Below are 42,218 nucleotides of genomic sequence, written 5' to 3' on the forward strand. Positions count from 1 at the left end.
CTGCCGCGCCGGCCACGGCCCGCCCGCCCCCCGCCGCCGGGACGGCCGGACCCTCGGCGGTCCCGGCGGCGGGGGGCGGGCGGGCCGTGGCCGGCGCGGCAGCCGACGTAACCGGGGGCGCGCCTAGATCTTCCACGACGTGGGAATCCTGGACCAGCCGGGCCCCCCGGCCGATCGGAAGGAATCAGGCATGCGCTACGCAGTCCTCGGCACCGGGATCGTCGGCCGCACGCTGGCCGCCCGGCTCGCCTCCCTGGGCCACGAGGTGGTCATCGGTACCCGGGACCCCGGGGCGACCGCCGGGCGCGCCGCGCCGCGTGGCAGGCGGGGCAGCCCGGGGTGCGGCTCGCCGGCTTCGCGGAGGCCGCGCGCGACGGCGACACCCTGGTCAACGCCACCGGCGGGCAGGTCAGCATCGCCGCGCTGACGGCTGCGGACGCCGCGCACCTGGACGGCAAGATCCTCATCGACGTCGCGAATCCGCTGGACTTCTCGCGGGGCTTCCCGCCGCGCCTGGACCCGGTGGACACCGACAGCCTGGGCGAGCTGATCCAGCGCACCTTCCCGGGGCTGCGGGTGGTCAAGACGCTCAACACGATGAACTGCCTGGTCATGGTCGATCCGGGCCGGGTCGCCGGCGAGCACCGCGTCTTCCTCTCGGGCGAGGACGCGGACGCGAAGAAGGCCGTACGGGAGCTGCTCCACTCCTTCGGCTGGCCGGAGCGGAGCATCCGCGACCTCGGGGGCATCGAGACCGCCCGGGGCGCCGAGATGCTGCTCCCCGTATGGCTCCGGCTGATGGGATCCCTCGGGCACACGGACTTCAACTTCCACATCCAGGGGGCGTCTTCCGGCTGAGGGGTCCGGGCGGTCAGGCCGGGCCGGTCAGCCGGCCGCCAGGCCCGGACCCCGTCGGGCCCGGACCCCGTCAGGCCGGGCCGCAGGGCGGAGCGCAGTCCGGACCGCAGTCCGGATCGTCAGGCCCCGCACGGACGGGGGCGCTTGGGTTGCCGCGCCCCCGGGCCGCGCCGAGGGTGGGCCTGACGGAAGGAGCCACGCATGAGAGTCATGCTCAGGGCGCACTTTGACACGGCCGCCAGCAACGAGGGCATCAAGACCGGCTCGCTGCCCCAGGCGGTGAAGAAGCTGATGGACAAGGTGAAGCCGGAGGCGGCCTACTTCGGTCTGCACGAGGGCGTCCGCTCCTGCTGGATCGTTTTCGACCTGCAGGACAGCTCGCACATGCCGGCGCTGATGGAGGACATGTTGCTGCAGTTCAACGCCGAGCTCGAGGTCGGCCCCGTCATGAACGCCGAGGACCTGGCGAAGGGCTTGGCGGCGATGGAGTCCTCCCCGTCCTGACGGCCGGCGACCTCGCGCCCTGGTGGGGGGCGGGCTCCTGGTGCGGTCCGAGGGCCGGGCGGCCTCCGGCGTCCTGGCGGGGTCCGGGATCCTGGCGAGGTTCGGGGTCCTGGTGGGGCGGGAGGCCCGTACCGGTCCTTCCCGCCGACGACAGGGCCAGTACGGCGGAGGCGGCGGCCGCGGCGCAGGCGACTGCGAAGGCCGCCCGATGGCCGTGGGCGCTCGCCAGCAGCCCCGAAACGGCCGCGGCCAGCGCCTGCCCGAGGATCAGTCCGCTGCCGACCACGGTCATGGCCTCGCCCATCCGCTCCGCCGGGCCGGCCCGTTCCACCAGGCCGAACAGCGCGATCAGGTGGGGCGCCACGGCCAGTCCGATGCCCGCGACGGCGAAGGCGGCTCCCCACAGTCCGGACACCGCCAGCAGGGGCAGGGTGAGCACGGCCTGGACGGCGATCGTCCACCGCAGCCGTACGGTCAGGTCCGCCGATCCGGGCCGGGAGACCGTGACGAAGCCGGCGAGGGAGCTGGTCACGGCCATGGCGGCCCACACCAGGCCGGCCGCGCCCGCCTCGCCGAGTGATGCGGCGAGTGCGTTGACGCCGGTGTTCGCCCCGCTCCAAGCGGCCCCCTGCAGCACCGCCAGCGCGAACAGCAGGCCCAGCCCGGGCGACCACAGCCCTACGCCGGCCCGCGCGCCGGGGGTGGCGGCGGCCGGGGCCGGAGCCGCGACCGCCGGGCCCGGAGCGGTCGGATGCACTGCGAACAGCGTGCCGAACACCAACATCAGCGCGGCGGCGATGACGAGCGCCGAGGCGGGGTGCACGGTGACGGCCAGGATCCCGGCCAGTGCGGGGCCGACCATGAATCCGACCTCGTCCAGGGTGGTGTCGAAGGACAGGGCGGACCCGAGCAGCTTCTTGTCCCCGCCGGCCAGCCGTGCCCAACGGGCCCTGGCCAGTGGGCCGATCTGGGGCACGGTCAGCCCGGCGGCGACGGCCAGCGCCATCCGGGCGGCCGGCGGCAGCCCGCCGAGGACGGCTGCGACGAGGGCGAGGAGGACGGCGGAGTTCGCGGCGCAGGCGACGAGCAGGACGGGGCGGTGGCCGCGCCGGTCGGCGAGCCGGCCGATGAGGGGGCCGCCGAGGGCCTGGCCGAACCAGAGGGCCGCGGCGACGGCGCCGGCGTCGCCGATGCCGTCGCGGGCGTTGATGAGCAGGAGCGTCCCGACGGGGCAGAGCGCGGCGGGGAGCCGGGCGAGGAACGCGTAGAGGGGGAGGGCGGTACCGCCGAGGGCGAACACCCGGCGGAAGCCGCCGGCCGCGGCCGCGGGTGGTGCGGGCGCGGGCGCGGGTGTGGGGACGGGCGTGGGGTGGGGCTGGGACACGGACAACCTCCGACCGCACGCCGACCCTCCCGTTTCTCCGGCGCGCGCTGTTGCCCGTTGGGCGGGACCGTAGTGCCGGAACGCCGCCTTCGGAAGCCCCCGGGACGCGGCGGTGGGTCAGTCGGTCGCAGGGCGTGTCCGGTTCCCGGCCGTCAGCCGGCTTCCCCCGAGGTGAGCCGTTTGGCCTGGGCGCGGCCGACCTCGGCGGCGCGGTGGAGGTAGTCGGCGATCACGGTGAGCTCGGCGTCGGAGTAGCTCTCCAGTACGGCGCCGAAGGCGCGGCCGGGGGTGTCCCATGCCGCGCCGATCCGCTCGCGAGCCTCGGGGGAGAGGGAGACGAGGGAGCGGCGGCGGTCGTTCGGGTCGGCGTGCCGCTGGACGATGCCGGCCTTGACCATCCGGTCGACGAGGCGGGTGGCGGAACCGGAGGTCAGTCCGGTGAGGCGGGCGATGTCGCCGGTGCTGACGGGTTCGGGCTCCATGTCGAGGAGGGCGACGCACTGCATGTCGGTGGGGTGGAGTCCGACGTGGTCGGCCATCGCCTGGTTGAAGAGGGAGTAGTCGGCGTAGTGCCGCTGGCTCTCGGTGACGATGCGCGCGAGCAGCTCGGCTCGGCTCCATTCCGCACCACCCGTACGAGTGGGATCGGTTGACATCGGCTCCTCCATGCTTCAGATTTATCTGTGTGACGCAGAGAATGTGTCGCACAGAATCTGTGCCACGTATGGATTCTATCCCCAACTCCAGATGAGGAACCAGTCATGTCGATTCTCGTCACCGGCGGCCGCGGTGCGGTCGCCCGCGGCCTCTGCGCCCTCCTCGACGCCCGCGGCGTTCCGTACCGCCTCGGGTCGCGTGAGCGGGGCACTCCCGGCGCGGTCCACTGCGACCTCACCGATCCGACGACCTTCCCCGGCGCCCTCGCCGGTGTCCGCTCCGTCTTCCTCTACGCCGAGGCGGCCGGCATCGACGCCTTCGTCAAGGAGGCCATTGCCGCCGGGGTCGAGCACGTGGTGCTCCTGTCCTCCTCCTCGGTGCTCGCCCCGGACGCCGCCGGCAGCCCGCTGTCCGCGTCCCACCTCGCCGTCGAGCAGGCCCTGTCGGCCTCCCCGCTGCGCACCACCCTGCTGCGGCCGGGCTCCTTCGCGAGCAACGCCCAGGGCTGGGCCTGGTCCGTGAAGTCGGGCCGCCCGGTTCACCTGCCCTACCCCGGCGCCTACTGCGACCCCGTCCACGAGGCCGACCTGGCCGAGGCGGCCTTCGCCGTCCTCACCGACTCCGCCCTCGCCGGCCGCGCCTACACCCTGACCGGCCCGCAGTCGCTGACCTTCGCGACCCAGCTCGCGATACTCGGCAACGTGCTCGGCCGCTCCATACCCTTCGAGGCAGTCTCCGCCGAGCAGTGGAAGTCCGAGGTCGACGGCTACATACCCGGCCCCTACGCCGATGCCCTGCTCGACTTCTGGGCCGCCTCGGACGGTCTCCCGGTCGAGATCACCGACGCCGTCGAGCGCCTCACCGGGCATCCGGCCCGCACGTTCGAGACCTGGGTGAAGGACCACGCCGACGCCTTCGCGGCCTGAGTGCGGCGGCGCACGGCCTCAGGTGAGGGAGTCGATCCAGCGCTCCAGGCGTCGGGCCTCGGTGGTCATGAGCTCCGGGTCGCGGAAGGTGTTGGTGAGCAGCGAGATGCCCTGGTAGGCGGCGATCAGGGCGACCGCGAGCTCGCGCGCGTCGGCGCGGCCCATCTCCCGGAACTGGTGCTCGGCCCAGGTGAGCAGGGTCTGCATGACTGCGGCGATCGACTGGTCCAGTCCGTCGGCGCGCTTGTCGAGTTCCGAGGCGAGGGTGCCGGTGGGGCAGCCGTACCGGGCGGTGAGCTCGCGCTGTTCGACCCAGCCGTTCAGCAGGGCCTTCAGGCGGTCTTGGGGGGTGGGGAGTTCGTCGAGGGTGCCGAGCAGGCCCCCCAGGGTCTGCGCGTGTGCGTCGATCGCGGCCTCGACGAGCTGGTCCTTGGTCTTGAAGTAGTAGTAGACGTTCCCCACCGGGACCTCCGCCGCCTGGGCGATGTCCGCGAGCGTGGTCTGGGCGATGCCCTGTGTGTGAAGCACCTGGGCCGCGGCGGCCGCCAAGCGCTCCCGCTTGCCGGACGTACGCCGGGACTTCTTTGAGTCAGTCACCTGACTGACTGTAGACGAGTGATCGGAGGGGAGCTATGGTCGAGTTAAGTCAGTCAACTAACTTACTCGCAGGGGGCTCGTCGTGATCGTGGTAACAGGTGCGACCGGGAACGTGGGACGCGAACTGGTGCGGATTCTGGCCGAGGGCGGTGAGCAGGTGACCGCAGTCTCCCGGCGGTCGGCGCACATGCCCGACGGGGTCCGCCACCACCAGGGCGACCTCGCGGAGCCGGAGAGCCTGCGCCCCGCGCTGGAAGGGGCCGAGGCGCTGTTCCTGCTCGTCGCCGGCGAGGACCCGCAGGGCATCCTCGAACGGGCCGATGCCGCCGGGGTGCGCCGGGTCGTCCTGCTCTCGTCCCAGGGCGTCGGGACACGCCCGGAGGTCTACCGCCATCCCGCACGGTTCGAGGAGGCCGTCCGCGGGGCCGGCCTGGAGTGGACGGTCCTGCGTTCCGGCGGGCTGAACTCCAACGCCTACGCCTGGGCCGAGACGATCCGGACGCGGCGCACCGCCGCCGCGCCGTTCGGCGACATCGGGCTCCCGACCGTCGACCCGGCGGATGTCGCCGAGGTCGCGGCCGCGGTCCTGCGCGACCCCGGCCACACGGGCCGGACCTACGAGCTCAACGGGCCCGCCCTGGTCACCCCGAGGGACCGGGTCGAGGCGATATCCGCGGCCCTGGGCGAGCCCGTCCGGTTCGTCGAACAGACCCGGGAGGAGGCCCGCGCCCAGATGCTGACCTTCATGCCGGAGCCGGTCGTGGAGGGCACCCTGGGGATCCTCGGCGAACCGCTGCCCGCCGAGCTGATACCGAGCCCCGCCGTGGAGCAGATCCTGGGCCGCGCACCCCGCCCGTTCGCCGACTGGGCCGCCCGCTCCGTCCCGGCCTTCCGCTGACCGCCGCACGCCCCGCCGGGCCGGACTACTGCACGCTGAACCGGTGTGGATGGGACAGGTCTTGGGGGCAGGTGAAGATGTTGAGCTTGCCGTGGTTGCCGACGACCACTCCGGTCGGAGTGCGGGTGCGGTCGTCCGGCTGCTCCTCCAGCGGGATCCAGCTCGTACCGTCCGCCTGCCACTCGTGCGTTGCGATCGTCAGGAGCAGGTCCATCGCCGAGCCGCAGGTGCGGCAGTCCATCGACCCGGGGCCGGTGAGGTTCCACGCGGCGTGGCCGCCGGCCTTCCAGCCCGGGGCGATGGAGAGGTCGCACTGATAGCTCGGCACGGGGCCGCCGTCACCCTCGCCGTCCGCTTCGCTCCCGTCGGCCTCGTACGCGGCCTCCTCCTGGGCGTCCTCCCACTCCTCGACACGTGCGCCGAGGGCTCCGGTGAGCAGCTCGATGTACGGGTACTCGGTGACCTGCTCCGGGTGCAGGACGCAGGGGCTCGGCACGTAGCCGTCGAAGCCGACCGGACCGGGGGCCGGCGGCTCGTCCAGGATCTGGCGCACCTCTGCGGCGCGGCGCCAGTGCAGGTGCACGTACATGCCCGCCCCTGTGGGCCCGTGCGCGTCGAAGGGGCACCAGAACAGCTGGAGCAGGTCGCCGCCGTCGGGACCGGCGGGCAGGTCCGGCACGTCCCGGCCGTAGAGCTGGGCCACGGCCAGCAGCGGCCGGGGGCCGCCCGCCGCCGCGCCGCGCCCGTGCGGGGCCTCGCACACCGGCCACGGCTCGTCGGCCGGCCACAGCATCGGCCCGCCGATGTGGCTGTCGTGCACTCCGGTCGCCCCGGCGCGCGGGTGCAACCGGGTCGCCGTACGGCGGTGGGGTGCCAGTTCGGGGAAGAGGGACTCCACGTCCAGGGGGCGTGGCGGCGTGGTGAGGCGCATGGGGCCGAATCTACAAGCCCGCGGGCATCACACCCTTGCGGGCCAGGCGGGCGTACCAGTGGGCGCTGGAGCGCGGGGTGCGGGTCTGGGTCTCGTAGTCGACGTGCACGATGCCGAAGCGCTTGCTGTAGCCGTAGGACCACTCGAAGTTGTCCAGCAGCGACCACAGGAAGTAGCCCTCGACGGGGGCGCCGTCCGCCAAGGCGCGGTGGACGGTGGCGAGATGGGCCTCCAGGTAGGCGATACGGAGCGGGTCGTGCAGGTCGGGGGCGTAGGCCGCGCCGTTCTCGGTGACCAGCAGCGGCAGGCCGGGCGCCTCCCGGGTGAAGCGCATCAGCAGGTCGTACAGGCCCGTCGGGTCGATCGACCAGCCCATGTCGGTCCGCTCGCCCGGGGGCTGGTGGAAGGCCACCGTGTCCGCCGCGGGCCACGGGGAGTGGGCCGTGCCGCCGTGGCCGTCGGCGCGCGGGCCGTCCTCGCCGGGGGCCGCCGACACCACCGCAGGCGTGTAGTAGTTCACGCCGAGGAAGTCCAGCGGCTGGTGGATGAGCGCCTCGTCGCCCGTGCGGACGAAGGACCAGTCGGTCAGCGCGGCCGTGTCCGCGAGCAGGTCCTGCGGGTAGGCACCGTGCAGCAGGGGACCGGTGAAGATCCGGTTGGCGAGCGCGTCGATACGGCGCGCGGCGTCCGCATCGGCCGCCGAGCCGGTCAGCGGCCGCACCGCGCTGGGGTTGAGCGCGATGCCGGCCCGGGACCGGGCGGGCAGGGCGGCGGCGGCCAGGCCGTGGGCCAGGTTCAGGTGGTGGGCGGCGCGCAGCGAGTCGGCGGGGGAGGTGCGGCCCGGGGCGTGCACCCCGGAGGCGTAGCCGAGGAAGGCGCTGCACCAGGGCTCGTTGAGCGTGGTCCAGAGCTCCACCCGGTCGGCCAGCACCTCCGCGACCTGGGCCGCGTACGAGGCGAAGGCGTAGGCCGTTTCCCGTTCGGGCCAGCCGCCGGCGGCCTCCAGCTCCTGCGGCAGGTCCCAGTGGTAGAGGGTCACGCAGGGCGTGATCCCGTGGGCGAGCAGCTCGTCCACGAGTACGTCGTAGAAGCCGATCCCGCCGGCGAGCACGCGCGGCCAGGACACCGAGAACCGGTACGCGCCGAGCCCCAGTTCGGCCATCAGCCGGACGTCCTCGCGCCACAGCCGGTGATGGTCGACCGCCACCTCGCCCGTGTGCCCGCCGTACACCTTCCCCGGCGTGTCGCAGAACGTGTCCCAGATCGAGGGCCCGCGCGAGGCGGCCGCGCCTTCGATCTGGAAGGCAGCCGTGGCCGTGCCCCAGAGGAACCCCTCGGGGAATCGCATGTCCGTCATCCCTTGACCGCTCCCTGCATGATGCCGCCGACGATCTGGCGGCCGAAGACGATGAACACCAGCAGCAGCGGGAGCGTGCCCAGCAGAGCGCCCGCCATGATCACCGACTGGTCCGGTATGTAGCCCCGGCCCAGCCCCGTCAGGGCCACCTGCACCGTCGGACTGCCGTTCTGGGTCAGCGCGACGATCGGCCAGAAGAAGTCGTTCCAGGCCATGACGAAGGTGAGCATCCCCAGCACCGCCATCGCCGGCCGTGCTGCCGGGAACACCACGTGCCACATGACCCGCAGGGAGCTCGCCCCGTCGGTGCGCGCCGCCTCCACCAGTTCGATCGGCAGCGCGTGCACCAGGTACTGGCGCATGAAGAACACCCCGAAGGCGCCCACCAGGGTCGGCAGGATCACCGCCTGGAGCCGGTCGGTCCACGACAGCCGCGCGACCAGCATGTAGAGCGGCACCACGCTCAGCTGCGGCGGGATCAGCATCGTCCCGATCACGAGCGACATCAGCAGCCGGCGGCCGCGGAAGCGGAGTTTGGCGAAGGCGAAGCCCGCCAGGGTGGAGAAGAGCACGGTGCCCGCGGTGACCGTGCCCGCCACGATCACGGTGTTCAGCAGGGCGGTGCCCATGTTGGCGTCGGTCCAGGCGATCTGGAGGTTGCGCCCCAGGTTCCCGCCGAACCAGAACGGCGGCGGGGTCTGGGCCAGACGCGTGCTGTTCCGGGAGGCCGCGATCGCCGTCCACACGAGCGGGAAGAGCGAGCCGGCCGTGAAGAGGCCGAGCACCAGGTACGTGAGCCGGCCCGCGCGCAGTGATCTCATCGGGAGTCCTTCCGTCCGCGCAGCAGCCGCGCCGCCCCCGCGATCAGCAGCAGGATCAGGAACATCGCCCACGCGATCGCCGAGGCCCGCCCGAGGTGCAGGTTCACCCAGCCCTGCTCGTACAGGTACAGCCCGAGCGTCTGGAACTGGTGGTCCGAGCCGCCCGTCGCGCCCGCCCCGCCGTTGAACAGCAGCGGCTCCCCGAACAGCTGGGTCGCCCCGATCGTCGACACGACACAGGTGAAGAGGATCGTCGGCCGCAGCGAGGGCACCGTGACGTGGCGGAACTGCTGCCAGCGCGAGGCCCCGTCCAGCGCGGCGGACTCGTAGAGTTCGCCCGGCACGGCCTGCATGGCGGCCAGGTAGATGAGCGCGTTGTAGCCGGTCCACCGCCAGATCACGATGGTGGAGACCGCCAACTGCGAGGCGAAGGTGCCGTTCTGCCAGTCGACCGCCCCGAAACCGACCGCCGAGAGCGCCCAGTTGATCATCCCGTAGTCCCGGCCGAAGAGCAGTACGAAGACGAGGGTGGCGGCCGCCACCGAGGTTGCGTACGGGGTCAGCAGCGCGACCCGGAAGAAGGCGGACCCGCGCAGCTTGTAGTTGAGCAGATGGGCCAGGCCGAGCGCGATCGCCAGCTGCGGGACCGTGGACAGCAGCCCGATGGTGAAGGTGTTGCGCAGCGCGTTCCAGAAGAACTCGTCGTCCCACAGCCGGGTGAAGTTCCTCAGCCCCACCCACGTCATGCTGTCGGGATCGGTCAGCTCCACCTGGTGCAGCGCCGCCCAGCCCGTGTAGAGCAGCGGGAACAGCCCGAAGGCGGCGAAGAAGAGGAAGAAGGGCGCCACGAAGGCGTACGGGCTGAAGCGCAGGTCCCAGCGGTAGCGGCGCGAGCGCCACACCTGGCCCGGCCGGCCCCGGCCGCCCCCCTCCGCCGCCGGCCGCTGCGGGCCGACGGCGGAAGGGGACAGGACAGCGGTCTCGTCCGTCACTTGCGCCTCACTGGTCCAGGGCGTTGTCGATCGCCTTCACGGCGGCCTCCCAGCCCTCCTGCGGCGACCGGCCCTTCTGGTCGACCTGGAGCATGCCGATGTCCGCCAGGTTCTGCGCGATCACCAGGTCCTTCGGGCCGACCACCGTCACCGGCACCCCTTCGGCCGCCCTCGCGAAGATCTCGCCGATCGGGGCGCCGCCGAAGTACGCGTGCTGCGCGCCCGACACCGCCGGCAGCTTGTACGCGGCGCTTGCGCTCGGGAAGCTGCCCCGCTTCTCGAAGAGCTTCGCCTGCTGCGCCGGCGCCGTCAGCCAGGCCGCCAGCTTCGCCGCCTCCTCGGCGTGCTTGCCCGCCTTCGGCACGACGAGGAAGGAGCCGCCCCAGTTGCTGGGCTTCGGCGCCTGCGCCACGTCCCACTTGTCCTTGCCCGCCGGGCCCGCCTTGTCCTGGATGTAGCCGAGCATCCAGGCCGGGCAGGAGACCGTCGCGAAGGAGCCGTTGGCGAAGCCCTGGTCCCAGCCGGGGGTGAACTGCTGGAGCTTGGCGCTCAGCCCGTCGGTGGCGAAGGAGGCCGCCAGGTCGAAGGCCCCGCGCACCGCCGGGTTGGTCTTGTAGACGACCTTGCCCTGCTCGTCGTAGAATCGCTGGGCGCTGCTGCCGGTCACCGCCGCCATCACACCCGACGCCGAGTCCACGAAGGCCTTCCCGTCGCCGGCCTTCGCCTTGTACGCCCGGCCCGCCTCCAGGTACTTGTTCCAGTCGCCCGCCCACAGCGCCCCGACCGCCGCCCGGTCGGTGGGCAGCCCGGCCGCTTCGAAGAGGTCCTTGCGGTAGCAGATGCCCTGCGGGCCTATGTCGGTGCCGAGGCCGACCGTGGCCCCGCCCTTCGCCGCGCTCGCCGTGCCCTGCGCCCACTTCCACGGCAGGTAGGCGGCCTTGTCGACGCCGGGAGCCTTGCCGAGGTCGACGAGCTTGTCGGCCTGGGTGGCGGTGATCTCGGCGATGTTGTTGACCTCGACGGCCTGGATGTCCGCGAGCCCGCTGCCGGTGCCCAGGTGGGTGAGGAGCTGGGGGTAGTAGTTCTCGTTGCGCTCGATGGAGGTCTGCTCGATCCGGATCCCGGGATTCTGCGCCATGTACTCGTCGTAGAGCCCGGCCTCCTTGAGGCCGAAGGCCCCGAAGACCCCGACGGTGAGGGTGGTCTTCCCCTTGCCGTCATCGGAGGAGCCGGCGTCCGGCTTCTCGGCCGGGTCCTGCGCGCATCCCGCGAGCAGCAGCGCGGCCGCTCCCACCGCGGTGACCACCGTGACGAGGTTTCTTCGCACTCGGGCTTGGGCTCGCATGTGCATCCTCCCTGAAGGACGGAACGTGCCGGGTGTTCTGTGACACAGTGTGGGAGCGCTCCCACAGTCGTCAAGGGGTAGATTCACAACGGGAGGAAGCCATGAACGGGCACGGGCGCAGCGGGGGACGGCCCACGCTGGAGGAGGTCGCGGCGCGCGCCAGGGTAGGGCGCGGCACGGTCTCCCGGGTGATCAACGGATCTCCCAAGGTCAGCGAGCATACCCGGGCCGCCGTCGAGGCGGCCGTGGCGGAGCTGGGGTACGTACCGAACCGTGCCGCGCGTGCGCTGGCCGCCAACCGCACCGACGCCATCGCCCTCGTGATCCCCGAGCCCGAGGCCCGCTTCTTCGCCGAGCCCTACTTCTCCGAAGTGGTCCGCGGGGTCGGCGCCGCCCTCGCCGAGACCGACGTCCAGCTCGTCCTCACCCTGGCGGGCAGCGACCGCGAGCGGCGCCGTCTCGCCCAGTACCTGTCAGGGCACCGCGTGGACGGCGTACTGCTCGTCTCCGTCCACGCCGGGGACCCGCTGCCGGAGCTGCTGGCCGAGCTCGGCATCCCGACGGTGATCAGCGGCCGCCGCTCCGCCGCCGAGACGCTCCCCTGCGTGGACTCCGACAACCTGGCGGGCGCGGCCGAGGCCGTACGCCACCTCCTCGCGCGGGGCCGCCGCACGGTCGCCACGATCACCGGTCCGCTGGACGTGTACGGGGCCCAGTGCCGCCTCGACGGCTACCGGCAGGCCCTGGCCGCCGCCGGACACCAGGTCGACGAGATGCTGATCTCGGTCGGCGACTTCACCGAGGACGGCGGCCGCCGGGCCATGCGCGAGCTGCTGGAACGCCGCCCGGACCTCGACGCGGTCTTCGCCGCCTCGGACGTCATGGCGGCGGGCGCCCTGCGGGAGCTGCGTGCGGCCGGCCGCCGGATACCGCAGGACGTGGCGCTGGTCGGCTTCGACGACTCGGTGGTGGCCCGGCACATGGATCCGCCGCTGACCAGCGTCCGGCAGCCGATCGAGGAGATGGGCCGCACCATGGCGCAGGTGCTGCTGGCGAGGATCGCCGGGGAGACGGACGAGGCGTCCGTCGTGCTGCCGAACCGGCTGGTGATCCGCGAATCCTCGTAGGAACGCAGAAGGCCCCGGTCGCTCTCGCGACCGGGGCCTTCCCGCAGGGTGAGTGACGGGACTTGAACCCGCGGCCACCTGGACCACAACCAGGTGCTCTACCAACTGAGCTACACCCACCATGTCCGGTCGGAAAACCGACCGGCCGAAGAAAAGGGTACAGGGTCCGGGAGGGTGCTCGCTCCACCCTTTCCCGCACCCCTCTCCGCGGGAGCCGCTACGCGCCCGGCGAGGCGTGCTTGGCGGCGATGCTCCGGGCCGTGTCCGAGTCGGGCCCGGGCTGCGGCACGAAAACCGCCTCCCGGTAGTAGCGCAGCTCGGTGATGGAGTCCTTGATGTCCGCCAGCGCCCGGTGGTTGCCGTTCTTCGGCGGGCTGTTGAAGTACGCCCGCGGGTACCAGCGGCGCGCCAGCTCCTTGACCGAGGACACGTCCACGATCCGGTAGTGCAGGTAGCTCTCCAGCGCGGCCATGTCGCGCAGCAGGAAGCCGCGGTCGGTGCCGACCGAGTTCCCGCAGAGCGGCGCCTTGCGGGGCTCCTTCACGTGCTCCCGCACGTACGCCAGGACCTGCGCCTCGGCATCCGCGAGGGTGGTCCCGCCGGCCAGCTCGTCGAGCAGGCCGGAAGCGGTGTGCATCTCGCGCACCACGTCGGGCATGGTCTCTAGGGCCGCGTCCGGCGGGCGGATCACGATGTCCACGCCTTCGCCGAGCACGTTGAGCTCCGAGTCGGTGACCAGTGCGGCCACCTCGATAAGTGCGTCGTCCGTCAACGAGAGCCCGGTCATCTCGCAGTCGATCCACACCATGCGATCGTTCATGTGTCCCACCTTATGCGGTCCCTTGCGGAGCGGACCGCATAAGCGGAAGGTCCCCCATCGGCGGTGACCGATGGAGGACCTCCCTTGCCGTACCCGTGGTGGGGGTTACGCGTGTTCCCGCAGGACCCGGCCCGGGGCGTACAGCTCCGTCACCGTCGGGCCCGCCGCGGCCAGGGCCGCCGCCGCCCGGTGGGGCTGCGGAGTGCGCTGGTGCGGAACCGGCCCCGACGAGATCTCGGCCACCTGTGCCACGTCGGCCTGCGGCCGGCGTGCCCGGTAGGCGGAGCGGTAGGCGGCCGGGGAGGACCCCAGCTGCCGCCGGAAGTGACCCCGCAGGGCGACCGGCGAGCGGAACCCGCACCGCCCGGCGACCTCGTCGACCGAGTAGTCGGAGGTCTCCAGCAGCCGCTGCGCCTGGAGCACCCGCTGGGTGATCAGCCACTGCAGCGGCGCACTGCCGGTGAGCGAGCGGAACCGGCGGTCGAAGGTGCGCCTGCTCATGTAGGCGCGGGCCGCCAGGGTCTCCACGTCGAACTGCTCGTGGAGGTGTTCCAGCGCCCAGGCGACGACCTCGGCCAGCGGGTCGGCGCCGATCTCCTCCGGCAGCGACCGGTCGAGATACCGCTCCTGTCCGCCCGTGCGGCGCGGCGGCACGACGAGCCTGCGGGCCAGGGCCCCGGCCGCCTCGCTGCCGTGGTCCGTGCGCACGATGTGCAGGCACAGGTCGATTCCGGCCGCAGTGCCCGCGGACGTGAGCACGTCGCCGTCGTCGACGAACAGTTCGCGCGGATCGACGTGGACGGACGGGTACCGCTTGGCCAGCGTCGGCGCGTACATCCAGTGCGTCGTCGCGGGCCGGCCGTCCAGCAGACCGGCGGCGGCAAGCACGAAGGCTCCCGTGCACAGTCCGACGATCCGGGCCCCCTCCTCGTGCGCCAGACGCAGTGCGTCCAACGCCTCTGGAGGCGGTGGTGATGTGATGGAGCGCCAGGCGGGAACGACGACCGTGCCTGCCCGGGCGATCGCCTCCAACCCGTACGGCGCGGTCAGTTCGAGTCCGCCGGTGGTCCTGAGCGGACCGTCCTCACCGGCGCACACGAGCAGTCGATAGCGTGGAACTCCCGCGTCCTGCCGGTCAATGCCGAACACGGAAAGTGGAATGGAGCTCTCGAAGATCGGTCCGCCGCTGAAGAGCAGCACCGCGACGATCTCCCTGCGGCGACGCCCCGCGAGCTTCCGGCCGGCGTCTGTGACGACGGCGGTGGAATCCTGGCTCATGGCGCTAAGCCCCCCTTGGGTGTCGCGACTCCTTGGTCTGGTCGCACCTGCACGTTTCCCCTCGGCCTTGCACGTGGATCCCCCGCCGTAAATACATGATCGAATCTACTGCGTCCCGTGGTGTCGGCGTGACAAGTTCAGCACGCAGCGCTATGTCGACTTCTCAACTTGGCGAAAAGCATTCGATCAGTAAGCGTTCCGCTCCGCTACCCGAATGGGAAGGCCGTCCACCGGCCGTGGCCAGTACCCGTAGGGCCGTTACGCCCCCCGAGGTCCGTAGTCGCTGGTGGTGAGGGGGGTGGGGGGACATTCCGGCAAGGAGGGCACCCTGCCGGGAAGTTGGCTGAAAACGTGCGTGTGTGGGTGTGCGAATGAGTCAGTCATGCGGGGACCCGGCGCCGGAGCCGTGGCAGCCGCGGCGGTTCCCGGCCCCGCCGCGCGAGTGCCGGCGGCGGCGGGAGGGCGCAGGGCGCTCCGCCCGGACCCTGGCCGCCGCCCGCTCGTGCTTCTCCGAGTGCCGCAGCAGGACCCGGCACGCGGCCGTCACGGCGAGCAGCCCCAGGGTCGCGACGGCCGCCCCGCCGTACGAGGTTCCGTAGACGACGAGGACCACGGGGACGAGCAGGCAGCTGAACGCGGCCCAGCGCACCACGTCACCCGCAGGGTCGTCATGGGTGCGTCCGGCGGACTGCACGGACGGGTGAAGGGTCGGGTGGAGGCCCGGGCGCGGCGACGGGGTGAAGTGCGGGCCCGGGTCGGCGGGCTGGAGGGACCGGACGGACTGCGTCGGCTGAGCTGGCTGGACGGGGTGAACCGGATGACCGGGCACGGCGTGCTCCCTGCGGGCTCTTCCTGGACGGTCGGACTCGTGTCCAACGCCGCGCGGCTCGGCTCGGTCACTGCGCGCACGGGTGGCGGCGCCCCGACTCGTCACTGGCTGTAGGGGGCAGTGGTCATTGCCAAGGAGCGCTCGCTCCGGCATGCTCCCTGGGACGCTCTCCAAGGGCGGCAAGCCCTGTGCAGGACAGGAGTGTCGCCGTACCCTGGTGGGTATGGGCTTGGGAAGATGCTTCCCGGACATAGCTCCGTCACACTGCGTCGCCGATTTCGCCCCTGTTGCTTCCTCCAAGGACCTCTTCGCCGAGACACCCATGGCCGGTCACGAATTCTCCGAACCCGCGGACCGCAAGCGCAAACGCCTCGCCGACCCCGCGTCGGCCGCCGATCTGCGCGCGGTGGAACAGACACGCCTGCCCTGCGATCCGGCCTTCCGGCACGGAGTCGTTGTGGGATTCGACGGATCCACGTCCAGTGAGCGCGCCCTCGCGTACGCGATCGGCATGGCCCGACGCTCCGGATCGGGCCTGATCATCGTCCATGTCGCCAACCGGCTGCCCACCACCGTGTGGGCGGGGTGCGAGCCTCCGGTCTTCGTGGACGTGCCGGACCACCGCACCGAGGTGCTCGGGCTGGAGCTCGCCTGCGCGGACTACCTGGCGGAAGTGCCGTGGATCCTGGTCGAGCGGGGCGGTGACATCTGCCATGAGCTGGAGGAGGTCGGCCGGGAGTATTCGGCCGACGCCATCGTGGTCGGCTCCACGCACGGGATCGTGGGCCGGATCTTCGGATCGGTGGCCGGCCGTCTGGCCAAGCGTGCGCAGCGACCGGTTGTTGTCATTCCGTGACCCTCTGTTAAGTCGATTGTGCGGTTGTGCCCTCGTGTAAAGGGTAGATAAATGCTGCTGGGACGCAGCAAACAACTGCAGATCGAAGGGAGCCCGCCGTGGACAATGGTGTCTCTGCGGGAAGCACGGCCTCGACTTCGACCCTCGGGAACATCGCCCTGGGTCTCACCCTTCTCGCATTCGGTATCGGCCACACAGGTGTCATCGACGGCGTGTCCGCTGCCAGTTCCGTGTCGCTCGCGATGTACGTCGGCGGCGCGGCCCTGTTCCTCCTCGGCCTCCTCGAGTACCGCGGCGGCAACGGGTTCAACGGCACCGCGTTCGCGGGCCTCGGCATCTTCTGGTTCACGTGGGCCAAGGGCGCGGGGGCTTCGGTCTCCGATGAAGCCGCCGGAACGTTTCTCGTCCTGTTCGCGATGCTCGCGCTGACCCTCACGGTCGCCGCCGCGAGCGGTCTGTTCAGCCAGGGCGTCTACGGCCTGCTGACCCTGTCGCTCGTCCTGCTGGCGATAGGTTCGTTCATGGACAGCGGCGGGCTCGCCAAGGCGGGCGGCTGGGTCGCCGCCGTGTCCGGGCTGCTGGCCTGGTACGGGGCCACCGCAGCCCTGGCGCACTGGCCGATGGCCGTCGGCAGGTCCCGGCGCGGGGCGGTCGCCGCGAGCTGAGCGCCACGGATCCGAAGTGATCCGAAGTGATCGAAAGGGGCCGACCCCCGTGCGCACGGCGCACGGGGGTCGACTCATGTGACGGGGGCCGTCGGCTACTCGACGGTGACCGACTTCGCCAGGTTGCGCGGCTTGTCGATGTCCCGGCCCATGGCCAGGGCCGTGTGGTAGGCCAGCAGCTGGAGCGGGATGCCCATCAGGATCGGGTCCAGCTCGTCCTCGTTCTTCGGGACCACGATGGTGTGGTCCGCCTTCTCCTGCTCGCGGTGGGCGACGGCCAGGATCCGGCCGCTGCGGGCCTTGATCTCCTCCAGCGCCGCGCGGTTCTTCTCCAGCAGGTCGTCGTCCGGGACGATCGCGACCGTCGGCAGCGAGGGCTCGATCAGGGCGAGGGGACCGTGCTTGAGCTCGGAGGCCGGGTAGGCCTCGGCGTGGATGTAGGAGATCTCCTTCAGCTTGAGGGAGGCCTCCAGGGCCACCGGGTAGCCGCGCACCCGGCCGATGAACATCATCGACTTGGCCTCGGCGAACTCGGCCGCCAGCTTCTTGATGTCCTCTTCGCCGTCGAGGATCTCCTGGATCTGCGCGGGCAGCTTGCGCAGGCCCTCGATGATCCGCTTGCCGTCGGTGACGGAGAGGTCCCGGATGCGGCCCAGGTGCACGGCGAGCAGCGCGAAGGCCACGACCGTGTTGGTGAAGCACTTGGTGGAGACGACGCAGACCTCGGGGCCGGCGTGCACGTACACGCCGCCGTCGGCCTCGCGGGCGATCGCGGAGCCGACCACGTTGACCACGCCGAGGACGCGGGCGCCCTTGCGCTTGAGCTCCTGCACGGCCGCGAGCACGTCGTAGGTCTCACCGGACTGCGACACCGCGATGTAAAGGGTGTCGGGGTCCACGACCGGGTTGCGGTAGCGGAACTCGGAGGCCGGCTCGGCGTCCGCGGGGATGCGGGCCATGCCCTCGATGAGGCCGGCGCCGATGAGGCCCGCGTGGTACGAGGTGCCGCAGCCGAGGATCTTGACCCGGCGGATGCCGCGCGCCTCGCGCGGGTCCAGGTTCAGGCCGCCCAGGTGCACGGTGTTGAAGCGGTCGTCGATCCGGCCGCGCAGCACGCGGTCGACCGCGTCGGGCTGCTCGGAGATCTCCTTGTGCATGTACGTGTCGTGGCCGCCCATGTCGTAGGAGGCGGCCTCCCACTCCACGGTCTCGGGCGTGGCGGTGGTGGTCGTCCCGCTGGTGGTGTAGGTGCGGAAGTCGTCGGCCTTCAGGGTGGCCATCTCGCCGTCGTTGAGGGTGACGACCTGGCGGGTGTGGGCGATCAGCGCGGCGACGTCGGAGGCGACGAGCATCTCCTTCTCGCCGATGCCGAGGATGACCGGAGAGCCGTTGCGGGCGACCACGATGCGGTCGGGGAAGTCGGCGTGCATCACGGCGATGCCGTAGGTGCCCTCGATGACCTTGAGCGCCTCGCGGACCTTCTCCTCCAGGGTGTCGGCCTGGGAGCGGGCGATCAGGTGGGTGATCACCTCGGTGTCGGTCTCGGAGGCGAAGACCACGCCCTCGGCCTCCAGCTTCGCGCGCAGCTCGGAGGCGTTGTCGACGATGCCGTTGTGGACGACGGCGACCTTGTTCTCGGGGTCCAGGTGCGGGTGCGAGTTGAGGTCGCTGGGGGCGCCGTGGGTGGCCCAGCGGGTGTGGGCGATGCCGGTGGTGCCGGCGAAGCGCTTGGGGACGCGGGACTCCAGCTCGCGGACCCGGCCCTTGGCCTTGACCGCCTTCAGGGCGGCGGCCTTCGGGCTGTTCACGACGATGCCCGCGGAGTCGTATCCGCGGTACTCGAGCCGCTGCAGGCCCTCCAGCAGCAGCGGTGCCACGTCACGCTTGCCGATGTAACCGACGATTCCGCACATACGGTTTTGCCCCTCCTGAAGTTCGGTTCGTGTACTCGCCCGCAGCCGCGCCCGCGGCCGCCGGCTCAGCCGTAGACGATGCGGCGCAGCTGCCGGAGCGAGAGCTCCGGGGGCGCCACGGCGCGGTGCGGCAGCTCGGCCGCGATCCGCTCGAAGATCTCCGCGTTGACCGCTCCGCCGGACTGCAGTTCCCGGTGGCGGCGGCGGACGAACTCCTCGGTCGTCTCGTCGAAGTAGGCGAGCACGTCGAGCACCACCCGGGCGGCCTCGCCGCGCTGCAGCGCGGTGCTGCGCACCAGGTGGTCGACGAGGTCGTCATGCGACGGGCGGCGATCGAGCACTCGTAGATATTGGCGGCTAACGGCGCCGAACGCAAAGATCCTGCCCGAAATCGGGCAGGATCCCCCTGGTCTGGACCAGGGAATAGGTCGGTCCGGTTAGAAACGCCGCAAAACAGCCTGTTTCGCCGCGGCGAACTCCTCGGCCGTCAGGACCCCCGCCTGGTGCAGATCGCCCAGCTCGCGCAGTCGCCGCAGCAGAGCGTCGTGATCTTCGGCGGGGGCGGCCGCCGAGGAGAGCTCCGCGGGCGCGGCGACCGTGTCGGCCGGGCCCTCCTGGGGCGCCGCCGGGTGGGGCATCCGTACGGCCACGGCCGCCGCGACCAGCGCCATCAGCGGGTCCTTCTTGAAGCCGAAGAGCTCCACGGTGTGCGGGTCGTACTTGGGTGCCGGGGCCGGCGGGGCGCCCGTCAGGGTGAAGCGCAGCCAGCCGTTCTCCAGACCCTTCGACGGGGACCACTCCACCGTGCGCAGGTCGGCGATCCTGAACTCCCGCGGTCCGCCGGAGCGCTTGGCCTCCTCCGTCGTCCAGTTCCAGTCCAGGGCCACCCGGTCGCCGTCGAAGGCCGCCGTCCCGTCGCCCGCGCCCACCGCGATCGGCACCGGCGGCCCCGGGAGCAGGTACGTGTCCACCGGGCCGGTGTCCACCTGGTCGAGCAGCAGGGCGTTGCGGACCTCGTCCACGAAGTACTCCGCGACCCCGCTGCGGTCCGACTCCACGGTCAGCCGGTACGGGTCGGAGGCCTCCGGCAGGCGCCCGCCCGTCACCTGGAGCAGTGGGTCCGCGCCGTCACGCAGCCGAAGCCGAAGCCGGCCCGCCTTGCGGCTCGGCTCGTACGAGATCCCCGCGAGCGCGCGCAGTGGTACGACCACCTCGCCGAGGGTCTGCCGCAACAGCGCCACTCCCTTGTCGCGGCCCGGCACGATGCGCACCGCGTCCCCGTCGAAGCTCCAAGTGCCGTCCTTCTGGATGATTTCCGCCATCCGGCGATTCTCCCACCGTCGCGGACGAGCCAGTTGGCCTATACCTGGGCCATGAGAGTCCTGCGACTGCGACGCACGCTCGGCACCCTCCTCGCCCTCGGCGTCCTCGGTGGTTCCGCTTCCTGCACCACCGCCCACGGGGACGACGCCAGACCCGGCGACGATCCGCCCGCGGCCCTCGCCCCCTTCGAGCGGCTGCTGCCGGCGCCGCTCTCCGCGCGCGCCGAGGGGCCCGGCTACTCCTTCGGGCCCGGCACGGTCATCCGTACCGGTCAGGGGGCGGACGAGGAGGTGCGCCGGGTGGGCGAGCTCCTCGCGGAGCAGCTGCGCGGCCCGAGCGGGCTGCCGCTGCCCGTGGTCGACGGGGCGCAGGGGGACGGGATCCGGCTCGGCATCGACGAGGAGGCCGAGGGGCTGGGCGAAGAGGGGTACCGGCTGGAGTCCGGCCCCGGCGGGATCACCCTCACCGCGCGGACCCCGGCCGGCCTCTTCCGCGCGGGGCAGACGCTGCGGCAGCTGGTGCCGGTGACCGGTCCCGGGACGGTGCCGGGCGGAACGGTCACCGACCGGCCGCGCTTCGCGTACCGGGGGGCGATGGTCGACATCGCGCGGCACTTCTTCTCGGTGGAGCAGGTCAAGCGGTACGTGGACCAGCTCGCCCAGTACAAGGTCAACACGCTGCACCTGCACCTGACCGACGACCAGGGGTGGCGGCTCGCGGTCGACTCCTGGCCGCGGCTGGCGGAGTACGGGGGCGGCAGTGAGGTCGGCGGCGGTCCCGGCGGGCACTGGACGAAGGACGAGTACCGGGAGCTGGTGGCCTACGCGGGGGAGCGGTACGTGGACGTGGTCCCGGAGATCGACATGCCGGGGCACGTGAACGCGGCGCTCGCCTCCTACGCCGAACTGAACTGCGACGGGAAGGCCCCGGACCGGTACACGGGGACCAAGGTGGGCTTCAGCTCGCTGTGCATCGGCAAGGAGCGGACGTACGAGTTCATCGACGAGGTGCTCGGCGAGCTCGCCGGGCTGACCCCGGGCCGCTACCTGCACATCGGCGGCGACGAGGCGCACGTGACGCCGGCGGCGGACTACGCGGCCTTCATGGACCGGGCGCAGGCGGTGGTGGGCCGGTACGGGAAGACGGTGATGGCCTGGCACCAGCTGGCGGGGGCGCGGCCGGCGCAGGGGGCGGTGCTGCAGTACTGGGGCCACGACAAGACCTCGGCCGCGGACCGGGCGGCCGTCGTGGCGGCGGCGAAGGCCGGGCACCGGCTGGTCCTGTCGCCGGCGGACCGGCTGTATCTGGACATGAAGTACGAGGCGGCGACGAAGCCGGGGCTGGCGTGGGCCGGGTACGTACCGGTGCGGCGGGCGTACTCCTGGAACCCGGGGGCCTACCTGGCCGGGGTCCCGGAGTCGGCCGTCCTGGGCGTGGAGGCCCCGCTGTGGACGGAGAACGTCGCGACGCGGGCGGACTGGGAGCTGATGGCGTTCCCGCGGGTCCTGGGCCTGGCGGAGCTCGGCTGGTCCCCGGCGGGCTCGCTGGACTGGCCCTCGTACAGTCGCCGCCTGGCGGCCCAGCAGGCCCGCCTCGACGCGCAGCACATCGGCTTCTACCGGGCCCCGGATGTTCCATGGGCGCAGTAACTAGAAAACATTTCTAGAAATCGACTCCACAGCATCCTTCTGCCGGGCCACACTTGGAACCGGGCGGGCCGCGGGGGCGTCCGAAGAGCCGGAGGCGGCTTCCGCGGGCACGGGGGTGCCGCGGAAGCCGCCTCCGGCTCTTCGGGAACGATCACGAGGGCGGGTCCGCGAAGAGGGCCGGTCTGGGCTTCGCGGACACGCCCTCGTGCTGTGGGGAGGGGCGGGCGGTCGAGGGACCGTATCGACCGCCCGCCCGCCCCCCGGGTCACCGCCGGGCGAAGGCCGCGACGGGGTTCTTGAGGGTGCCGATCAGCTGCAGGGCGGCGGACGGGTCGGACAGGTCGACCATCTGCTTGTTGTTCCGCAGCTGGAGGCGGTTCAGGCAGGACAGCTGGAACTCCTCCGCGAACAGGTCGTACCGAGCGAAGCGCTCCGCGAGCTGCGGCACCGAGTCCTGGTACGCGTGGCCGCAGTCGGCCACCGCCTGCCAGAACGTGTCCTCCTCGCAGATGCCCTCCGTCGCCAGGATCGGGCCCAGGAAGCGGAAGAAGCAGTCGAAGACGTCCGTGAAGACGGACAGCAGCTTCATGTCCTCAGGGACGTCCGCCCGGATCCGCTCGACCGCGGGCGGCAGGACCGCGTCCGGGTCCATGATCACGATCTCCTCGGCGATGTCCTTGAAGATCGCCCGCTTCACCACGCCGCCCTCGATGACGAGGATCGTGTTCTCGCCGTGCGGCATGTACGCGAGGTCGTACTGGTAGAAGCAGTGCAGGAGCGGGACCAGGTAGGCGCGGAGGTAGTGGCGCAGCCACTCCGCCGGGGTCAGGCCCGACTCCTCGATCAGGGCGCCGACGAAGGACTTGCCCTCGGCGTCGACGTGCAGGAGCGAGGCCATGGTGGCGAGCCGCTCGTCGCCCTTGAGGGAGTTGACGGGGGACTCGCGCCACAGCGCGGCCAGCATCTTGCGGTACGGGGAGTAGCGGTCGGTGGCACGCTCGTACTGGCGGTGGTGGTAGCCGATCGCCGCGCGCTCGCGGATGATCGAGAAGTCCACCGACTGCAGGACCTCGTCGCCCTCGATCAGCTGGTGCAGCCAGTCGTTGATGGCCGGCGTGGCCTCCATGTAGGCGGCCGAGAGCCCCCGCATGAAGCCCATGTTCAGCACCGAGATGGCCGTCTTGACGTAGTGCTTCTCCGGCGCGCTCTGGTTGAAGAACGTACGGATCGACTGCTGCGCCAGGTACGCGTCCGAGCCCTCGCCCAGCAGCACCAGGCGGCGGTTGGCGATCTCGGCGGCGAAGGTGACCGTGGTCTTGTTCCACCACTGCCAGGGGTGGACCGGCAGCAGGTGGTAGTCGGCCAGGTCCAGGCCCAGGGCCTCCAGCTGCGCCGCGAAGCCGGCGATCGCCTCCTCGCCCAGCTCGGCGCGGACGAAGGAGTCGTGGTCCAGGCCCGCGCCCGCCGTGAAGGTGGACACGTCCTTGCGGGCCGCCACCCACACCAGGTGGACCGGGCTCGCCGTCTCCGGGGCGTAGGAGAGGTACTCGTGCACGCCGAAGCCGAGGCGGCCGTTGTTCGCCACGAAGCAGGGGTGGCCCTCGGTCATGCCGGTCTCGATGTCCTGGAAGGAGGACTTCGCGAGGACGTCGGAGGAGATCTGCGGCTTCGTGTACTTGAAGCCGGTGCCGGCCAGGGTGGAGGAGATCTCCTCCAGGTAGACGGGCAGGACCTCCGGGCTCAGGCCCAGCGCCTCGCGCAGCTCGATGTGGAAGTCGAGGGCGTCCAGCGGGAGCTCGGCGCCGTCCTGCAGGCGGGTGACCGAGGACTCGTCCACCGCCCAGTGGTCGAGGGCGTGCAGGACGGCCTTGAAGCGGTACTCCACGGTGGAGTCGTCGCTCAGGACCGAGTACCAGGAATCGCCCAGCGGCTTCGGCGTCAGGAGGCGTTCGTGGGAGAACTCCGCGAGGGCCTTGCGGACCAGCGCGCGGTTCGCGCGGGCCCACAGCTCCGGGGAGAGGTGGGAGACGGCGTCGGCCAGGCTCATATCGACACTTCCTGGGTGATGCCGGTGGCTGCTTCGAACTGGGCGCGGGTGCAGAAGCTGAGGAGGGCTTCCTTCTCCGGCTTCTGGATCTCGCGCTCGGGGACGAAACCGACCACCGCGTTGAGGGCGTGCACCGCCGTGTTGCGGACGTCCGGTTCGACGACGACCCGTTCCGTCTGCGCGTCGGCGAAGAGGGCGGCCATCACCGTGGTGATCACGGCGCGGGTGAAGCCGCTGAGGGGCTGGTCGCTCGGCGCGACGAGGAAGTGCATGCCGACGTCGCCGGGCTGGGCGTCGTACAGGCCGACCAGTTCCAGCTCGCTCGGGTCGTAGCTCTCCATCAGGAAGGCCGGGCGGCCCTCGTGGAGGCCGATGAACGCGTTGTGGTGCTCGTGCGCGGCGATCCGCATGTACTCGCGCTCGACGTCCGGCAGCGAGGCGTCCTGCATCATCCAGAACGAGGCCTTGGGGTGCGTGACCCAGCCGTGCAGCAGCTCCGCGTCGGCGAAGGGGTCCAGCGGGCGGATGGCGAAGGTCCCGAGTGCCGCGTCGGTGCGGGTGAAGAGGATCTCACCGGTGGTGGTGCTCATACGTGCGTGCCTTCCGGGGCTGCGAACTGCTGGAACGCGATGGACTTCTCGACCTTGTAGTACTCGCGGCCGAGGAGCTCGCCCACGATGTAGGCGTTGCGGTACGCGGCCATGCCCAGGTCGGGCGAGGTCAGGGAGTGGTTGTGGGTCGTGCCGTTCTGGAGGTACACCCCGCGGCCCGTGGTGTCGACGCTGTAGTTGCGGCCGGCGTCGAGGCGTCCGCGGCCGTCGAAGTTCAGCCGGTCGCGCACCGGGGCGAGGAACTCGGGCACCTGGTACTTGTAGCCGGTGGCCAGGACCAGGCCCTCGGAGGCGAGGGTGAAGTCCCGCTCCTGCTCCTCCTGGCGCAGCCCCAGGGTGTAGGTGCCCGTGGTGGTGTCGTACGCCGTGCTGTTCAGGGAGGTGTTGGTCAGCAGGGTGGTCGGCACCTGCCCCGGCATGGTGACCTTCTTCTGGTAGAGCAGGTCGAAGATGGCGTTGATGAGGTCGCCGTCGATGCCCTTGAAGAGATTCTTCTGCTGGGTCTCCAGCCGGTAGCGGGTGTCCTCGGGGAGGGCGTGGAAGTAGTCCACGTACTCGGGGGAGGTCATCTCCAGCGTCAGCTTCGTGTACTCCAGCGGGAAGAACCGCGGGGAACGCGTGACCCAGTTGAGCTGGTAGCCGTAGGTGTCGATCTCGGCGAGGAGGTCGTAGTAGATCTCGGCCGCACTCTGGCCGGAGCCGATCAGCGTGATGGACTTCTTCTTCTGCAGCTCCGCCTTGTTCTGCATGTAGGCGGAGTTGTGCAGGAAGTCGCCACCGAGGCCGGCGCAGGCCTCCGGGACGAAGGGCGGGGTGCCGGTGCCCAGGACCAGGCGGCGGGCCCGGTGGGTCCCGCCCTGGTCCGTGCGGACCTCGTAGAGCCCGGCCTGCTCGTCGTAGGTGACCTCGGTGACGGAGGTCGAGTACAGGACGTTGTCGAGCCGGTCGGCGGCCCAGCGGCAGTAGTCGTTGTACTCGGCGCGCAGCGGGTAGAAGTTCTCCCGGATGTAGAAGGAGTACAGCCGGTCCTGGTCCTTCAGGTAGTTCAGGAAGGAGAAGGGCGACGTCGGGTCGGCGAGGGTGACCAGGTCCGACATGAACGGCGTCTGCAGGTGTGCGCCGTCCAGGAACATCCCCGCGTGCCACTCGAAGTGCGGCTTCGACTCGATGAACAGGCCGTTCAGTTCGTCGATCGGCGCGGTGAGGCACGCGAGTCCCAGGTTGAAGGGACCGAGGCCGATGCCGATGAAGTCGTGGGGCTCAGTGGTGGACGGCAAGGGATTCTCCCAGGAACTGCTCGGCGTGTGCGGCGAGGAGGTCGAGGACGGCAGCGATGTCGGCCGTCGTGGTCTGCGGGTTGAGGAGGGTGAACTTCAGGTACTGCTTCCCGTCCACCTTCGTCCCGGCGACGACGGCCTCGCCGGAGGCGAAGAGCGCCTTGCGGGCGTGGAGCTGGGCCTCGTCGAGGAGGTCGGCGGGGGCCTCCTCGCCGGGCAGGAAGCGGAAGACGAGGGTGGAGATCTGCGGCTTGACGACGACCTCGAAGCGCGGGTCGGCGTCGATCAGGTCCCAGCCGGCGGCGGCCAGGTCGATGACCTCGTCGAAGAGCGAGCCGACGCCGTCGGCGCCCATGACGCGCAGGGTCATCCAGAGCTTGAGCGCGTCGAAGCGGCGCGTGGTCTGGATGGACTTGTCTACCTGGTTGGGGATGCGCTCCTCGGCCATGCGGCGCGGGTTGAGGTAGTCCGCGTGGTACGTGGCGTGCTTGAGGGTGTCGCGGTCGCGGACCAGCATCGCGCTGGAGCTGACCGGCTGGAAGAACGACTTGTGGTAGTCGACCGTGACCGAGTCGGCGTGCTCGATGCCGTCGAGGAGGTGCCGGCGGGTGGGGGAGACCAGCAGTCCGCAGCCGTAGGCGGCGTCCACGTGCATCCACGCGGAGTGCTCGGCGGTCAGGCGGGCGATCTCGGGGAGCGGGTCGATGGACCCGAAGTCGGTGGTGCCGGCGGTGGCGACGACGGCCATGGGGAAGAGGCCCTCGGCGGCGCACTCCTCGAGCTCCAGGGCGAGCACCGCAGTGTCCATCCGGCGGTTGCGGTCGACCGGGACGGCGATGACGGCCTCGTAGCCGAGCCCGAGCATGGCGGCCGACTTCTTCACGCTGAAGTGGCTGGCCTCGGAGGTGAAGATGCGCAGCTTCGGCAGCAGTTCGGCCTTGGTGAGCTCGCGCCCCTCGTCCAGCTCCTTCTTCATGACGATGCGGCAGGCCTCGTCGCGGGCGAGCAGCAGGGCGTGGAAGTTGGACTGGCTGCCCCCGGAGGTGAAGATGCCGTCCGCGGCGGGGCCGAGGCCGATGCGCTGGGCGGTCCAGTCGATGAGGCGGCGCTCGATCAGCGTGCCGCCGATCGACTGGTCCCAGGTGTCGAGGGAGGAGTTGACGGCCGAGAGGACCGCCTCGCCGAGCACGGCGGGGATCACGACCGGGCAGTTGAGGTGCCCGAGGTAGCGCGGGTGGTGGAAGTACACCGCGTCGCGCAGGTACACGTCCTCCAGCTCGTCCAGGACGGCGGTCGCGTCCGCGAGCGGCTTGTCCAGGTCGATCCCGTTGATGACCGGGGCGAGTTCGTCGACGGATATACCGGTGTGAGGCCGTTCCGTGGTCGCGAGTTTGGCGGCGACACGGTCGACGCCCTCGGTGACGGAACGCCGGTAGAGGTCCGCAGTCGTCTCATTCAGCAGATGCGAGCGCATCAACTTTCCTCCGGGCAGGGGGGGAAGGGGAGGGTGGGGTGTGTGAGGCTTAGGTTAGCCTAACCTAAGCTAATAAGCCAAATAGGGATGGGCTCTGGCTGAAAGCCAGGGCCCATCCCCAACTGCGTTACAGGATGCGGAAGTCGACTACAGCTCGGACGCCGGGTCCTCGCTCGGGGCCTTGCCGGCGTAGGCCTCGGCGAGGAGCTGCTCCTCGCTCGCGCCGAGCCGCCAGTAGCCGGTGAAACGCACCGCGCGGCGGTCGACGGACCGTTCCTGCACGAAGTGGCGGCGCACCGCGCGAACGGTGCCGGCCTCGCCCGCCAGCCAGACGTACGGGACTTCGGCGGCGGGCGGTTCGGCCGAACGCAGCACGCTCAGCACCTGCTCGGCCCGCTCCCGGCCGTGGCCCTCGCGCACGATCCAGGTGATGTCCGCGTCGGCGAGCGTGTCCAGTGCGATCCGGTCGTCCTCGTGCGGGACCTCGAACCAGGCCCGGACGCGGGTCCCGGCGGCCAGCCGGTCCAGGATCGCGGCCGCGGCCGGCAGGGCGGTCTCGTCCGCGTACATCCAGATCGCGTCGGTGGCGGCCGGCGGCTGGAAGCGCACGGACTTGTTCTCCGCGACGGCCGGGCCGATGGCCATGATCCGGCGGCCGGCGACCGCGCGCCCCGCCCAGCGGGAGGCCGGCGACGCGTCCCCGTGCAGGACGAAGTCGATGTCGACCTCGTCCGCCCCCTCGGGCGTACGGCGCTGCTCGCGCACCGTGTACGAGCGCATCACCGGCCGCTCCTCGTCCGGCATCCCGCGCCAAGCGGCGAACCAGGTGTCCTCGTCCGTGGACGGGAGCACGGTGTGCTCCTGGCCGGACGGGGGCAGGAAGAGCGACAGGCTCTGGTCGAAGCCGCCCGAACGGAAGTCCGCGAGGGACTCCCCGCCGAACGTGACCCGCAGGAACGAGTGGCCGAGGCGGCGCGTGCGGACCACTTCGAGCGCGAAGAAGCGGAAGTGGGCGACGGCCGGAGCGGCGTCGTCGGACGCGGTGACGGTCATGCGGAGGATCCCCCTGGAAGTCGGAACGGCCTACGGGCGCCCGGGGTCACCGGGCGCCGCGGGTCGACCGGGTCAGCTGACCTTCTTGGCGTTCTGGATGGACTTCGCGAGGTCTTCGAGGATCTGGGCGCACTTGGCGTACGAGAAGATCGGCTCGGTGACGCGCGGGGTGATCTGGCCGGCCTTGACCGCCGGGAGCTCGGCCCAGGTGGCCTTCGCCTTCAGCTCCTCCGGCTGCAGGGTGCCGGTGCGGTTGTCGAGCAGGACGACGTCGGCCTTGTACTTGCCGGCGTTCTCCCAGCTGAGGCTCTCGAAGAAGCCGCCCTCGTCCAGCTTCTCCGGCGTGACGAACTCGACGCCGAGCTGCTTGAAGTACTTCAGGTCGGCCGAGGTGTCCGGGGTGGAGACGTAGAAGAGGTCGGCGGAGCCGGAGCCCACGAGCACCTTGACGCCCGGGTTGGCCTTGGTGGCCTCGCGCACCTTCGCGGCGGCGGCCTCGAAGCGGGCCTTCGCGTCGACGGTGGACTTCGCGTTCATGTCGGCGCCCAGGGACTTGGCGAGGTCCGCGGTGCGCTCCAGGGCCTTGTCGAGGGTGACGTCGCCGCCCACCTTGACCGCGGCGGCCGGGGCCAGCTTCAGGATCTTGTCCTTGGAGGCCTCCGGGACGTACCAGTAGGTGCCGTCCCAGCTGTTGGTGACGAGCAGCTCGGGCTGGAGGGCCGCGTACTTCTCGACGTTGAACTCGTCGTAGACGTTGCCGAGGATCTCGACCTTGGAGATGTCCATCGAGCCGGCCTGGACGTCGGCCTTGCCATCGGCGGTCTTGGTCGGGCCGAAGACGCCCTTGACCGGGATGCCGTAGTCGTACAGCGCGGCGGCGGTGCCGGTGAACGCGACGATGTTCTTCGGCTTGGACTTGGTGCTGACGTCGTTGCCGAGGTCGTCCTTGAAGGTCCAGGGGCCGGAGGCCGCGGCGCCGTTGTCCTTGCCGCCATCGCCCTTCGCCGAGTCGGTGCCGCCGCACGCGGCGAGCGCCGCGACGAGGCCGAGGGCGCCGCCAGCCGCGATGAATCCGCGACGGGTGAGGGAGGAGGTTCGGGACTTGGGCATGTCGATGTCCGTTTTCGTGCGTGTCCGGGCGGCCACTGAGCCGTTCGTGGGGAAGGTTAGCCTAACCTTGGCCGAAAACGATAAGGGGGCCCTAACTTTTTTCGGGCCCCCTCGTTCCGCCCGGACGCGGACGAGCTCTGCGACTAGGCGGAGAAGCCCAGTTCACGGGCGATCAGCATGCGCTGGACCTCGCTCGTGCCCTCGCCGATCTCCAGGATCTTCGAATCCCGCCACATGCGGGCCACCGGGTATTCGTTCATGAAGCCGTAGCCGCCGTGGATCTGGGTCGCCTCGCGGGCGTTGTCGACGGCGACCGTCGAGGAGTACAGCTTCGCGATCGCCGCCTCCTTCTTGAACGGCTCGCCGGCCACCAGCCGGGAGGCCGCGTCGCGCCAGCCGATGCGGGCCATGTGGGCGCGCATCTCCATGTCGGCCAGCTTGAACTGGACGGCCTGGTTGTCGCCGATCGCCTTGCCGAAGGCGTGCCGCTCCTTGGCGTACTTCACCGACTCGTCCACGCAGCCCTGCGCGAGACCCGTCGCGAGCGCCGAGATGGCGATCCGGCCCTCGTCGAGGATCCGCAGGAACTGGGCGTAGCCGCGGCCCTCCGCGCCCACGAGGTTGGCGAGGGGGACCCGTACGCCGTCGAAGGACAGCTCACGGGTGTCCGAGGCGTTCCAGCCCACCTTGGAGTAGGGGGCGGCCACGGTGAAGCCCGGGGTGCCGGACGGGACGATGATCGAGGAGATCTCCGGGCGGCCGTCCGCCTTGCGGCCCGTCACGGCCGTGACCGTGACCAGACCGGTGATGTCCGTACCGGAGTTGGTGATGAAGCACTTCGAGCCGTTGATGACCCACTCGTCGCCCTCGCGGACCGCCGTGGTGCGGGTGCCGCCGGCGTCGGAGCCGGCGCCGGGCTCGGTCAGGCCGAAGGCGCCGAGGATCTTGCCGGAGCACATCTTCGGCAGCCACTCCCGCTTCTGCTCCTCCGAGCCGAAGAGGTAGATCGGCATGGCGCCGAGGGAGACGCCGGCCTCCAGGGTGATGGCGACCGAGGAGTCGACGCGGGCCAGCTCCTCCAGGGCGATGCCGAGGGCGAGGTAGTCGCCGCCCATGCCGCCGTACTCCTCGGGGAAGGGCAGGCCGAACAGGCCCATGCGGCCCATCTCGGCGACGATCTCGTACGGGAACTCGTGCCGCTCGTACAGGTCGCCGATCTTCGGCGCGACGACGTCGTGCGCGAACGCCTCGACGGTACGGCGGAGTTCCTCGTGCTCAGGGGTGAGCCGGTGGTCGAGGGACATGGTGTGACTACTCCTTGTGGGAGAGGGCGCGGACGGTACGTGAGGGGCTGGGTCGCCCCAGTTGTTCGGCCATCCACACGCTCGTGGCGGTGAGGGCGGCCAGATCGACCCCGGTCTCGATGCCGAGGCCGTCGAGCATCCACACCAGGTCCTCGGTCGCGAGGTTGCCGGTGGCGCTCTTCGCGTACGGGCATCCGCCGAGGCCGCCGGCGGAGGCGTCGACGGTGGTCACGCCGTGCTGGAGCGCGGCGAGGGTGTTGGAGAGGGCCTGGCCGTAGGTGTCGTGGAAGTGCACGCCGATCCGGTGGGTGCCGACGCCCGCCTCGTTCAGGCTGCTGAGCAGTTCCTGGACGTGGCCGGGGGTGGCGACGCCGATCGTGTCGCCGAGGCTCAGCTCGTCGCACCCGAGGTCGAGCAGGGACGTGGCGACGCGTACGACCTGGTGGACCGGGACGGGGCCCTCCCAGGGGTCCCCGAAGCACATCGAGAGATAGCCGCGGACGTGCGCCTCCTCCTGCTTCGCGCGGGCCACCACGGGCTCGAACATGGCGAGGGACTCGGCGACGGTCCGGTTGAGGTTGCGGGCGGCGAAGGTCTCGGTGGCCGAGCCGAAGACGGCGATGCGGGTGGCCCCGAGGGCGAGCGCGCGGTCCAGGCCCCGCTCGTTGGGGACGAGGACCGGCAGGGCGACCCCGTCGAGGTCCGCGAGCTGCGGGAACAGCTCCTCGGCGTCGGCCAGCTGCGGAACCCACTTGGGGTGCACGAAGCTGGTGGCCTCGACGGTCGTGAGCCCGGCGGCGGCCAGGCGGTGGATGAACTCCGCCTTGACCTCGGTCGGTACGGCGCCCTTCTCGTTCTGGAGCCCGTCGCGGGCGCCGACCTCGTGGATCCGGACCCGCGACGGGAGGCCGGTCACCGGGACGGTCATGGGCAGGCGGTTCATTCGCTCTCCTCGTCCGGGGTGACGACGGCCAGGACCTGGTCCATCGCGACCGTGGTGCCGGGGGTCACGTCGAGCTCGGTGACGGTGCCGGCGTGCGGGGCGGAGATGACGTGCTCCATCTTCATGGCCTCGACGACGAGCAGGCTCTGCCCGGCCGTCACCTTGTCGCCGACGGCCACCTTGACGACGGTGACGGTGCCGGGCATCGGGGCGGCGAGGGTGTCGGCCCCTGCACTGGCCGCGCCGTGGGCGGAGACCGGGTCGTACGTCTGGACGTGCCAGCTGTCGCCGTCGCGGCCGAGCCAGGTCCCCTCCGGGGAGGTGGCGTGGCTGAACCGGTGCGTGACGCCGTCGAGTTCGATGGTGACGGCGTCGGGGGTGCGGGCCACGATCCGGCCGCGGACCGGTGCGCCGGGGCTCTGCCCCGGGCCCCGCGCCTCAACCGCCGACGAGGCCGGATCTGCCCCGGCGGAGTCGGAGACGAGGAGCTCGGAGCCGGTGCCCAGGGGGCGACTGCGGACCTCCACCGGGTCCTGGCCGGAGAGGCGGAAGTGGTGGACCGTCCAGGCGGGGGTGCCGCCCAGGCGCCAGCCGTCGGAGGCGTCGAACGGGTCGACCCACCCCTCCTGCCGTGGCTGCGTGCGGGACTGCGCCAGCAGGCCTGCCGTGGCGTACACCTCGGCCGGGACGGACTCCGGCAGGAGGGACGGCAGGTCCCGCTCGACCAGCCCGGTGTCCAGGTCGCCCGACACCACGTCCGGGTGGGCCAGCAGGCGGCGCAGGAATCCCGCGTTGGTCTGGACACCCAGGATCACCGTGTCCGCCAGGGCCCCCCGCAGCAAGCGCAGCGCACTGGCGCGGTCGGGACCGTACGCGATGACCTTCGACAGCATCGGGTCGTACGTGGAGCCCACCGGCACCCCCGCCGTCAGCCCGGAGTCCGTACGCACCGCTCCGCCGTCCGGCTCCGAGAGGGCCAGGACCGTACCGCCGGACGGCAGGAACCCGCGCGCCGGGTCCTCCGCGCAGACGCGGGCCTCGATCGCGTGGCCCGTCAGCCGGACCTCCGACTGGTCGAAGCCCAGCCGCTCGCCCGCCGCCACCCGCAGCTGGAGCTCCACCAGGTCCAGCCCGGTGATCAGCTCCGTCACCGGGTGCTCGACCTGGAGGCGGGTGTTCATCTCCATGAAGTAGTAGGAGGACGGGTCGCCGCCCGGGACGATGAACTCCACCGTGCCCGCGCCGACGTACCCGCACGAGCGGGCCGCGTCGACCGCCGCCGCGCCCATCGCCGCACGGGTCTTCTCGTCGAGCAGGACCGACGGCGCCTCCTCGATCACCTTCTGGTGCCGGCGCTGCAGCGAGCACTCGCGCTCGCCGAGGTGCACCACGTTCCCGTGGGCGTCCGCCAGTACCTGGATCTCGATGTGCCGGGGCCGGTCGATCCACCGCTCGACGAGGAGCGTGTCGTCGCCGAAGGAGGAGCGGGCCTCGCGGCGGGCGGCCGCGATCTCCTCGGCCAGCACCGCCTCGTCGCGGACCAGCCGCATGCCCTTGCCACCGCCGCCCGCCGAGGGCTTCAGCAGCACCGGCATGCCGATCTCCGTGGAGGCCGCGACCAGTTCGGCGTCGGTCAGCCCGCTCCCCGAGGAGCCGGGCACGACCGGAACCCCGGCGGCCTTCACCGTCTCCTTCGCGCGGATCTTGTCGCCCATCAGGGAGATGGCGGAGGCCGGCGGCCCGATGAAGGCCAGCCCGGCGTCCGCGCAGGCCTGGGCGAAGGTGGCGTTCTCGGCGAGGAAGCCGTAGCCCGGGTGGACCGCCTCGGCGCCCGTGCGCCGGGCGGCGTCGAGGAGCCGCTCCACCGACAGGTAGCTCTCGGAGGCCGCGGCCGGGCCGATGCGGACGGCCGTGTCGGCCTCCCGTACGTGACGGGCGTCCGCGTCGGCGTCGCTGAAGACGGCCACGGAGCGGATGCCGAGCTGCCGCAGCGTGCGGATGACCCGGACCGCGATCTCGCCGCGGTTCGCGACCAGAACAGTGCTGAACATCAGTGAGGTCCTCACGTCACATACGGAAGATGCCGAAGCCCGAGTCGCCCAGCGGGGCGTTCGCGCACGCGGTCAGGGCCAGTCCCAGCACCTGCCGGGTCTCCATCGGGTCGATGACCCCGTCGTCCCACAGCCGCGCCGTGGCGTAGTAGGCGTTGCCCTGCTCCTCGTACTGCGCGCGGACCGGGGCCTTGAAGGCCTCCTCGTCCTCGGCCGGCCACTCCTGGCCCGCGCCCTCGATCTGGTCGCGCTTGACGGTGGCGAGGACCGAGGCCGCCTGCTCGCCGCCCATCACGGAGATCTTGGCGTTGGGCCACATCCACAGGAAGCGGGGCGAGTACGCCCGGCCGCACATCGAGTAGTTGCCGGCGCCGTACGAGCCGCCGACCACCACGGTCAGCTTCGGGACCCGGGCGCAGGCCACCGCCGTCACCATCTTGGCGCCGTGCTTGGCGATGCCGCCCGCCTCGTAGTCCCGGCCGACCATGAAGCCCGAGATGTTCTGGAGGAAGAGGAGCGGGATGCCGCGCTGGTCGCACAGCTCGATGAAGTGGGCGCCCTTCTGGGCTGATTCGGCGAACAGGATGCCGTTGTTGGCGATGATCCCGACCGGGTGTCCGTGGATCCGGGCGAAGCCGGTGACCAGCGTCTGGCCGAACTCGGACTTGAACTCCTGGAAGCGGGAACCGTCCACGATCCGCGCGATGATCTCGCGGGCGTCGTAGGGGGTGCGCGAGTCGACGGGGACCACGCCGTACAGCCCGTGCGGGTCCACCTTCGGCTCTTCGGGGGCCTCGACCGACCAGGGCAGGGCCCCGCGCTCGGGCAGGGTCGCCACGATGTTCCGTACGATCCGCAGCGCGTGCGCGTCGTCCTCCGCGAGGTGGTCGGTCACGCCCGAGATCCGGGAGTGGACCTCGCCGCCGCCGAGCTCCTCGGCCGTGACCACCTCGCCGGTGGCGGCCTTCACCAGCGGCGGGCCGCCGAGGAAGATCGTGCCCTGGTTGCGGACGATGACGGCCTCGTCGCTCATGGCCGGTACGTAGGCCCCGCCCGCCGTGCACGAGCCGAGGACGGCGGCGATCTGCGGGATGCCGGCCCCCGACATGCGCGCCTGGTTGTAGAAGATGCGGCCGAAGTGCTCCCGGTCGGGGAAGACCTCGTCCTGCATCGGCAGGAAGGCGCCGCCCGAGTCGACCAGGTAGAGGCAGGGGAGACGGTTCTCCAGGGCCACCTCCTGGGCGCGCAGGTGCTTCTTGACGGTCATCGGGTAGTACGTGCCGCCCTTGACGGTGGCGTCGTTCGCGACGATCACGCACTCGCGGCCGCTGACCCGGCCGATGCCCGCGATGACCCCGGCGGCGGGGGCCGCGCCCCCGTACATGCCCTCGGCGGCCAGCGGTGCCAGCTCCAGGAAGGGCGACCCGGGGTCGAGGAGGGTGTCCACGCGGTCGCGCGGAAGGAGCTTGCCCCGGGCGGTGTGGCGGGCGCGGGCCTTCTCGCCGCCGCCGAGCCGGGCCGCGTCGAGCCGGGCGCGCAGGCCCTCGGTCAGCTCGCGGTGGGCGGCCTCGTTGGTCCGCCAGGCCTCGGACGCCGGGTCCGCGGCGCTCGTCAGCACTGGTGCCTGCTGCATCGGTCGAGCTCCCTTGCTCGTTCCACTTGCTCGGTACACGCTGTTAATAAGCGTTAACGTCTGTGCGGCCTAGGTTAACGAGCGCTAACGGCCCTGTCTAGAATGGTTTCCCATGAGCACCAGAGCGGCCGCCCCCACCCGTCGCGAGCAGATCCTCAGTGAGGCCGCCCGCCTCTTCGCCGCGCGCGGGTTCCACGGTGTCGGCGTCGACGAGATAGGCGCCGCGGTGGGCATCAGCGGCCCCGGCCTGTACCGGCACTTCGCGGGCAAGGACGCCATGCTCGCGGAGCTGCTCGTCGGCATCAGCGAACGGCTGCTGACCGGCGGCCGCCACCGGGTGGCGGAGGCGGCGGGCGCCCCGGAGCGGGTCCTGTCCTCCCTCATCGACGGGCACATCGACTTCGCGCTCGACGACCGGGCGCTGATCACCCTGCACGACCGGGAGCTCGACCGGCTGCGGGACGCCGACCGCAAGCTCGTACGGCAGCTGCAGCGCCAGTACGTGGAGCTGTGGGTGGAGGTCGTGCGGGAGCTGCACCCGGAGGTCGTCGAGGCGGAGGTGCGCGTCTCCGTGCACGCGGTCTTCGGCCTGTTGAACTCCACCCCCCACCTGGCGGCCCTGGGGCGGGAGGCGACGGAGTCGCTGCTGCGCCGGCTCGCGCACGGGGCGTTCGGGGCGCTGTCGGCATGACCCGGGGCGTCCGCGGACCGGAATGGACGCGCCGCCTCCGCCCGCGCGGCGGCAGAATGGCCCGTATGCCGAAGCCGATAGAGACGCCGAGCCGTGCCGAACTCATCGACCATCTGGTCCGCACGCGGATCGCGGGACAGGTCGCGACCCCGCGCGAGAACAACCTGAGCCACTACCGCAAGCTCGCCAACGGCGACCGGCACTACTGGCTCGGCCTGGAGCTGGGCGACCGGTGGACGGACGAGCAGGACGTGCTCGCGGTGATGGCGGAGCGGTGCGGGGTCGTGGACGACCCGGCGTTCCGGTACGGCCAGGACACCATCGACCCGGAGCTGACCGTGGCCGGCCTGGAGCGGCTGGCGGCGCGGCTGCGCAAGGCGGCGCTGGACCGGCAGAGCGTGCTGTTCGCCACCGGACACCCGGGCGGGCTGCTGGACGTCCACCGGGCCACGGCGGCGGCCCTGCGCGCCGCGGGCTGCGAGATCGTGGTCATCCCCTCGGGCCTGGTGGCCGACGAGGGCTCGGTGTGGCAGTTCGCGGACGTCGCCGTGCTGGAGCGGGGCGCGACCCTGTGGCACACCCACTCGCCGGAGCCGATGGCCGCGATCCTCGATGCCCTGACGGCCGAGAACCGCCCGCAGCCGGACCTGGTCGTCGCCGACCACGGCTGGGCGGGCTGCGCGGCCCAGCGCGGCCTGGACGCGGTCGGCTACGCCGACTGCAACGACCCGGCCCTCTTCCTCGGCGAGGCCGAAGGCACCCTCCAGGTGGTGATCCCCCTGGACGACCACGTCCGCGACCCGCGCTTCTACGACCCGGTGGTGGCGTACTTGCTGAACGCGGCGGGCCTGCAGGGCGCGTGACGGCGCAGGCGGCGGAAGGTCCCGGCCGGTACTGATCGGGCCGGGGGTCCTTCGCCACCGCCTCCGCAGACGCCGCGGACGCTCCGATGCCGCGGCGCGCATCGCCGGACCCGTTGTCGGTGGCGGCGGTTACGTTCGGCCCATGGTGAAGCCTCCGAAGAGACGCAATCCGCTGTCCGTGCTGGCCGACGATCCCCAAGGGCGTTCCCTCGGGCTGGACTTGCCGCCCGGGACGGTCATCGACAGGCCCGGGCGGCGGCGGCGGGGCAAGGCGGCGGAGCCGCTGCTGTGGGTGTCCGGCGAGAGCGTGGGCGTCGGTGCGCTCGCCACGCACCGCGGCCCGGCACTCGCGGCCGCCGGGCTGCAGGCGGTGCTGTTCCAGGACCGCCGCGGGCTCGAACGGTGGTGGGAGGACCGGGAGTTCGTACCGGACCGGATGTCCGACCCCGATGACCACCACGTCGAGCCGGTGCTGCGCGCGTTCTGGAGCAGGGTGGTCCCCGATCCGGAGGAGGGGGAGGAGGGTGAGGAGATCATCGCGCCCTTCGCCAGGGACTGGCCCGGACTCGCGGTGCCCGGGCCCGCGGGTGGACCGGACGCGGTGGATCCGGAGGTCGCGGCCTGTGAGGTGGCGGACGAGCTGATCGAGAGCGGTTCCCTGCCGGGCCCGCGGCTCGCGCTGGTCCCCGCCGGCCGCGGGGCCGACGTGCCCACCGCGCTGGGCTGGGGCGGGCCGACCAACTACGAGAACGACACCGCCCTCATCAGTACCGTCCTGCGGTCCTGGGAGGAGCGCTTCGGCGCCCGCCTCGTCGCCCTCGGCTTCGACGAACTCCACGTGTCCGTGGCGGCCCCGCCGCGTACGGTCGTCCAGGCGCTGCCGGTCGCCGCGGAGCACTTCGCCTTCGCGCCCGACAACGTCTGGCAGGGCTGCGGCACGATCCGCGCCTACGCGGACGAGGCGGTCGCCGGCAGCGACCACTGGGGATTCTGGTGGGACTGAGGCCGCCCGGCGCGTTCCTCACGCACGCGGAACGCGGACGACACCCTCCTGGATGACGGTCACGGCCAGTCGGCCGTCCTGGGTCCAGATGCGGGCCTGGCCCAGGCCGCGGCCGGCGGCCGCGGAGGGGGACTCCTGGTCGTACAGGAGCCATTCGTCCGCGCGGAACGGCCGGTGGAACCACATCGCGTGGTCCAGCGAGGCGCCGACCACGTCGCCCACCGCCCAGCCGCCCCGGCCGTGCGCGAGCAGCACCGAGTCCAGCAGGGTCATGTCGGAGACGTAGGTGGCGAGGCAGGTGTGCAGGAGGGGGTCGGCGCTGTCCAGCTTGCCGGCCGTGCGGAACCACACCTGCGAGCGCGGCTCCACCGGTTCGCCGACGCTGCCCCAGGGCGGGGTCGTGGCGTACCGGAGGTCCACCGCCTCGCGGGTCTCGATCAGCCGCTCCACCGTGCCCGGGTCTCGGAAGATCTCCCGGTACGCGGGCAGCGACTCGGCCGCGGTGGGCAGGGACTCCGGGTCCGGGGCCGAGGGCATCGCGACCTGGTGGTCGAGGCCGTCCTCGTACGTCTGGAACGACGCGGAGAGGTGGAAGATCGGCTGGCCGTGCTGGACGGCGACGACGCGGCGCGTGGTGAAGGAGCGCCCGTCACGGATCCGGTCCACCGAGTACACGATGGGCGCACCCGTGTCGCCGGTGCGCAGGAAGTACGAGTGCAGCGAGTGCGCGGTGCGGTCCGCGGGGACGGTCCGCCCGGCCGCGACCAGGGCCTGGGCCGCGACCTGACCGCCGAAGACGCGCGGGACCAGCGAAGGCCGGCTGGTGCCGCGGAAGATGTTCTCCTCGATCTGCTCGAGGTCGAGCAGATCGAGGAGCGACGTCAGTGCCTCGTTCATGGGGGAAGGGTAGGTGCCCGGATTCCTTACAGGCCCATGGACTTGGCGATGATGGACTTCATGACCTCGCTGGTGCCGCCGTAGATGCGGTTCACGCGGTTGTCGGCGTACAGGCGCGCGATCGGGTACTCGTTCATGTAGCCGTAACCGCCGTGCAGCTGGAGGCACTTGTCGATCACGCGGTGCGCGACCTCAGTGCAGAACAGCTTCGCGGACGCGGCCTCGGCGGCGGTCAGCTCACCGGCGTCCAGGGCCTCGAGGGCGCGGTCGGCGACGGCCTCGGCGGCGTCCACCTCGGCCTGGCAGGCGGCCAGTTCGAACTTGGTGTTCTGGAAGTGCGAGACCGGCTTGCCGAAGACGGTGCGCTCCGTCACGTACTCCTGGGCGAACCGGATGGCGGCCTTGGCCTGCGCGTACGCGCCGAAGGCGATGCCCCAGCGCTCGGAGGGAAGGTTCGCACCGAGGTAGTAGAAGCCCTTGTTCTCCTCGCCGAGCAGGTCCTCGACCGGCACCTTCACGTCGACGAACGCCAGCTCGGCGGTGTCGGAGGTGCGCAGGCCCAGCTTGTCCAGCTTGCGGCCGATGGAGTAGCCCTCGGACTTGGTGTCCACGGCGAAGAGGGAGATGCCGAAGCGGCGGTCCTCGGCGCTCGGGGCGGAGGTGCGGGCGCAGACGATCACGCGGTCGGCGTGCACGCCACCGGTGATGAAGGTCTTGGCGCCGTTGAGGACGTAGTGGGTGCCGTCGTCGGAGAGCTTGGCGGTGGTCTTCATGCCCGCGACGTCGGAGCCGGTGCCCGGCTCGGTCATCGCCAGCGCCCACATCTCCTCACCGGAGACGAACTTCGGGAGGTAACGCTTCTTCTGCTCGTCGTCGGCGAGCATCTTGATGTAGGGCAGGGCGAGCAGCACGTGCACGCCGGAGCCGCCGAAGTTGACGCCCGCGCGCGAGGTCTCCTCGTACAGGACGGCCTCGAACTTGTGGGTGTCCAGGCCCGCGCCGCCGAACTCCTCGGGGACGTTGATGCCGAAGATGCCCAGCTCGCCGAGCTTGTAGTAGAAGTCGCGCGGCGCCTGTCCCGCGGCGAACCACTCGTCGTAGACGGGGACGACCTCGGCTTCGATGAAGGCGCGGATGGTCTCGCGGAACGCCTCGTGGTCCTCGTTGAACACCGTACGGCGCACGGCCGGCTCCCTTCGGTCGCGGCAGTCCGCCGCCTGAATCTAAGCGCTTGCTCAGATTAAGTTACCGGCGGGTTGTCTCCCGTGTCCAGAGCGGGTGACCGACCTCATGCCGGGGCGGCGGCGCAACCGCGGGCGCGCTCGGCCCGCGGCCGGCCGAGGTGTTCAGCGCGCGGCCGGGTCGAGGTGCTCGGCCAGCGCCTCGTGGGTGAGGTGGACTCCGGCCCGCAGGACCGCGTCGCGACGGCCGGGATGCGCGGCCCGGTGCCGCAGTTCGAGCTCCCGGGCGAGCCGCAGCCGATGCACGTAGTCCTCGCCGCGCAGGGCCGCGTCGAGGGCCGAGGCGGTCGCCCCGATCAGCGGCGCCATGGCGCGCAGCGCCTCGTCGGCGCCGCCCGGGAGGGCTTCCGGCGGCTCGGCGCCGGCCTTCCCGCGCTCGCCGTCGGCGGAGGAGGACCGGACCTCCAGCTCCCGCGCGAGGAACAGCAGGGCCGGCGCCGTCCGCGCGGCCAGCCGCAGCCGGGGCCGGAGCGTGTCCGCCGCCCCGGCCGGGGGCCGCCGCGGCGGCAGGAGCAGCAGGCGCTCCGTCCTGCGGTCCAGCGCGGCGGACAGTTCGTACGGGCGGCGCCACCGGGCGAAGGGGTCCGCCGGAGCGGGGCCCGTGGGCCGCCCGGCGGCGGCCCGCGCCGCGACCCGCTCCAGCAGGGCGCCGAGACCGGTGCGGTACTCCTCCAGGCCGCTCGCGGCCTCCCGGTACGCCGGGCATGCGGCACATCGTAGGGGGGCCCGACGGTCCCCGGCGGGCCCGCGGGAGCCGCGCCTCGCCGCGGTCAGCCGCCCGGCCGGGGCCGGGGCCGGGGGCGGGCGCCGGGGAGCCTTTCAGCCGCCCGGCCCCCGCGGCGGCTCCTCCCAGCGCAGGGCGAACCACAGCTCCATCCGGGTGTCGGGGTCGTCCAGGTCCCGCCCCAGCAGCTCCGCGCAGCGGGCCACGCGCTGGCGGACCGTGTTGCGGTGCACGCCGAGGGCGGCGGCGGTGCGGTCCCACCCCCCGTGGTGCGCCAGCCAGCCGCGCAGGGTCTCCCGCAGGACGGGGGAGAGGGGTGCGAGCAGGGCATCGGCGTGCGCGCGGGCCTCCGCCTCGCCGACCAGGCCCGAGAAACCGGGGGCTGCGTGCCGGGCCAGGGGGGTGCGCGCCGCCTCGGCGCGTTCCAGGGCCCGCCGGGCCTGCGCGTCGGCGGCGGGCAGCGCGTCGGGTGCGGCCGGGGCGCTCACCCCGAGGCGCCAGCCGGGCCGCGCGCCGGGATCCCGCTCGGTGAGCAGGCGTACGCGATCCCCGCGCGGGTCCACCAGTACGGTGCCCAGCGCGGCCGCCAGGGCCTGCGGGTCGCCCGCCCCGCGGGCGTGCACCACGTGCCAGGGCCCGGGGGAGAGGGCCGCGGCGGGATCGCCGTCGAGGAGCAGCCGGGTCAGGGCCGCTGCCTCCGGTCCCGCCGGGCGGTGCGCGGTGAGCAGGCTCAGCAGCACCGCCGCGACCGAGGCGATGGTGTGGTCGCCGGGGGCGCGGGCCGGCGTGGCCGTCCCGAGCGCCCGTACGGGTTCCGGCCCCGGCTCGGACGCGGGCTGCGGCGCGGCGTCCGGCCCGGCTGGCGTGCCGGGCTCCGGGCGGCCGTCGGGCACCGGGCCCGCCGCGGGGGCCGGGCCGCCCAGGGCGTGCGCCGTGAGGTGCCACCCGCCCGCCTGGTCGGTCGCCGTCGCGGGCCCGCCCGCCCGGCCGACGCGGGCCAGCAGTGCGCGCAGGGCCGCCGCGGCCTCCGCGGGGGGCGGGTTCCCCGCGGAGCGGTCGTCCGGCCGGAGCGTGACGTGGCCGCCCAGGCTCGCCGCGAGCCGCGACAGCACCGCCGGGACCGGATCGGGCCGGGCCGCGGCCGCCGCGAGGGACTGCTGGGCCTCGGTGACCCGGCGCAGCTCCCGCGTGCGGGCCCCCGCCATCAGCCGCCAGACCGTACGGGCCACCGCGCTGAAGGGGGTGCCGGGCGGGACCTCCAGGAGCGGGAGCCCGTGACGTTCGCAGGCCTCGGCCAGACCGGCGGGCACCCGCTCGTGCACGGGCGCCACGCCGAAGCCGAGCGCCGCCACCCCGGCCTTCGCCAGGCGGGCGACGTAGCCGTCGGGATCCGCGCCGAGCCCGGCCCCGGCCGTCAGCAGCAGCTCGCCGCCCAGCAGGTACGGGGACGGGTCCGCCATCTCGGAGGCGTGCACCCCGTGCACATCGGCCTCGGCGGGGCCTGCGAGCCGGCGCAGGCCCAGCTCCCGGTCGGGCAGCAGCGCGCCGAGGGGGACCGGTGCGGTG

At 72.0% G+C, this 42,218-nt stretch carries 40 protein-coding genes and 1 tRNA gene; 12 read left to right on the forward strand and 29 right to left on the reverse strand.

The annotated features are described in order from the left end of the window. The first annotated feature begins 190 nt into the window (after positions 1-190). The 3 genes from PV721_RS11250 to PV721_RS11260 all read left to right on the forward strand — a co-directional run bounded on the left by PV721_RS11250 (position 191) and on the right by PV721_RS11260 (position 1,362). Positions 191-427, forward strand: coding sequence for an NAD(P)-binding domain-containing protein (locus PV721_RS11250; protein WP_319722904.1), 237 nt, complete (start codon positions 191-193; stop codon positions 425-427). Further along, complete coding sequence (locus PV721_RS11255; RefSeq protein ID WP_319722906.1) at positions 340-858, forward strand: NADP oxidoreductase; 519 nt, start codon at positions 340-342, stop codon at positions 856-858. Before PV721_RS11250 ends, PV721_RS11255 begins: the two co-directional genes overlap by 88 nt. Before the next feature lie 201 nt (positions 859-1,059). Further along, positions 1,060-1,362 carry a hypothetical protein gene (locus tag PV721_RS11260; protein ID WP_319722908.1) on the forward strand — a complete coding sequence of 101 codons (303 nt, stop codon included), beginning with the start codon at positions 1,060-1,062 and terminating at the stop codon, positions 1,360-1,362. On the opposite strand, the gene PV721_RS11265 is transcribed toward PV721_RS11260, so the two are convergent. Continuing rightward, entirely contained in the window at positions 1,304-2,746 is a 1,443-nt protein-coding gene (locus PV721_RS11265; protein ID WP_319722910.1) for an MFS transporter, read from the reverse strand. The two genes, PV721_RS11260 and PV721_RS11265, sit on opposite strands and share 59 nt — an antisense overlap. A gap of 152 nt (positions 2,747-2,898) precedes the next feature. Then, the gene (locus PV721_RS11270) at positions 2,899-3,402 is read right to left on the reverse strand and encodes a MarR family winged helix-turn-helix transcriptional regulator (RefSeq protein ID WP_319722911.1); all 504 of its coding nucleotides are present in this window, start codon (positions 3,400-3,402) and stop codon (positions 2,899-2,901) included. 105 nt (positions 3,403-3,507) lie between these two features. On the opposite strand from PV721_RS11270, the gene PV721_RS11275 reads away from it, so the two are divergent. After that, positions 3,508-4,329, forward strand: a complete 822-nt coding sequence (locus PV721_RS11275) for an NAD(P)H-binding protein (protein ID WP_319722913.1) — start codon at positions 3,508-3,510, stop codon at positions 4,327-4,329. Between the two features lie 18 nt (positions 4,330-4,347). Here PV721_RS11275 and PV721_RS11280 read toward each other — a convergent pair whose 3' ends face one another. Then, positions 4,348-4,926 carry a TetR/AcrR family transcriptional regulator gene (locus PV721_RS11280; protein ID WP_319722915.1) on the reverse strand — a complete coding sequence of 193 codons (579 nt, stop codon included), beginning with the start codon at positions 4,924-4,926 and terminating at the stop codon, positions 4,348-4,350. 82 nt (positions 4,927-5,008) lie between these two features. Here PV721_RS11280 and PV721_RS11285 point away from each other — a divergent pair, with 82 nt between their 5' ends. Continuing rightward, positions 5,009-5,824 (forward strand): SDR family oxidoreductase, encoded by an 816-nt coding sequence (locus PV721_RS11285; RefSeq protein ID WP_319722917.1) that lies wholly within the window; start codon positions 5,009-5,011, stop codon positions 5,822-5,824. Between the two features lie 25 nt (positions 5,825-5,849). Here PV721_RS11285 and PV721_RS11290 read toward each other — a convergent pair whose 3' ends face one another. From PV721_RS11290 to PV721_RS11310, 5 genes are read right to left on the reverse strand one after another with little or no spacing between them, the layout of a single operon-like run. Continuing rightward, positions 5,850-6,755, reverse strand: a complete 906-nt coding sequence (locus PV721_RS11290; RefSeq protein ID WP_319722919.1) for a hypothetical protein — start codon at positions 6,753-6,755, stop codon at positions 5,850-5,852. A gap of 10 nt (positions 6,756-6,765) precedes the next feature. After that, the gene (locus PV721_RS11295) at positions 6,766-8,112 is read right to left on the reverse strand and encodes a GH1 family beta-glucosidase (RefSeq protein WP_319722921.1); all 1,347 of its coding nucleotides are present in this window, start codon (positions 8,110-8,112) and stop codon (positions 6,766-6,768) included. Next, the gene (locus PV721_RS11300) at positions 8,109-8,933 is read right to left on the reverse strand and encodes a carbohydrate ABC transporter permease (protein WP_319722923.1); all 825 of its coding nucleotides are present in this window, start codon (positions 8,931-8,933) and stop codon (positions 8,109-8,111) included. The genes PV721_RS11295 and PV721_RS11300 overlap by 4 nt, the downstream gene beginning before the upstream one ends. Next, a complete protein-coding gene (locus tag PV721_RS11305; RefSeq protein WP_416371075.1) occupies positions 8,930-9,925 on the reverse strand; it encodes a carbohydrate ABC transporter permease in 996 nt (331 codons plus the stop codon). Before PV721_RS11305 ends, PV721_RS11300 begins: the two co-directional genes overlap by 4 nt. A 7-nt stretch (positions 9,926-9,932) precedes the next feature. Further along, positions 9,933-11,270 carry an ABC transporter substrate-binding protein gene (locus PV721_RS11310; RefSeq protein ID WP_319722925.1) on the reverse strand — a complete coding sequence of 446 codons (1,338 nt, stop codon included), beginning with the start codon at positions 11,268-11,270 and terminating at the stop codon, positions 9,933-9,935. 101 nt (positions 11,271-11,371) lie between these two features. Between PV721_RS11310 and PV721_RS11315 the strand changes: the two genes are divergently transcribed. Further along, a complete protein-coding gene (locus PV721_RS11315) occupies positions 11,372-12,397 on the forward strand; it encodes a LacI family DNA-binding transcriptional regulator (RefSeq protein WP_319722926.1) in 1,026 nt (341 codons plus the stop codon). Positions 12,398-12,444: 47 nt separating this feature from the next. On the opposite strand, the gene PV721_RS11320 is transcribed toward PV721_RS11315, so the two are convergent. The 4 genes from PV721_RS11320 to PV721_RS11335 form a co-directional block, all read right to left on the reverse strand. Then, positions 12,445-12,517, reverse strand: a tRNA-His gene (locus tag PV721_RS11320). A gap of 97 nt (positions 12,518-12,614) precedes the next feature. After that, positions 12,615-13,217 carry an oligoribonuclease gene (orn, locus tag PV721_RS11325; protein ID WP_319722928.1) on the reverse strand — a complete coding sequence of 201 codons (603 nt, stop codon included), beginning with the start codon at positions 13,215-13,217 and terminating at the stop codon, positions 12,615-12,617. Positions 13,218-13,322: 105 nt separating this feature from the next. Beyond that, complete coding sequence (locus PV721_RS11330; RefSeq protein ID WP_319722930.1) at positions 13,323-14,495, reverse strand: helix-turn-helix domain-containing protein; 1,173 nt, start codon at positions 14,493-14,495, stop codon at positions 13,323-13,325. A 376-nt stretch (positions 14,496-14,871) separates the two neighbouring features. After that, positions 14,872-15,189, reverse strand: coding sequence for a hypothetical protein (locus PV721_RS11335; protein WP_319722975.1), 318 nt, complete (start codon positions 15,187-15,189; stop codon positions 14,872-14,874). A 457-nt stretch (positions 15,190-15,646) separates the two neighbouring features. Here PV721_RS11335 and PV721_RS11340 point away from each other — a divergent pair, with 457 nt between their 5' ends. Together PV721_RS11340 and PV721_RS11345 are read left to right on the forward strand one after the other, a co-directional pair. Beyond that, positions 15,647-16,180 (forward strand): universal stress protein, encoded by a 534-nt coding sequence (locus PV721_RS11340; protein ID WP_319722977.1) that lies wholly within the window; start codon positions 15,647-15,649, stop codon positions 16,178-16,180. A gap of 98 nt (positions 16,181-16,278) precedes the next feature. Then, a complete protein-coding gene (locus PV721_RS11345; protein ID WP_319722932.1) occupies positions 16,279-16,845 on the forward strand; it encodes an acetate uptake transporter in 567 nt (188 codons plus the stop codon). Positions 16,846-16,940: 95 nt separating this feature from the next. On the opposite strand, the gene glmS is transcribed toward PV721_RS11345, so the two are convergent. From glmS to PV721_RS11360, 3 genes are all read right to left on the reverse strand, one after another. Next, the gene (glmS, locus tag PV721_RS11350; protein ID WP_319722934.1) at positions 16,941-18,758 is read right to left on the reverse strand and encodes a glutamine--fructose-6-phosphate transaminase (isomerizing); all 1,818 of its coding nucleotides are present in this window, start codon (positions 18,756-18,758) and stop codon (positions 16,941-16,943) included. A 65-nt stretch (positions 18,759-18,823) separates the two neighbouring features. Next, positions 18,824-19,099: a hypothetical protein gene (locus PV721_RS11355; protein WP_030008735.1), complete on the reverse strand. Its 276-nt coding sequence runs from the start codon at positions 19,097-19,099 to the stop codon at positions 18,824-18,826. Positions 19,100-19,195: 96 nt separating this feature from the next. Continuing rightward, a complete protein-coding gene (locus PV721_RS11360) occupies positions 19,196-20,080 on the reverse strand; it encodes a DUF4429 domain-containing protein (protein ID WP_319722937.1) in 885 nt (294 codons plus the stop codon). A gap of 51 nt (positions 20,081-20,131) precedes the next feature. Here PV721_RS11360 and PV721_RS11365 point away from each other — a divergent pair, with 51 nt between their 5' ends. Further along, the gene (locus PV721_RS11365; RefSeq protein ID WP_319722939.1) at positions 20,132-21,730 is read left to right on the forward strand and encodes a beta-N-acetylhexosaminidase; all 1,599 of its coding nucleotides are present in this window, start codon (positions 20,132-20,134) and stop codon (positions 21,728-21,730) included. Between the two features lie 265 nt (positions 21,731-21,995). Here the strand turns inward: PV721_RS11365 and PV721_RS11370 are convergent, their stop codons facing one another. From PV721_RS11370 to PV721_RS11415, 10 genes are all read right to left on the reverse strand, one after another. Beyond that, the gene (locus PV721_RS11370) at positions 21,996-23,777 is read right to left on the reverse strand and encodes an IucA/IucC family siderophore biosynthesis protein (protein ID WP_319722941.1); all 1,782 of its coding nucleotides are present in this window, start codon (positions 23,775-23,777) and stop codon (positions 21,996-21,998) included. Further along, positions 23,774-24,367 carry a GNAT family N-acetyltransferase gene (locus tag PV721_RS11375; protein ID WP_319722943.1) on the reverse strand — a complete coding sequence of 198 codons (594 nt, stop codon included), beginning with the start codon at positions 24,365-24,367 and terminating at the stop codon, positions 23,774-23,776. The genes PV721_RS11370 and PV721_RS11375 overlap by 4 nt, the downstream gene beginning before the upstream one ends. Then, complete coding sequence (locus PV721_RS11380) at positions 24,364-25,665, reverse strand: lysine N(6)-hydroxylase/L-ornithine N(5)-oxygenase family protein (protein ID WP_319722945.1); 1,302 nt, start codon at positions 25,663-25,665, stop codon at positions 24,364-24,366. The genes PV721_RS11375 and PV721_RS11380 overlap by 4 nt, the downstream gene beginning before the upstream one ends. Further along, entirely contained in the window at positions 25,649-27,139 is a 1,491-nt protein-coding gene (locus tag PV721_RS11385; RefSeq protein WP_319722947.1) for an aspartate aminotransferase family protein, read from the reverse strand. The genes PV721_RS11380 and PV721_RS11385 overlap by 17 nt, the downstream gene beginning before the upstream one ends. 147 nt (positions 27,140-27,286) lie before the next feature. Then, a complete protein-coding gene (locus tag PV721_RS11390; RefSeq protein ID WP_319722949.1) occupies positions 27,287-28,192 on the reverse strand; it encodes a siderophore-interacting protein in 906 nt (301 codons plus the stop codon). A gap of 72 nt (positions 28,193-28,264) precedes the next feature. Beyond that, the gene (locus PV721_RS11395) at positions 28,265-29,302 is read right to left on the reverse strand and encodes an ABC transporter substrate-binding protein (RefSeq protein ID WP_319722951.1); all 1,038 of its coding nucleotides are present in this window, start codon (positions 29,300-29,302) and stop codon (positions 28,265-28,267) included. A gap of 143 nt (positions 29,303-29,445) precedes the next feature. After that, the gene (locus PV721_RS11400; RefSeq protein WP_319722953.1) at positions 29,446-30,606 is read right to left on the reverse strand and encodes an acyl-CoA dehydrogenase family protein; all 1,161 of its coding nucleotides are present in this window, start codon (positions 30,604-30,606) and stop codon (positions 29,446-29,448) included. Positions 30,607-30,613: 7 nt separating this feature from the next. Continuing rightward, positions 30,614-31,549 (reverse strand): hydroxymethylglutaryl-CoA lyase, encoded by a 936-nt coding sequence (locus PV721_RS11405; RefSeq protein WP_319722954.1) that lies wholly within the window; start codon positions 31,547-31,549, stop codon positions 30,614-30,616. Next, the gene (locus PV721_RS11410; protein ID WP_319722956.1) at positions 31,546-33,600 is read right to left on the reverse strand and encodes an acetyl/propionyl/methylcrotonyl-CoA carboxylase subunit alpha; all 2,055 of its coding nucleotides are present in this window, start codon (positions 33,598-33,600) and stop codon (positions 31,546-31,548) included. Before PV721_RS11410 ends, PV721_RS11405 begins: the two co-directional genes overlap by 4 nt. 16 nt (positions 33,601-33,616) lie before the next feature. Further along, positions 33,617-35,233, reverse strand: a complete 1,617-nt coding sequence (locus tag PV721_RS11415) for a carboxyl transferase domain-containing protein (protein WP_319722958.1) — start codon at positions 35,231-35,233, stop codon at positions 33,617-33,619. Between the two features lie 112 nt (positions 35,234-35,345). On the opposite strand from PV721_RS11415, the gene PV721_RS11420 reads away from it, so the two are divergent. From PV721_RS11420 to PV721_RS11430, 3 genes are all read left to right on the forward strand, one after another. Then, positions 35,346-35,924, forward strand: a complete 579-nt coding sequence (locus tag PV721_RS11420) for a TetR/AcrR family transcriptional regulator (protein ID WP_319722960.1) — start codon at positions 35,346-35,348, stop codon at positions 35,922-35,924. A 56-nt stretch (positions 35,925-35,980) separates the two neighbouring features. Beyond that, positions 35,981-36,787, forward strand: coding sequence for a phosphatase (locus PV721_RS11425; RefSeq protein WP_319722962.1), 807 nt, complete (start codon positions 35,981-35,983; stop codon positions 36,785-36,787). Between the two features lie 142 nt (positions 36,788-36,929). Further along, entirely contained in the window at positions 36,930-37,790 is an 861-nt protein-coding gene (locus tag PV721_RS11430) for a DUF4253 domain-containing protein (RefSeq protein ID WP_319722964.1), read from the forward strand. Between the two features lie 18 nt (positions 37,791-37,808). Here the strand turns inward: PV721_RS11430 and tesB are convergent, their stop codons facing one another. The 4 genes from tesB to PV721_RS11450 form a co-directional block, all read right to left on the reverse strand. After that, complete coding sequence (tesB, locus tag PV721_RS11435; protein ID WP_319722966.1) at positions 37,809-38,687, reverse strand: acyl-CoA thioesterase II; 879 nt, start codon at positions 38,685-38,687, stop codon at positions 37,809-37,811. Positions 38,688-38,713: 26 nt separating this feature from the next. Then, positions 38,714-39,871, reverse strand: a complete 1,158-nt coding sequence (locus PV721_RS11440) for an acyl-CoA dehydrogenase family protein (protein ID WP_319722967.1) — start codon at positions 39,869-39,871, stop codon at positions 38,714-38,716. 162 nt (positions 39,872-40,033) lie between these two features. Further along, positions 40,034-40,237 carry a hypothetical protein gene (locus tag PV721_RS11445; RefSeq protein WP_319722969.1) on the reverse strand — a complete coding sequence of 68 codons (204 nt, stop codon included), beginning with the start codon at positions 40,235-40,237 and terminating at the stop codon, positions 40,034-40,036. Between the two features lie 510 nt (positions 40,238-40,747). Further along, the coding region (locus PV721_RS11450; RefSeq protein WP_319722971.1) for a helix-turn-helix domain-containing protein at positions 40,748-42,218 on the reverse strand (1,471 nt) is incomplete at its 5' end.

This window comes from Streptomyces sp. MB09-01 (assembly GCF_033794505.1).
Classification (GTDB): domain Bacteria; phylum Actinomycetota; class Actinomycetes; order Streptomycetales; family Streptomycetaceae; genus Streptomyces.

What these genes read in the sequence shown, in the direction of transcription:
- PV721_RS11250 (WP_319722904.1), top strand. Translation starts at nt 191, where the DNA reads ATGCGCTACGCAGTCCTCGGCACCGGGATCGTCGGCCGCACGCTGGCC.
- PV721_RS11260 (WP_319722908.1), top strand. Translation starts at nt 1,060, where the DNA reads ATGAGAGTCATGCTCAGGGCGCACTTTGACACGGCCGCCAGCAACGAG.
- PV721_RS11270 (WP_319722911.1), bottom strand. Translation starts at nt 3,402, where the DNA reads ATGTCAACCGATCCCACTCGTACGGGTGGTGCGGAATGGAGCCGAGCC.
- PV721_RS11275 (WP_319722913.1), top strand. Translation starts at nt 3,508, where the DNA reads ATGTCGATTCTCGTCACCGGCGGCCGCGGTGCGGTCGCCCGCGGCCTC.
- PV721_RS11290 (WP_319722919.1), bottom strand. Translation starts at nt 6,755, where the DNA reads ATGCGCCTCACCACGCCGCCACGCCCCCTGGACGTGGAGTCCCTCTTC.
- PV721_RS11295 (WP_319722921.1), bottom strand. Translation starts at nt 8,112, where the DNA reads ATGACGGACATGCGATTCCCCGAGGGGTTCCTCTGGGGCACGGCCACG.
- PV721_RS11300 (WP_319722923.1), bottom strand. Translation starts at nt 8,933, where the DNA reads ATGAGATCACTGCGCGCGGGCCGGCTCACGTACCTGGTGCTCGGCCTC.
- PV721_RS11310 (WP_319722925.1), bottom strand. Translation starts at nt 11,270, where the DNA reads ATGCGAGCCCAAGCCCGAGTGCGAAGAAACCTCGTCACGGTGGTCACC.
- PV721_RS11315 (WP_319722926.1), top strand. Translation starts at nt 11,372, where the DNA reads ATGAACGGGCACGGGCGCAGCGGGGGACGGCCCACGCTGGAGGAGGTC.
- orn (WP_319722928.1), bottom strand. Translation starts at nt 13,217, where the DNA reads ATGAACGATCGCATGGTGTGGATCGACTGCGAGATGACCGGGCTCTCG.
- PV721_RS11330 (WP_319722930.1), bottom strand. Translation starts at nt 14,495, where the DNA reads ATGAGCCAGGATTCCACCGCCGTCGTCACAGACGCCGGCCGGAAGCTC.
- PV721_RS11340 (WP_319722977.1), top strand. Translation starts at nt 15,647, where the DNA reads ATGGCCGGTCACGAATTCTCCGAACCCGCGGACCGCAAGCGCAAACGC.
- glmS (WP_319722934.1), bottom strand. Translation starts at nt 18,758, where the DNA reads ATGTGCGGAATCGTCGGTTACATCGGCAAGCGTGACGTGGCACCGCTG.
- PV721_RS11360 (WP_319722937.1), bottom strand. Translation starts at nt 20,080, where the DNA reads ATGGCGGAAATCATCCAGAAGGACGGCACTTGGAGCTTCGACGGGGAC.
- PV721_RS11365 (WP_319722939.1), top strand. Translation starts at nt 20,132, where the DNA reads ATGAGAGTCCTGCGACTGCGACGCACGCTCGGCACCCTCCTCGCCCTC.
- PV721_RS11370 (WP_319722941.1), bottom strand. Translation starts at nt 23,777, where the DNA reads ATGAGCCTGGCCGACGCCGTCTCCCACCTCTCCCCGGAGCTGTGGGCC.
- PV721_RS11375 (WP_319722943.1), bottom strand. Translation starts at nt 24,367, where the DNA reads ATGAGCACCACCACCGGTGAGATCCTCTTCACCCGCACCGACGCGGCA.
- PV721_RS11385 (WP_319722947.1), bottom strand. Translation starts at nt 27,139, where the DNA reads ATGCGCTCGCATCTGCTGAATGAGACGACTGCGGACCTCTACCGGCGT.
- PV721_RS11390 (WP_319722949.1), bottom strand. Translation starts at nt 28,192, where the DNA reads ATGACCGTCACCGCGTCCGACGACGCCGCTCCGGCCGTCGCCCACTTC.
- PV721_RS11395 (WP_319722951.1), bottom strand. Translation starts at nt 29,302, where the DNA reads ATGCCCAAGTCCCGAACCTCCTCCCTCACCCGTCGCGGATTCATCGCG.
- PV721_RS11400 (WP_319722953.1), bottom strand. Translation starts at nt 30,606, where the DNA reads ATGTCCCTCGACCACCGGCTCACCCCTGAGCACGAGGAACTCCGCCGT.
- PV721_RS11405 (WP_319722954.1), bottom strand. Translation starts at nt 31,549, where the DNA reads ATGAACCGCCTGCCCATGACCGTCCCGGTGACCGGCCTCCCGTCGCGG.
- PV721_RS11410 (WP_319722956.1), bottom strand. Translation starts at nt 33,600, where the DNA reads ATGTTCAGCACTGTTCTGGTCGCGAACCGCGGCGAGATCGCGGTCCGG.
- PV721_RS11415 (WP_319722958.1), bottom strand. Translation starts at nt 35,233, where the DNA reads ATGCAGCAGGCACCAGTGCTGACGAGCGCCGCGGACCCGGCGTCCGAG.
- PV721_RS11420 (WP_319722960.1), top strand. Translation starts at nt 35,346, where the DNA reads ATGAGCACCAGAGCGGCCGCCCCCACCCGTCGCGAGCAGATCCTCAGT.
- PV721_RS11425 (WP_319722962.1), top strand. Translation starts at nt 35,981, where the DNA reads ATGGCCCGTATGCCGAAGCCGATAGAGACGCCGAGCCGTGCCGAACTC.
- PV721_RS11430 (WP_319722964.1), top strand. Translation starts at nt 36,930, where the DNA reads ATGGTGAAGCCTCCGAAGAGACGCAATCCGCTGTCCGTGCTGGCCGAC.
- tesB (WP_319722966.1), bottom strand. Translation starts at nt 38,687, where the DNA reads ATGAACGAGGCACTGACGTCGCTCCTCGATCTGCTCGACCTCGAGCAG.
- PV721_RS11445 (WP_319722969.1), bottom strand. Translation starts at nt 40,237, where the DNA reads ATGGCGCCGCTGATCGGGGCGACCGCCTCGGCCCTCGACGCGGCCCTG.